The sequence below is a fragment of the Pseudomonas muyukensis genome (assembly GCF_019139535.1).
Lineage (GTDB): Bacteria > Pseudomonadota > Gammaproteobacteria > Pseudomonadales > Pseudomonadaceae > Aquipseudomonas > Aquipseudomonas muyukensis.
In genome coordinates, this window is sequence record NZ_CP077073.1 from 5,197,504 (window position 1) to 5,253,079 (window position 55,576).

The following is a 55,576-nucleotide window of genomic DNA, read 5'->3' on the forward strand; positions in this document are numbered from 1 at the left end:
CCTTCGACCTCAAGCTGCTGGAAGACGACAAGCACTACTTCCCCGACTACACCGCCGCCCCGGTCGTGCGCAAGGCCGTGCTCGACGCCCACCCACAGCTGGCAGGGCTGCTCAAGCCGCTGGCCGAACGACTGGACGACCAGACCATGCGCCAGCTCAACGCCCAGGTCGATGTCGAGCACCAGAGCCCGACCCGGGTAGCCGCCGCCTTCCTGCGCGAGCATTCACTCAGCGAGGTGCAGCCATGAACCTGCTCGACACCTTCGCCCACCTCGACTGGGCCCAGGTCCTGCAACTGACCGGCCAGCACATCACCCTGGTCGGCATCGCCGTGGGCCTGGCCATCGTCGTCGGCGTGCCGCTGGGCATCCTGATGACCCGCTTCCCTGTGTTCGCCGGCCCCCTGCAGGCCAGCGCCACGGTGCTGCTGACCATCCCCTCGATCGCCCTGTTCGGCCTGCTGCTGCCGTTCTACTCCAAGTTCGGCCAGGGCCTCGGCCCGCTGCCGGCGATCACCGCGGTGTTCCTGTATTCGCTGCTGCCGATCCTGCGCAACACCTACCTGGCCCTGACCAACGTCGAGCCTGGCATCCGCGAAGCCGCCCGCGGCATCGGCATGACCTTCGGCCAGCGCCTGCGCATGGTCGAGCTGCCCATCGCGGTGCCGGTGATCCTCGCCGGGGTGCGCACCGCCGTGGTGATGAACATCGGCGTGATGACCATCGCCGCCACCATCGGCGCCGGTGGCCTGGGCGTGCTCATCCTCACCGCCATCAGCCGCAGCGACATGTCGATGCTGCTGGTCGGCGCCGTGCTGGTCAGCCTGCTGGCGATCATCGCCGACCTGCTCCTGCAAACCCTGCAACGTGCCCTGACTCCGGAAGGACTGCGCTCATGATCGAATTGAAGAACCTCAGCAAGACCTTCAACGTCAACGGCAAGGACGTCAAAGCCGTCGACTCGGTAAGCCTCACCGTCAACGAAGGTGAGATCTGCGTGTTCCTCGGCCCCTCGGGCTGTGGCAAGAGCACCACGCTGAAGATGATCAACCGCCTGATCACCCCCAGCGGCGGCCAGGTGTTCATCAACGGCGAGGACACCACCGGCCTGGACGAGGTGACGCTGCGCCGGCACATCGGTTATGTGATCCAGCAGATCGGCCTGTTCCCCAACATGACCATCGAGGAGAACATCACCGTGGTGCCGCGCCTGCTGGGCTGGGACAAGCAGCGTTGCCACGACCGCGCCCGCGAGCTGATGAGCATGATCAAGCTCGAGCCCAAGCAGTACCTGCAACGCTACCCACGCGAGTTGTCCGGCGGCCAGCAGCAACGCATCGGCGTGATCCGCGCCCTGGCTGCCGAAGCGCCGGTGCTGCTGATGGACGAGCCGTTCGGTGCGGTCGACCCGATCAACCGCGAGATGATCCAGAACGAATTCTTCGAGATGCAGCGGGCACTGAACAAGACCGTGATCATGGTCAGCCACGATATCGACGAGGCGATCAAGCTCGGCGACAAGATCGCCATCTTCCGCGCGGGCCGGCTGTTGCAGCTGGACCATCCGGACACCCTGCTGGCGCACCCGGTGGACGATTTCGTGAGCAATTTCGTCGGCCAGGACAGCACGTTGAAACGCCTGTTGCTGGTGCGGGCCGAGGATGCCGCGGACAACGCGCCATCGGTGAGCCCGCAAACCCCGGTGAGCGATGCGCTGGAACTGTTGGACGAGCATGACCGCCGCTACGTGGTGGTCACCGATGGGCAGAACAAGGCGCTGGGTTACGTGCGCCGGCGCGACATGCACCGCCAGCAGGGGACCTGCGGCGATTTCCTGCGTCCGTTCAATGCCACCGCAGCCCATGACGAGCACCTGCGCATCCTGCTGTCGCGGATGTACGAGTTCAACCGGGCCTGGTTGCCGGTGCTGGATGCCGAGCAGGTGTTCCTCGGCGAGGTGACGCAGGAGTCGATTGCGGCGTACCTGAGTTCTGGGCGCTCGCGGGGGGCGAAAACCAGTATCGTGTCGCCTGCCGAAGCCGTGACCTCCTGATAGAAAGCCGGGGCCGCTGTGCGGCCCATCGCGACACAAGGCCGCTCCTACAAGTACTGCGCCGCCCTGAAGGCTGCTGCCGTACCTGTAGGAGCGGCCTTGTGTCGCGAAAGGGGCGCAAAGCGCCCCCGGCAACCCCGAATCAGCCCCCGCCCACAAACACGGCGCCGCCCTGAAGACTGATGCCGTACCTGTAGGAGCGGCCTTGTGTCGCGAAAGGGGCGCAAAGCGCCCCCGGCAATCCCGAATCAGCCCCCGCCCACAAACACGGCGCCGACCTGAAGGCTGATGCCGTACCTGTAGGAGCGGCCTTGTAGTGGTCCAGTTTTTTTGGACCACGACGTAGGAGCTTTTAGGCCGCCAGCTCCTCAAAAGTAGCTGGTGGCAGATCGTTCGAAGCGTAGTGACAGCGGTGATGGTTGTAGTGAGCAATAAACTCCATCACATCTTTCTCCGCCTCTCTGTGATTTGTATAACCATCCTCCGGTACCCAGTCCTGCTTCAACGTCCTGAAGTAGCGTTCTACAACGGCGTTATCCCAGCAATTGGCTCGTCGGCTCATGCTCTGCACGATACTCTTTTCAGCCAAATACCCTACAAAACGATCAGAGGTGTACTGACACCCTGGTCAGAATGAAACATCAATCCAGAACCCGGTTTGCGCAGGGCAACAGCTAACCGCAAGGCCCGGAGCGAGAGATCGGTATCAGCTGTTTTCGAACAGGCCCAACCCACGATCCGGCGGGGAAAACAGGTCCATCACCACTGCCATGTACAGCCAGCGTCCACCTGCCCGTATGTAGGTGATATCTCCCGCCCACCGCACGTTGGGATGCACGGGGTTGAAGCGGCGATCCAGGAGATTGGCAGCTGTAGGGGCTGGTTTCGTGGCTCGCCGATAATGCGCGTAGCGCGGGCGTTTCCAGTGCAGATCCAGCCTCTTCATCAAGCTACGCATGCGATAGCGCCCGACCGCAAACCCTTTTTTTCGCAGTTCCTTGGAAAAACCTCGACTACCCAAAGCACCGCGAAATGTCCTGTGCAATTGGCGTATTTCCTTTTCCAGGCGTCGCTCAATGGGCTTGATCAGCCGAGGCTTACGGCTCGCGTAGTGACTGCTACGTGGCACGCTCAGAAGTCGACACAAATGACGCGTGGACAGTCGGCCCTTGAGCCGTGCGATCACTTTCTTCGGCAGAACAGTGCCCTCAGATGAGAGGGCAACTGCTTTTTTAGAACGTCGTTCTCGGCCTCCAGCAGCTCTAGTCTGGCCTTCAGTGAATCAATGAGTTCCTGGTCTTGAGGCCGAGTCGTTTGCGTGGCTCCTTCATGCTCCTTGCGCCATGCTCGAACCCAGCGTCGCAGGGCTGTAGGCCCTACTCCCATCTGCTCACATGCCTTGGGCACGGAGTAGTTCATTTCCACGACTAAGCGAACAGCTTCGGCCTTTTCTTCAGCAGGAACGTTACGAAAACCCATGATGCGTCCTTAGGTTGATGCTCCTACATCATGGTCCAAAAACATTGAGCCACAACACCTTGTGTCGCGAAAGGGGCGCAAAGCGCCCCCGGCAACCTCGAATCAGCCCCCGCCCACAAACACGGCGCCGCCCTGAAGGCTGCTGCCGTACCTGTAGGAGCGGCCTTGTGTCGCGAAAGGGGCGCAAAGCGCCCCCGGCAACCCCAAATCAGCCCCCGCCCACAAACACGGCGCCGACCTGAAGGCTGATGCCGTACCTGTAGGAGCGGCCTTGTGTCGCGAAAGGGGCGCAAAGCGCCCCCGGCAATCGCGAATCAGAACCCTACACTGGCCTGCACATAGAACGTACGCGGCTCACCCACATAGATGCCGGCATTGTTGTCGCTGGAGCGGGTGAAATACTGCTTGTCGAACAGGTTCTTCACCCCCGCCGCCAGCTTCAGGTTCGACAGCTGTGGGCCGAATCCATACCCGCCACGGGCATGCCAGGTCACGTACCCCGGAATATCGCCATACTGCCCGTCGGCGCTCGGCTCGGTGATGTAGTTGCCGTTGAAGCTGCCATTGGCGTTCATCCCGGTGCCCGGCGCGCGCTGCTTCGACTGGGCGTAGGCATCCAGGTTCCAGGTCCAGCGGTTGACCTGGTAGCGCAACCCGGCGGTGGCCACCTGGCGCGAATAGAACGGCAGGTCGCGGCCCTTGAACCCAGGAATCTCGCCTTCGTAGGTGGCACGGGTATAGGTGTACCCGGCATTCACCGACAACCCTTGCAGGCGCGGGTCCAGGCCGGACAGGTCGTAGCGCGCCGAGGCCTCGATGCCCTGGTGCTTGGTCGCCCCCAGGTTGGTCCAGCCGATATCGTTGCTGATGTACTGCAACTCATCGTCGAAATCGATGTAGAACGCAGTCAGTTCACCTGCCCAATGACCGTTGTCATAGCGCGTGCCGATCTCGTAGGTCTTGGCCTTCTCCGGCTCCAGGCCGTTGGCAGTGCTGTCGCCGCTGCCGCCCTGGCCGAGCTGGAAATACTGCAAGCTGCCGAACGAAGTCTCGTAGTTGGCGAACAGCTTCCAGGCGTCGGACAGGTGGTACATCACGCTCAATGCCGGCAGCGGCTCGTTGCTGGTGATGCTGCGATTCTTCTCCGCCACCGGACGCTGGTTGGCGTCCAGCACCGGGCGATCGCGCCAGTCGGTGTTGATGTGCTCGAAGCGTATGCCCGGGGTGATGGTCCAGTTGCCCACGTCGATCTTGTCGTCGATGTAGTAGGCACTGGCCTCGGTGCCGCCGCTGCGGTCCTGGAACACATGGCCATCGGAGGTCGGGGTCACGGTCGGCACATTGTCGATCAGCGCCAGGCGGGTGGACTGCTCGCGCATGGCTTCCTTCAGGTAGCGATAGCCAACGCTGACTTCCTGGGTGGTCGGGCCGACGAAGAAGATTCGCGACAGCCGCGGCTCGATGGCGAAGGTGTGGTAGTTGCGCGGGTAGGATGACAGGGTCTTCATGTCGCGCGCGGCAATGGCGCTGCCGCGGAAACTGTCGGTGTAGTAGGTCAGTACCTCGAACTGGGTGGCGTCGTCGATCTGCCGCAGCCACTTGAACGACACATCCTTGCGCCGGCCACTGAAGTAGTCGTAGTCGCGCAGCGACTGGTAGGGGTTATGGTCGTACTGGGCCTGGGTCAGGCCGCCGGGCATGTCGGCGCGGCCATCGTAGTAGTGGAAATTGAGCCAGAACTCGTCGACATCGGTCGGTGCCCAGTGGGTCTTGAGCATCACGTCGTCGATGTCGTTGCCGTTGTTGCGCTCGCGGTAGCCATTGCCGTTGACCCCGGTGTACAGCAGGGCCACGCCCATGCCGTTGTCGGCGGTGCCACCGACGAAGGCCGACTCGGTGTGCTTCCAGCCCCCATGACGCGAGGTTTCCACAGTGGTCGACAGCTCGCCGGTGGCCTTCTCGGGAATCGCCCGAGTGACGAAGTTGATCACCCCACCGACGTTCTGCGGGCCATAGCGCACGGACCCGGCGCCGCGCACCACGTCGATGCTGTCGAGGTTGCCCGAGGAGATCGGCGCCATCGACAACTGCGGCTGGCCATAGGGGGCGAAGGCCGCCGGGATGCCGTCGATCAGCACCGTGGAGCGTGGCGACAGGCGCGAGGTCAGGCCGCGCACCCCCACGTTCAGCGACAAGTCGCTGCCGCCGGTGCCGTTGGAATCCTGCACCTGCACGCCCGGAATACCGCGCAGCACATCGCGCACGTTCATCGCGCCCTGCTCGACCATCGCCTCGCGCCGGACCACGGTGCGCGCGCCAGGGTGGTTCTGCACCACGCTCTGGTCGGCATCGCCCAGCCAGTCACCCACCACCTTGATGTCGGTCGGCGCCAGCTCCAGGCTGCCGGTGGCCTGGGCGCCGGCGCTTTCGGCCGGCTTGAGCACCACGGTGTCGGCGGATTGCTCGAAGGTCAGCCCGCTGCCTTGCAGCAGTTGCTGCAGCGCCTGTTCCGGCGCCCACTCGCCCGACACCGCCGGGGCCTGCTTGCCGGCCACCAGTTGCGGGCTGAAAAACAGTTGCAGGTGGGTCTGCTGGCCGAGTTGCTGCAAGGCGCCAGCCAGGGGCTGGGCCGCGATATGCAAGGTGTCGGCATAGCTGTTGCCTGCCGCGGCACTGACCGCCAAGGCCAGCGCCAGGCGGCGCAGCGGGAGAAGGGGCTTATTGTTGTTCACGTCTTCGAGGGGTCCTGAGAGTCGGGATGAACGCCAACTGCATGCGAATGTAAATGCTTGGCAGTTGCAGCTGGCGGGGAAGACGAACGAACGGAAAAAAACCTGAATCTATTTCGCGATTATTTCGCTGGAGCCGTCCGCGTGCTGGCGCACAGCTACCGGCAGAATGTTCGGCAGGGCCCGCAACAAGGCATCCGGGTCATCGCTGCTGAAGGTGCTCGACAGGCGCAGGTTGGCCACCTTGCCCGGCGCCACCCGCAGTGGCTGGGTGCGGTAGCGCGACACTTCGGCCACCACTTCACCAAGCGGGGCGTTGTCGAACACCAGCTTGCCGTGGCGCCAGGCGGTCAGTGCATTGGCATCGATGGCATAGGGCGCGGCGACCTGGCCCTGCGGGTCGATATGCGCCCCCTGGCCCGCCGTCAGTTGTGCCCGCGAGGCTCCAGCACCCTGCACCCGCACCGAGCCCTGCTCCACCGCCACCCGGGTGCTGTGCGCATCCTGGCGCACGTCGAAGCGGGTCCCGGTAACGGTCACCTGGCCTTGCGCGGTACTGACCACGAATGGCCGACTGCTGTCATGGGCGACGATGAACATCGCCTCGCCCCGGCTCAGTTGCACATGGCGACGGCCAGCCGAGAACGCCACCTGCAACTGGGTGGCGCTGTTGAGTTCCAGCTGCGAACCGTCGGGCAACTCGACCCGGCGGCGTTCACCCAGCGCGGTGCTCAGGGTGTCGTGGTGGTTGAGCTGCCGGTACTGCCAACCACTCCAGCCCAGGCCCAACGCCGCCAACGCGAGCCCCGCCGCCAAGGCCTGGCGCAACAGCCGCCGACGCGGCAACTGGCGCACCGGCTGCGCCTGACACAGCGCAGCCAGGCGCTGGCGCGGGATCAAGTCGGCCGCCCGCCACAGGTGGTCCAGGCGCGCATACTCCTCGGCGTGCCGAGGGTCCTGCGCCAGCCACTGCTCCAAGGCCAGGCGCAAGGCCGGGTCCTGTGGCGCATCCTGGACCCGGGCGAACCAGGCGGCCGCCTGCTCGCCCACGGGGTGCTGTTTCATCAATGGGGTCTCCTGACTCATCCTGCCGACACATCCAGGTGCTCACGCAGATGTCGGAGCGTGCGGATCATATACTTTTCGACCATGTTCTTGGTCAAACCCATGCGCTCGGCGATCTCCGCCTGGGTCAGCCCCTCCAGTTTCTGCCAGACGAACACCCGCCGGCAGTTCAGCGGCAGCTCGGCCAGCGCCCGCTCGACGCGGTCGGCCAGCTCCAGGGCGTGCATGTAGGTTTCCGGGTCGCAAGCCTCGGCGGGTTGCGTGAAGGCCTCCAGCGCCAGGGCCTGGCGCCGGTCCTCGCGGCGATAGCCGTCCACGGCGATATTGCGCGCGGTCTGGTGCAGGTAGGCGCGCGGCTGCTCGACCTGTTCACGCGGGTTTTCCAGCACGCGGACGAAGGCATCGTGGGTGAGGTCCTCGGCCTGCTGACGACTGCGCAACTTGCGCGTCCAGGTGCCGATCAGCTCGTGGTAGTGGTCGAGGAAGCCTTTGTGTCCGGACACGGTCGGTTCGTCAGGGAGGCAGAATAGGTTGCGAATAGTAATGTTTCGCATCAACCACAGCAATAACTGCCTGCCCGCATCGGATGGCTCACCGCCGGCGGAACTTCAGGTGGCTGTCGAACAGTGCGCATCCAACCTCCAGCACATCCATGGTGAAGGTCAAAGGATTGGGGCGCTTGATCCCGACATAATGATCGTCCCAACTGTCCCGTGTCGCCACACTCAACAGCGCCTTGCCGGGCGCGGCCAGGGTGACATTCCGATAGGTCCGCTGCTCGGGCACCTGCAGCTTGGCGTCGTCCACCCGGACCCGCCACAACACGGGATTGGTGCTGCTGACGTAGAACCCGATGCTGTTGCTGAAGCTCAGGTCCCAGATCGCATGATGCGAATCGCCCGGGGCACTTTCCAGGGTACGGACCTGGTACCCGGCATCGCGCCCCTCGAAATAGCCAAGCCAGAAACGCTGTGGCGGCTCGGCGCTGAACGGGCTCGTCAGGGTCAACCAGTTGTTGCGCCGCGTGCGCGGGAGCCCTTCGACGGAGTCGAGATAACCCGAATAGCCGGGAGTGGTCGAAAGGAACGTGGCAATGAAGGATCGCTCTTGAACATATCGCATGGGAAATATCGGAATCAGTTGAATGAGAGCCCAGGCTAGCGGGCATCCATTTGCAGATTCAGCGTGAGGCCTTTCCCTTGCGCCCCCCCACGCAGGCGATCTTCCCGCGCTCTGCGTTGAAAAAAATGTCGATTTCATCTGAAAAAACGGGGCTTGGCGCGTGGCCATAAATATGAACACCCAGCGCAGGCAAGCACTCATCGAAGTGGCACCGACCAACGGTCATACGCGCATTCTTCAGGGGTTTTGCAGCGAAACCCAAGGCATCGTGCAAAAAACGGAGCTTCCAGCCAATCGCAGCCAGATCGCCACCTGTTCCACAATTTTTTACGTTTTGCCACCGCCGAGGAACATCAGCGGGCCAGGCTGGTCGGTTATTGCAGGCACAGGGTGGCCAAACCAGGCCAACACCCCCTCCTCGGCTGTTGATCTTGCCGGTTTCACGTCCTAAAGTGCGCGCCGAACGTCCATGCTGGAAACGATCCATCCGGCTCAAGTACTGACGACGAGACAGCAAGGTCACCCGCCGCCCTTTCCGGCACGGTTGACCTTTTTGCTTTCGGCGACATGCCTTGGGAAGTAGGCGAACCAAAGTGGGGATACGGAGGGCGTTCAGTTTGCTGCCACTTACCTTTTCAGTTTGCCCATGGAGCCCTCGAGCATGTCGATCCAGGTCGAAGACTATTTCGCGCGTGACACTTTCCAGAAGATGAAGGCGTTCGCCGACAAGCAGGAAACCCCGTTCGTACTCATCGATACCCAGATGATCAGCCAGGCCTATGACGACCTGCGCGCAGGTTTCGAATTCGCCAAGGTCTACTACGCGGTCAAGGCCAACCCGGCCGTGGAAATCATCGACCTGCTCAAAGAGAAAGGTTCGAGCTTCGACATCGCCTCGATCTACGAGCTGGACAAGGTCCTCGGCCGTGGCGTCAGCGCCGACCGCATCAGCTATGGCAATACCATCAAGAAGTCCAAGGACATCCGCTACTTCTATGACAAGGGCGTGCGCCTGTACGCCACCGACTCCGAAGCCGACCTGCGCAACATCGCCAAGGCCGCGCCGGGCTCGAAAGTCTATGTGCGCATCCTCACCGAAGGCTCCACCACCGCCGACTGGCCGCTGTCGCGCAAGTTCGGCTGCCAGACCGACATGGCCATGGACCTGCTGATCCTCGCCCGCGACCTGGGCCTGGTGCCATACGGCATCTCCTTCCACGTCGGCTCCCAGCAGCGTGACATCAGCGTCTGGGACGCAGCCATCGCCAAGGTCAAGGTGATCTTCGAGCGCCTCAAGCAAGAAGACGGCATCGAGCTGAAGCTGATCAACATGGGCGGTGGCTTCCCGGCCAACTACATCACCCGCACCAACAGCCTGGAAACCTACGCCGAGGAAATCATCCGCTTCCTCAAGGAAGACTTCGGCGACGACCTGCCGGAAATCATCCTCGAGCCAGGCCGCTCGCTGATCGCCAACGCCGGTATCCTGGTCAGCGAAGTGGTGCTGGTGGCGCGCAAGTCGCGCACCGCCGTCGAGCGCTGGATCTACACCGACGTGGGCAAGTTCTCCGGCCTGATCGAAACCATGGACGAGGCGATCAAGTTCCCGATCTGGACCGAGAAGAAAGGTGAAACCGAGGAAGTGGTGATCGCCGGCCCGACCTGCGACAGCGCCGACATCATGTACGAGAACTACAAGTACGGCCTGCCGCTGAACCTGGCCATCGGTGACCGCCTGTACTGGTTGTCGACCGGTGCCTACACCACCAGCTACAGCGCGGTGGAGTTCAATGGCTTCCCGCCGCTGAAGGCCTACTACCTGTAATGCACGACGGGGCCGCAAGGCCCCGTTTTCATTTACCGACTCGCACACCACCTCGCCCCCTGTAGGAGCGGCCTTGTGTCGCGAAAGGGCCGCAGAGCGGCCCCGGCGATCTTTGCATCAGCAATGAAATCTTGGGGCCGCTGCGCGGCCATTTCGCGACACAAGGCCGCTCCTACAGGGATTGCATCAGTCCTAAAATCTGTGCTGCTCGATCTCCTCGGCATACCGCGCCGCAAAGGCCTCCAGCACCGGCCCCGCGCCCTGCAACGTCACCAGCGCGCTACGCAGGAAGTTCAGGTTGCCCTCGACCCGCGCCCGCTCCAGCCACGGCCCAGCCTCGGCAACCTCGCCGCGCTCGACCAGCACCAGCGCCAGGCTGAACATCCCGCGAAAATCCCCCGCCTCGGCTGAACGGCGATACCAGCGCACCGCCCGCGCCGGGCTCGCGGTGGTGGCAATGCCCTGCTCCAGGTAACGCCCATACAGGTTCATCGACTTGGCATGCCCCAACTGGGCCGCCTGTTCGTAGCACCCCAGCGCCTGGGCCTGGTTGGCCGGCACGCCACGTCCGGTAGCCAGCAGGTTGCCCAGGTTGTACATGCCCCAGTCCAGCCCGGCATCCGCCGCGTGGGCGTAATGAATAGCGGCCTGCGCCAGGTTCACCTCGCCGCCCCAGCCGTGCTCCAGGCAACGCCCGAGCATGTTGTGGGCCATGGCGCTGCCGCCCTGGGCGGCAATGCCGAACCAGCGCCGGGCGACCACTTCATCAGCTTCGATGCCTTGCCCATCGAGCAGGATCTGCCCCAGCAACAGCTGGGCCTCGAGCACTCCCTGCCCGGCTGCGGCGAGGATCGCCTGGGCCGCCTGGCCCGGGCTGTGCTCGAGCATTGCCCGCAGCCCGGCCGCGTCCACCACCTCTTCACGGCGCAATTGATAAGACACGATTCAGACCTCGGCCCAGCGGCGCAGCAGGTTGTGGTAGGTGCCAGTCAGCTGCAGCAGCGAGGGGTGCTCGGGCACATCGGCGCCGAGCTGGCGGATGGCATTGTCCATCTCGAACAGCAAGGTGCGCTGGCTGTCCTCGCGAACCAGGCTCTGGGTCCAGAAGAACGCGGCATAGCGCGCGCCCCGGGTCACCGGGTTGACCTTGTGCAGGCTGGTGCCGGGGTACAGTACCAGGTCGCCGGCGGCCAGCTTGACCTCGCGCACGCCATAGGTGTCCTGGATCACCAGTTCGCCGCCGTCGTAGCTGTGCGGGTCGCTCAGGAACAGCGTCGAGGACAGGTCGGTGCGCACCCGCTCGGCACTGCCCTTGGGCTGGCGCAGGGCATTGTCGATATGAAAGTCGAAGCTGCCGCCCTCGCGATAGCAATTGATCAACGGCGGGAACACCTTGTGCGGCAGCGCCGCCGACATGAACAGCGGGTTGCGCCACAGGCGGTCGATCAACGCGCCGCCGATCTCCTTGGCCAGCGCATGGCCCTCGGGCAGTTGCAGGTTGTGCTTGGCCTTGGCCGACTGATAGCCCGCGGTGACCTTGCCATCGGCCCAGTCGGCCTGCTCCAGGGCCTCGCGGATACGCAAGATTTCGTCGGCATCGAACAGCCCGGGAATATGAAGCAGCATGGCAACGGCACCTGATGGGCAAGGAGTAAGGGCGCAATGATATTGATTACCTTTTACGCAGGACAAGCCCCCGGCATTGATCCACGACGTATGACCCCGTAAAAACCGTAAGGTGAAATTGTAAAGAATGTAAATTTCTAGCGAATGGTAACGCTTCTCAATTGTTCCTTACATTCGCTTACATTATCATCCGCGGCCTTCATACCTTGGGGAAGGTCCATCACCATGCGTCACGTGCCAACCGCTGTGAGTTCACCACGCCTGCTCGTTTCCGCCATTGGCGTCGCCGTTACCACCGCCGCTGCAGCTCAGGTTGCATCCGCCGCGCAAGCCAACGATGCTGCCATTTCGCTAGATGCGACCAGCGTGAACGCGACGCAGGACACCACCAGCTACAAGGCCGATACTGCCAGCTCGAAAAAGTACACGGCGCCACTGCGCGAAACCCCAAAGAGTGTCACCGTCATCCCGCAACAAGTGATTCGTGATACCGGCGCAACCACCTTGGTAGATGCGCTGCGTACGACGCCAGGCATCACCTTCGGCGCTGGCGAAGGCGGCAACCCTGCCGGCGACCGCCCGATCATCCGTGGCTTCAACGCCGAGAGCGACGTTTTCGTCGACGGCATGCGAGACGTCGCCTCGCAAAGCCGGGAAATCTTCAACGTCGAATCGGTCGAAGTCAGTAAAGGTCCTGGTTCGGCCTTCACTGGCGCGGGCTCCACAGGTGGCAGCCTGAACCTGGTCACCAAAACAGCAAAGCTGGGTGATGCTTATAACGGTGGGTTCACCTGGGGTAGCGATCAAACCAAGCGCACCACGCTGGATCTGAACAAGCAAATGACCGACAGTTCGGCATTTCGCTTGAACCTGATGAAGCACGAAGCCAACGTCGCGGGTCGCGATGGCGTGGATGTAAGCCGTTGGGGTGTTGCCCCGTCTTTCGCCTTTGGCCTGGGTACCGATACCCGCGTGACGGTAGGCTACTACCACCTCAAGACCGACGATATGCCGGACTACGGTATCCCACTGACGCGCAGCGCCACGCGCAGCAAATACAACGTGGACAAGCCCGCGCATGTCGACCGTGACAACTTCTACGGTCTCAACAGCCGCGACTACCGCAAGACCAGCAACGACAGCGGGACCATCCGGATCGAGCACGATCTGAACGACAACTTGACGCTGTCCAATAGCTTCCGGATGTCGCGCTCGACGCTCGACTACATCGTGACCAACCCTGATGACAGCAAGGGCAACGTTGCCAACGGCACCGTCTATCGGTCCACCAAGAACCGCAACTCCACCTCTAAGGGCTGGGTCAACCAGACCGACCTCAGCGCCAAGTTCAACACCGGGTTCATCGAGCACAGCCTGGTTACAGGCCTGGAGTTCACCTACAGCGACACACACAACCGTGGCTATGTAATCACCTCCAGTGCCGGTACAGGCACAACCTGCAACCCTGCTCTGCTAGGTTCAGGTGACTGCACCAGCCTGTACGATCCGTCTCCGAAGGACGGTTGGTCGGGCACCATCACCGACAGCCCGGCCTATACCGACACCGACACCAAAACCCGCGCCGCTTACGTTTTCGATACGCTGACATTCAATGAGCAGTGGTCGCTGAACCTTGGTCTGCGCTATGACGATTACCAGACCAAATCCAGCGGTTACAGCACCGGCGGACGCGGCTCAGTGGCCGGTGACTTCTCCCGTGAGAACAATGCGCACCTGTGGAACTACCAACTGGGTGTAGTCTACAAACCGCTGCCCAATGGCAGCATCTACGCAGCCTGGTCGACCTCCAGCAACCCATCGGGTGAGACCAGCGGCAATGGCGGCTTAGAACTCGCGGCCAACAACAGCAACCTCGATCCAGAACGCAACCGCAACTATGAGATCGGAACCAAGTGGGACTTCTTCGACGAAAACCTCTCGCTGACAGCAGCGCTGTTCCGGACCGACAAGACCAACGCACGCGTGACTGACCCAGACAACGCCACCTACCAGGTACTGGACGGAGAACAACGCGTCCAAGGGTTGGAACTGACCTATGCCGGCAATCTGACCAGCAAATGGAAGGTCTATGGCGGCTACACCTACATGGAAAGTGAAATCGTCAAGACCACCACCGCTGCAAACCAAGGCAACCACATGCCAAGCACGCCGCGGAACAACTTCACCTTCTGGTCAACCTACGACATTGTTCCTCAACTGACGGTCGGCGCCGGCGCAACCTTCGTCGATTCACGCTTCGGGGATGAGGCCAACTCTGTCGAGGTGCCGTCCTACTGGCGTTATGACGCGATGGCAACCTATCGTCTGACCAAGAACGTCGACCTGCAGTTGAATCTGCAAAACCTTACGGACAAACGCTACTTCGACCAAGTGTTTTCCACCCACTACGCACACGTTGCAGCGGGTCGTACAGCACTCATGAGCGCCAACTTCCACTTCTGATGGTGTGACAAAAAGCCCCGTTCATTCCCATGAACGGGGCTTTCGCATATCAAGGCATAATGCACGCCGCGCACCAGGCGGCCAGACAAGGTAATCGATGTGGTGAAGAAGACGCTGTTCCAAGTGCACTGGTTCTTTGGCATCAGCGCCGGCCTGGTGCTGGCGCTGATGGGCATCACCGGGGCCATCTGGTCGTTCCAGGAAGAGCTGCTGCGCGCGTTCAACGCCGAAGTGCTCAAGGTCGAGGTGCGCGAGCAAGGCGTGCTGCCACCGGCCGAACTGGTACGCCGGGTCGAAGCCGCCGAAGGCGACAAGGTGTCGATGCTCTGGGTCGATACCCGCGAAGGCAACGCCGCGCGGATCTTCTTCATGCCCGCGCCCGGCGAGCGCCGCGGCCAACTGCGCTATGCCGACCCCTACACCGGCGAGCTCAAGGGCGAAGTCGCCGGGCTGGGTTTCTTCAACCTCATGCTCAACCTGCACCGTTTCCTGGCGATGGGCGACAGCGGCCGGCAGATCACCGGCGCCTGCACCCTGATGCTGATCTTCTTCTGCCTGTCCGGCCTGTACCTGCGCTGGCCGCGCAAGGCCTTGAACTGGCGCACCTGGCTGACCCTGGACTGGGCCAAGAAAGGCCGCGCGTTCAACTGGGACCTGCATGCGGTGTTCGGCACCTGGTGCCTGCTGTTCTACCTGCTGTTCGCCTTGACCGGGCTGTTCTGGTCCTACGAGTGGTACCGCGAAGGCCTGAACCGCCTGCTGGCCGACCAGCCAACCGCCGGGGCACAGAAACGCGGTGAAGGCCGTGGCGGACGCCATGGGCCACCCAAGGCGGACAAGAACGCGCCGCCGTTGCTGGTCGACTACGACGCCATCTGGGCCAACCTCAAGGAGGCCGCCGGCCCGAACCTTGCCAGCTATAACCTGCGCCTGCCGCCGGTTGGCGGCCAACCGGCGACCCTGTTCTACCTGCTGCAAGGCGCCGAGCATGAGCGGGCCTTCAACACCCTCACCCTTGATCCGGCCACCGGCGTAATCAAGCGCCACGAGCGCTATACCGACAAATCGTTCAAGGCCCAGTTGCTGCAGAGCGTCTACGCCCTGCACGTGGGCAGCTACTTCGGCCTGCCGGGGCGCATCATCGTCACCCTGGCCAGCCTGAGCATGCCGTTGTTCTTCGTCACCGGCTGGCTGCTGTACCTCGACCGCCGCCGCAAGAAACGCCAGGTCCGTGCCGCCCGCGGCGCAGTGGGGAGCACGGCCAGCACTGGCGACAGCTGGCTGATCGGCTTCGCCAGCCAGAGCGGGCTGGCCGAGCAACTGGCCTGGCAGAGCGCCGGCCAGTTGCAGGCCGTAGGCTTGCCGGTCCAGGTGCGTCCACTGGCCGAACTGGGCGAGCCCGAGTTGCGCCAGGCCAAGCGCGCCTTGTTCGTGGTCAGCACCTTCGGCGACGGCGAAGCGCCGGACAGCGCTCGTGGCTTTGAACGCAAGGTGCTGGGCCAACCCTGGGCGCTGGAACACCTCAACTACGCCCTGCTGGCCCTGGGCGACCGCCAGTATCCGCACTTCTGCGGCTTCGCCCGGCGGCTCCAGGCCTGGCTCGGCGAGCGCGGCGCCAGCAATGCCTTCAGCCCGGTGGAGGTGGACAACGCCGACCCCGCCGCGCTACGACTGTGGCAACAAGAACTGGCGCAATTGACCGGAGCCCGCCCGGTCGCCGCCTGGCAACCGCCAAGCTTCGGCAACTGGCGCCTGGTGCGCCGCGACTTGCTGAACCCTGGCAGCCAGGGCGCCCCGGTATACCTGCTGGGCCTGCAAGCCGAAACACCCTGCACGTGGGATGCCGGTGACCTGATCGAGATCCTGCCACGCAACGGCCAGCCCCGTGTCGATGCCTTCCTGGCCGGCCTGGGCCTCGACCCAGGCAGCCCGGTGCGGCTCGAAGGTCTGCAGGAGACCCTGGCGCAGGCCCTGGCCACCCGCCAGTTGCCGGTCAGTCGCGAACACCTGGTCGGCCTGCATGCCCAGGCACTGGTCGATGCCCTGATCCCGCTGACCACCCGTGAATACTCGATTGCCTCCATCGCCAGCGATGGCGTGCTGGAGCTGATCGTGCGCCAGGAGCGCCACGCCGATGGCAACCTGGGCCTGGGCTCCGGCTGGCTGACCGAGCACCTACCATTGGAACGCAGTGTCAGCGCACGCTTGCGTCGCAATAGCGGCTTCCACTTGCCCGCCGAGTCGGCGCCCTTGGTGCTGATCGGCAATGGCACCGGCCTGGCTGGTCTGCGCAGCCTGCTCAAGGCGCGCATCGCTGCCGGCGAGCAGCGCAACTGGCTGCTGTTCGGCGAACGCAACCGCGCCCACGATCTGCTGTGTGGCGACGAGTTGCACGGCTGGCTGGAGCGCGGCGACCTGCAACGACTGGACCTGGCGTTCTCCCGCGACCAGGCCGAGAAGGTCTATGTGCAGGATGTGCTGTTGCAGCAGGCCGCCGAGTTCAAGCGTTGGATCGACACTGGCGCCTGCGTGTATGTCTGCGGCAGCCTGCAAGGGATGGCCGCTGGGGTGGATGCGGCGTTGCAGGGAATCCTCGGTGAAGCGTTCGTGCAGCAGTTGATCGAGGATGGGCGGTATCGGCGGGATGTGTATTGAGCACATCGCGCGGTATCCCCTCGTAGCGTGAACTGTAGGAGCCAGCCTTGCTGGCGAAGCAAACACCGCGGTGCTTGGCACCGGCTACGCCGGTGTTCGCCGGCAAGCCGGCTCCTACCCAAAATGCGCTGCGGTGCTGGCACCCACGGCGGTCACCTCTTCAATGCAATTCGAAGGTATCGGCATCCAGGTTGGCCGGGAAACGCGCGCGGTACGCCGCCAGCTCCGCCGCGCGCAGCACCACGGTGAACACACCGTCGGCCTCGCCCGCGCTCAACAGGCTCTCGCCCTGGAAGTCGAGCACCTGGCTGTCGCCTGAATAGGCAAAGCCCTTGCCATCGGTGCCCACCCGGTTCACCGCGGCCACGAAGCACAGGTTCTCGATGCCCCGCGCCGGCAACAGGCGGTTCCAGTGCAGACGGCGCGCCGCCGGCCAGTTGGCGGTGTACAGCAGCAGGTCGGTGTCCTGGGCGTCGCGGCTCCACACCGGGAAACGCAGGTCGTAGCAGATCAGCGGACGAATGCGCCAGCCCTTGAGCTCGAACTGCACCTGGCGCTCGCCTGGGGTGTAGTGCTTGTGTTCACCGGCCATGCGGAACAGGTGGCGCTTGTCGTAGTGCAGGATTTCGCCATCGGGCCGCGCCCACAACAGGCGGTTGCGGTGGCTGCCGTCGGCGGCCTGGATGATCACGCTGCCGGTAATCACCGCATTGGCCTTTTTCGCCTGGGCCTTGAGCCACTTGTAGGTGGGGCCGTTCTCCGGCTCGGCGAGCTGCTCGGAGTCCATCGAAAAACCGGTGGTGAACATCTCTGGCAGGATCACCAGGTCGACCTCGCCGGCCTGCGCGATCATCTCCTCGAAATGCGCGTAGTTCGCTTCGCGGTCGTGCCAGGCCAGGGTGGTCTGCACCAGGGCGATTTTCAGGTTCGGCAGTTGGCTCAGATCGCGCATAGTTTCTCCGCTGCCTGGCGCAGCGTCTCCTCGCGTTTGGCAAAGCACAGGCGTACCAGGCGTTGCTCGGGGATGGGTTGCTGGTAGAACACCGACACCGGGATGCAGGCCACGCCATGCTCGCGGGTCAGCCACAGGGCCATGTCGACATCGTTGAGGTCGGGGCGGATCTGCGAATAGTCGACCAGTTGGAAATAGGTACCCGGGGTGCGGGTGAAGGTGAAACGCGAGCCTTGCAGCAAGTCGCAGAACAAGTCGCGCTTGGCCTGGTAGAAGCCCGGCAGTTCATCGATATGCTCGGGGTGCTCGGCCATGAAGTCGGCCAGGGCGCACTGCAACGGCGTGACGCCGCAGAAGTTGACGTACTGGTGCACCTTGCGCAGCTCGGCACTCAGGGCCGGCGGCGCGACCACGTAGCCGGTCTTCCAGCCGGTGACGTGGTAGGTCTTGCCGAACGAGCTGATGACGAATGCCCGTGCATAGAGCTGCGCGTGGGCCAGCACGCTGGCGTGGCGCACGCCGTCGTAGATCAGGTGCTCGTACACCTCGTCGCTGACCAGGTAGATGTCGCGGTCCTCGATCAGCCGCGCCAGCTGGTCCAGGTCGTCGCGGCTGATCAGCGCGCCACTGGGGTTGTGCGGCGAGTTGAGGATGACCATGCGCGTACGCGGGCTGAGGGCGTCGCTGAAACGCTGCCAGTCGATGCTGAAGCTGCCGTCGCGCAGTGGCACATGCACGCAGCGCCCGCCCGCCAGCTCTACCGAGGGTTCGTAGCTGTCATAGCTGGGGTCGAAGACGATCACCTCGTCGCCGGGGTGGATCACCGCCTGGATCGCGCAGAAGATCGCCTCGGTGGCACCTGGGGTGATGGTCACTTCCTGGTCGGCGTCCACCTGCGCGCCATACAACCGGGCGATCTTCGCCGCCACCTGCTGGCGCAGGGCCGGCAAGCCGGTCATCGGCGAGTACTGGTTGTGCCCGGCGGCCACGTGGCGGCCAACGGCATCGAGCAAGGCCTGGGGGCCGTTGAAGTCAGGGAAGCCCTGGGAAAGATTCAGCGCACCGGTTTGCATGGCCAGTTGCGACATGGTGGTGAAGATGGTCGTGCCGACGTTCGGCAGTTTGCTGCGGATCATGAAGCCCTCTTTCCTGGGGTTGGTCCGGCACGGGGTGGAATCCGAGCATAGCGGATCGAGCAGTCAGGAAAAAGGTTGAAACAATAGGGGGATTGCGTTGGGTCAACGCGTAGCCGGGAGATCAATGTCCACGCGCTTTCCTGTAGGAGCGGCCTTGCGTCGCGAAAGGGCTGCGCAGCAGCCCCAGGGTTCAGCAGGACTGCAAGATAGCCGGGGCTGCCATGCAGCCCTTTCGCGACACAAGGCCGCTCCTACAAAGATTGCGCGCGCTTATCAGCGCTTGTCGCGGCGTTTCTTCTCGGCCTTCTTGTGGTGCGACATCAAGCGACGCTTCTTGTTGACCTGACGATCGGTGAGGGTGTTCTTCTTGCCCTCGTACGGGTTGTCCCCTCCCTTGTACTCGATGCGGATCGGCGTGCCGACCAGCTTGAGCACCCGGCGGTAGGTGTTCTCCAGGTAACGCGAGTAGGAGTTGGGGATCTTGTCGGTCTGGTTGCCGTGGATCACGATCAGCGGCGGGTTGGCGCCACCGAGGTGGGCATAGCGCAGCTTGATCCGGCGGCCGTTGACCAGCGGCGGCTGGTGCACGCTGATGGCGTCTTCGAGGATCTGCGTCAGGCGGCTGGTCGGCCAGCGGGTGACTGCCGACTTGAACGCGGCCTGCACCGACTTGTACAGGTGGCCCACGCCGGTGCCATGCAGCGCAGAAATGAAGTGGATGTCGGCGAAGTCGACGAAGAACAGCCGGCGCTCCAGCTCGGTCTTCACGTAGTCGCGCTCGCCCGACTCCATGCCATCCCACTTGTTCAGGGCGATGACCACGGCACGCCCGGCGTCGAGGGCGAAGCCCAGCAGGTTCAGGTCATGGTCGACCACGCCTTCGCGGGCGTCCATGACGAAGATCACCACGTTGGCGTCCTTGATCGCCTGCAGCGTCTTGACCACCGAGAACTTCTCGACTTCCTCGTGGATCTTGCCGCGCTTGCGCACGCCGGCGGTGTCGATGAAGGTGTACTTCTCGCCATCACGCTCGAACGGGATGTAGATACTGTCGCGGGTGGTGCCCGGCTGGTCGTACACCACCACGCGCTCTTCGCCGAGCATGCGGTTGACCAGGGTCGACTTGCCGACGTTGGGGCGGCCGATGATGGCGATCTTGATGCCATCCTTCTCGCTCGGGCCTGGAATGCGCGTGGCTTCCTCGCCTTCGGCGACGTCCTCGTCGAGGGCTTCTTCCTCAGGGTCGCGTGGGATATGGCCGAGCAGCGACTCCATCAGGGCGTTGATGCCACGGCCCTGGGAACCGGCCACCGGGATGGCGTTGCCCATGCCCAGCGGCGAGAACTCGGCGCGGGCGATATCGGGGTCGATGTTGTCGATCTTGTTGGCGACCAGCACCGCTTCCTTGTTCCGCTTGCGCAGATGGTCGGCGATCATCTGGTCGGCAGCGGTCATGCCGGCGCGGGCATCGACCAGGAACAACACGTAGTCGGCTTCCTCGATGGCCATCAGCGACTGCTCGGCCATCTTCTCGTCCATGCCCACTTCGTCACCGGTGATACCGCCGGTGTCGATGAGGATGTAGGAACGACCCTGCCAGCTGGCATCGCCGTACTGGCGGTCACGGGTCAGGCCCGACAGGTCGCCGACGATGGCATCGCGGGTCTTGGTCAGGCGGTTGAACATGGTGGATTTGCCGACGTTCGGCCGGCCCACCAGGGCGATTACGGGAACCATGCGGCTCTCCACTCTTGAATTCTTGAAAATGCAAAGGCCGCTGCAAGGCAGCGGCCGGTATTCGGGGGCGCATCGTGCGCCGCAGCCCGGGGCCGGTCAGAGCCCCAAGCTTAGCTTCAGCGGATGGTCAGTGCCTCGAGCTTGCCGCTGTTGCCAAAGACGTAGATGGTGTCGCCGACCACCAGGGGCCGGGCGCGCAGGCCATCGCTGTCGATACGCTCACGGCCGACGAAGCGACCATCGACCTGGCTGAGCAGGTGCAGGTAACCCTCGAAGTCACCCACCGCCACGTAGCTGGAGAACACTTCCGGCGCCGACAGTTGCCGGCGGGCCATGCTGTCGTTGCTCCACAACGCGCTGGAGGAACGTTCATCGACACCCTCGACGGTGCCCGAAGCCAGGCTCACGTAGACGTTGCCGAAGCCTTGGGCGACACCGACATAGCTGCTGGCATCGCGCTGCCAGAGCACCCGACCGCTGTCCACGTCCAGGCCGGCGACGCGGCCTTGATAGGTGCTGACGTACAGGGTGCCGCCGGACAGCAGCAGGCCGCCGTCGATGTCGACCACCCGGTCCAGCTCGGAACGGCCCTGCGGGATGGCCACGCGGCTTTCCCACACTGGCACGCCGTTGCTGATGTCCACCGCCACCACCTTGCCGGTGGACAGGCCAGCGATGGCCAGGCGATTGGTCACCACCGGGGCACCGGTGCCACGCAGGGTCAGTACCGCCGGGCTGCTCTCGTAGATCCAGCGGCGGTCGCCGGTGGCGGCGTCCAGGCCAATCAGGCGGTCGTCCTGGGTCTGTACCACCACCACGTCGCCGTTGTTGGCCGGCGGTGCCAGCACTTCGCTGGTGACCCGGGAACGCCAGCGTTCCTCACCGGTGCTCGCGTCCAGGGCAACCACTTCACCCTTGAGGGTACCGAGCATGACCAGGCCATAGCCGACGCCGACCGCGCCGGATACCGGCAGCTCCAGGTCCTGCTTCCACACCACGTCGCCGTTGACGCGGTTGAGGGCGAACACCTTGCCGGTGACGTCGGCCGCGTAGATGCGATCGTTCTCGATGGCCGGTACCAGGGTGTTGTAGGTTTCGCCCTGGCCGTCACCGATCGAACGGCTCCACTGCTTCTTGAGCACCACTTCCTCGGTGAACTTGGTCAGCTCGGCCGGGGGCAGTTCCTTCTTGCTGTTGCTGCTGCAACCCGCGGCCAGTACGGCGAGGGTGAGCACAGCTGCTGTTTTCCAACCCTTCACTTCAGGCGTCCCCTTTGGCCAGGTCATCCAGCTTCAGTTGCAGGCCACCGATCGCGGCGTCGTCGGACAGCGCGGCCTTGGCTTTTTCGTAGGCGCTGTGCGCGTCGTCGGCACGACCCAGCTGGACCAGCAGGTCGCCCTTGAGTTCTTCACGGCTGGCCTGGAAGGCCTTGTCGGTATCACCGTCGAGCAGCTTGAGCGCGTCCTCGGCCTTGTCCTGGGCCGCGAGCACGCGGGCCAGGCGCTGGCGGGCGATCTCGCCCAGGGTGGCATCGGCCGGTTTTTCCATCACGCCCTTGAGCTCGCTGGCAGCATCGTCCAGCTTGCCGCTCTCGACCGCGACCTTGGCCACGAACAGGCTGCCGTACTGGGCATAGGCGCTGCCGCCAAACTCACTCTTGAGCTTGCTCGACAGCTCGGCGACCTTGGTCGCATCCGGCTTGCCGTCAGGGGTCAGCGAGGTTTCCAGCAGGGCCTGGTACAGCGCCGAGGCACCTTGCGACTGGTTGGCCTGGTACTTGTGCCAGGTCTGCCAGCCCATCACCACCACGCCGGCCAGCAAGGCACCGGTCAGCAGCGGCTTGCCGTTGCGGTTCCACCAGTCCTTGATCCCTGCCAGATCATCATCATCGGTACTCGACACCCCAATACTCCTTTTCGCCTATTCGCTTGTTGAACCGCGTTACGCTTGCGCGATCGCGGTTTCCAGGTGCTCAGCCAGAGCAGCCCAGGCAATGTTCTGTTGTTCGCCCTGGCCACGCAGGGGCTTGAGGCCGATTTCTTGCTTGGCCAGTTCGTCGTCACCCAGGATCAAGGCGAACAAGGCGCCGCTCTTGTCGGCTTTCTTGAACTGGCTCTTGAAGCTGCCTGCACCGGCGTTGACCGCCAGGCGCAGGCCCGGCAGGCGATCGCGCAGGCCTTCGCTCAGGCGCAGGGCGGCCAGCTCGGCTTGTTCACCGAAGGCACACAGGTACACATCGAGGGTGCGGCTGAGCGACTCGGGCACCTTGCCCAGGGTCTCCAGCAGCAGGATCAGGCGCTCGATGCCCATGGCGAAACCAACGCCCGGGGTCGGCTTGCCGCCCATCTGCTCGACCAGGCCGTCATAGCGGCCACCGGCGCAGACGGTGCCCTGGGCGCCGAGCTTGTCGGTGACCCACTCGAACACGGTCTTGCTGTAGTAATCCAGGCCGCGCACCAGCTTGGTGTTGATCACGAACGGAATGCCGGCGGCGTCGAGACGGGCCTTGAGGCCCTCGAAGTGCACGCGGGATGCTTCGTCCAGGTAGTCTTCCAGCTTCGGCGCGCCGACCAGCACCGCCTGGGTGTTCTGGTCCTTGCTGTCGAGGATGCGCAGTGGGTTGCTCTTCAGGCGGCGCTGGCTGTCTTCGTCCAGTTGCTCGAGGCGGGCGCTGAGGTAGTCGACCAGCGCGTCGCGGTAGCGCGCGCGGGCTTCACTGGTGCCCAGGCTGTTGAGCTGCAGTTCGACGGCATCCTGGATGCCGAGCAGGCCCCACAGGCGCCAGGTCAGCATGATCAGCTCGGCATCGACGTCCGGGCCGTCGAGGTTGAACACCTCCACGCCGATCTGGTGGAACTGGCGGTAGCGGCCTTTCTGCGGGCGCTCGTGGCGGAACATCTGGCCGATGTACCAGAGTTTCTGCACCTGGCCGTTGCCGGTGATGCCATGCTCGAGCACGGCGCGCACGCAGGCGGCGGTGCCCTCGGGGCGCAGGGTCAGCGAATCGCCGTTGCGGTCCTCGAAGGTGTACATCTCTTTTTCGACGATGTCGGTGACTTCACCAATCGAGCGCTTGAACAGCTCGGTGAACTCGACGATCGGCGTGCGGATCTGGCTGTAGCCGTAGCTGTCCAGCAAGCCGGCCACGGTGCCCTCGAAGTAGCGCCACAGCGGCGACTGGTCGGGCAGGATGTCGTTCATGCCACGAATGGCTTGCAGCGATTTGCTCACGAATAGTCCTTACGAATCTGTGCTCAGCCGCGGGCGATCAGCGCCGCGTCGGCCTCGGCCTTCTCGGCCGCTTTCTGGCGGATGAGCTTTTCCAGCTCGTCGACCAGGTTGTCGTTGTTCAGTTTCTGCGACGGCTTGCCATCGATGTACACCAGGTTCGGCGTGCCACCGGTCAGGCCCACGTGCGACTCCTTGGCTTCGCCCGGGCCGTTGACCACACAGCCGATCACCGCCACGTCCAGCGGCACCAGCAGGTCTTCCAGGCGCCCTTCCAGCTCGTTCATGGTCTTGACCACATCGAAGTTCTGCCGCGAGCAGCTCGGGCAGGCGATGAAGTTGATGCCGCGCGAGCGCAGGTGCAGCGACTTGAGGATGTCGTAGCCGACCTTCACTTCCTCGACCGGGTCGGCCGCCAGCGAAATGCGAATGGTGTCGCCGATGCCTTCGGCCAGCAGCATACCGAGGCCGACGGCGGATTTCACCGTCCCCGAGCGCAGGCCACCGGCTTCGGTGATGCCCAGATGCAGCGGCTGGATGATCTGCTTGGCCAGCAGGCGGTAGGCTTCGACGGCCATGAACACGTCCGAGGCCTTGACGCTGACCTTGAAGTCCTGGAAGTCGAGGCGGTCGAGGTGCTCGACATGGCGCAGCGCCGATTCGACCAGCGCGGCCGGGGTCGGCTCGCCGTACTTCTTCTGCAGGTCTTTTTCCAGGGAGCCGGCGTTGACCCCAATACGAATCGGGATGCCACGGTCGCGGGCGGCATCGACCACAGCCCGCACGCGGTCTTCGCGGCCGATGTTGCCCGGGTTGATGCGCAGGCAGTCGACACCCAGCTCAGCCACGCGCAGGGCGATCTTGTAGTCGAAGTGAATGTCGGCGACCAGCGGCACGCTGACCCGCTGCTTGATACGGCCGAACGCCTCGGCGGCGTCCATGTCCGGCACCGACACGCGGACGATGTCCACGCCGGCATCGACCAGGCGCTGGATCTGCGCCACGGTGGCGGCCACGTCGTTGGTGTCGGTGTTGGTCATGCTCTGCACCGCGATGGGGGCATCGCCACCCACCGGCACATTGCCGACCCAGATTTTGCGGGATTCGCGACGTTTGATCGGAGATTCGCCGTGCATGACTTACTGTCCCAACTTCAGGCGAGCGGTTTCGCCACTGGTGAACGGGGCGACATCGACCGCCTGGCCGTTGTAGCTCACCTGGGCGCCGCGGGCGAAGCCCAGGCGCACCGCAAACGGTGGCTTGCCGGTCAGTTCCAGGCTGTCGCCCTTGCGCTTGATGGCGCTGAACAGCACCTTGCCGTTGCCGTCGGTGACCTGGGTCCAGCAATCGGCGGTGAACTGGATGTGTACATTGGCGCCACCGGCGACGGCCGGAGCGGCCTCGCTGACCGGCGCCGGTGCTGCGGCCACGGGGGCAGCGGGCACCACGGGGGCGACCGGGGCAGCCTGCGTGCTGGCGACGGCCGGGGCCGGGGCACTGGCGAGCGGCGCGCTCGGCGCCACAGGGGCGGCCGGTGCGGTAGCGCTGGCGGGCGCCGCCGGGGCTTGCGCAGCCTCGGCCGGTGCCGCGTCAGGGCTGGCGGGTTCCAACGGCAGGGCCTGGCCCTCGGCTTGCTGGCCCTCGCTCACGGCCTGGTCTTCCGGCTCGTCCAGCGGGTGGATCTGGGTGGTGCCGTCGGCGCTCTCGACCTCGACGTGCTCCAGGGCGATCTTGGCCAGATCCTTGCCCCGCTGGCTGCTCTGATCCTGCCACCAGAAGAAACCACCGCCGACCACGGCCACCAGCAGCAGCAGGCTGACCACCCGCAGGATGTTGTGGGACAAGCGCACCGGCTCTTCGATACGGCCCAGCGCATGCACTTCGCTGCCCTTGGCGTGGCTCCCGGTGATCTGGTCGAAAGCCTCGACCAGCGGCGCCTGGTCCATGTCCATCAACTTGGCATAGGCGCGAATGTAGCCACGGGCGAAGGTGTGCCCCGGCAGCTTGTCGAAGGCGCCGTTTTCCAGGTTGTTCAGCGAAGATACCGTGAGGTTGAGCTTTCGAGCGACCTCGGCCTGGCTCCAGTCCCGCTTTTCGCGGGCCTGGCGCAAGACGTCACCGGGGTTCTGGCCAGTCGCTGCTGCTACTTCGGTGTGCGCGGCTTTCATCGTTGCTCCGACAGGTATTGCTGATATTCCGGCGTACCGGGATAAAGTCGTTGTAGTTGCTGGCCCAACCGGGCCGCGTCGCCCTGTTCGTCGAGGGCACGGGCCAGGCGGCTGCCCAGCAGCAGGCTGCGGGCGTTCTGGTCGCTCAGTTGGCTGAATCGATCGTAGTAGTCCCGGGCCGGCACATAATGCCTGTTTTCGTAAGACAACTCAGCCATTTCGAGCAAAGCCTTCGGTTGCCGCTGATTGAGCCGAAGGGCTTTTTCCAGATAGTCGCGCGCTTGCGCCGCCTGCCCCAGCTTCAGGGCGGTCAGGCCCAGGTTCTCGTACACCCGGGACCGCTCAGGATACAGGGTATCGGCGGCGGCCTGGCGAAAGTTCGCCTGGGCTTCGCCGAAACGGCCCTGAGCATATAGGAAACTGCCGTAATTGTTACGGATTCGTGTGTCACTCGGCTGGGTCGCCAGCGCCTTGGCGAAGTGCTGGTCAGCCAAGGCCGGTTCGCCTTCGGCCTGGAACACCAGCGCCAGGGCGGCGTGGGCATCGGCATCTCGGCTGTCGAGGGCCAGGGCCTTGCCCAGTGGCGCCTTGGCCTGTTCGGTCAAACCTTGTTGCAAATACCCAAGGCCCAACTGCACATAGGCCCTACCCGCGTCCTCGCGTCCCTGGCGGCTGGCCAGGGGATCGCCCGCGCCGCCGGACACGCAGCCGGCCAGCAGCGAAAGCGTCAGGATCGACAGCGCGGCGCGCAAGGTCATGGGCAGGTGCTCGTCAGGGGCGCGCGGCGCTGTCTTGCGGCTCGTCGGCGGCCAGCTGGCGCACGGCGATGTAGCGCTCGCTGCGACGGGTGCGGTCGTTGACCTGGCCCACCAACTGCCCACAGGCGGCGTCGATGTCGTCACCGCGGGTGGTGCGGGTGGTGACGTTGAAACCACCGTGGTGCAGCAGGTCCTGGAAACGACGAATGGCGTTGTTGCTCGGCCGTTCGTAGCCCGAGTGCGGGAACGGGTTGAACGGGATCAGGTTGATCTTGCATGGCACGTCGCGCAGCAGTTCGATCATTTGCGCCGCGTGCTCAGGCTGGTCGTTGACGTCCTTGAGCAGGGTGTACTCGATGGTCAGCACACGCTTGCCACCCAGGGTGGACATGTAGCCCATGCACGAGTCCAGGAGCATCTTCAGCGGGTACTTCTTGTTGATCGGCACCAGCTTGTTGCGCAGTTCGTCGTTCGGCGCGTGCAGCGACAGGGCCAGCGACACGTCGATGTGCTTGGCCAGCTCGTCGATCATCGGCACCACGCCCGAGGTGGACAGGGTCACGCGACGCTTGGAAATGCCATAGCCCAGATCTTCCATCATGATCTTCATGGCGGCGATGACATTGTCGAAATTCAGCAGGGGTTCGCCCATGCCCATCATGACCACGTTGGTAATCGCGCGGTCGATCTTGGCCGGGACGGTCCCGAAGGATTTGTTGGCAAGCCACACCTGGCCGATCACTTCGGCGGCGGTGAGGTTGCTGTTGAAGCCTTGCTTGCCGGTGGAGCAGAAACTGCAGTCCAGGGCACAGCCGGCTTGCGACGACACGCACAGGGTGCCGCGATCGTCGGTAGGGATGTAGACGGTCTCGACGCAGCTGCCGGAGGCAACGCGGACCACCCACTTGCGGGTACCGTCGGCGGAAATGTCTTCACTGACCACCTCCGGACCACGAATCTCGGCAACGGCCTCGAGCTTTTCGCGCAAGACCTTGCCGACGTTCGTCATGGCGGCGAAATCATCGACGCCAAAATGGTGAATCCATTTCATCACCTGACCGGCACGGAAGCGCTTCTCCCCGATTGAGTCGAAGAACTGTTCCATTTCCGCCAGGGTCAGCCCCAGCAGGTTGATCTTGTCAGTCGATGTCGTCATGGATTCACCCTCACCCGTAAGCTTTCGCTTAGCGAGTGGTTACCTCGGTAGCAGCGAAGAAGTAAGCGATTTCGCGAGCAGCGGCGGCTTCGGAGTCCGAACCGTGAACGGCGTTGGCGTCGATCGACTCGGCGAAGTCGGCACGGATGGTGCCGGCAGCAGCTTCTTTAGGGTTGGTAGCGCCCATCAGCTCACGGTTCAGAGCGATGGCGTTTTCGCCTTCCAGAACCTGGACAACGACCGGGCCGGAAGTCATGAAGGCAACCAGGTCACCGAAGAAGCCACGAGCGCTGTGCTCGGCGTAGAAGCCTTCGGCTTCGGCTTTGGACAGCTGCTTGATTTTCGAGGCAACGATTTTCAGGCCGGCTTCTTCGAAGCGGGTGGTGATCTTGCCGATCACGTTCTTGGCAACGGCGTCAGGCTTGATGATCGAGAAAGTACGTTGAACAGCCATGGAAAACTCCAGAATATTGAGTGTTACGAAAAATTAAACCCGCGAATTATACGCGGGTTCCAGGGGATTGCCTAACCTGCAGCGTCACGCTTAGTCGGCTTCTTCGATCCAGGCCGCCTGGATGGCCTCGAGCACTTTCTCACCGCCGCGTGACGGATCGTCGCTGAACTCTGGCAAGGCCAGCACCCAACGGTGCAGATCGACGAAATTCACATATTTAGGATCGACGTCCGGCTTGCTTTCTGCAAGCTGGATGGCGATCTCAAGTACATCAATCCATTTCAGGCTCATGGGGCAAACCTCAGTGCGGCGCTTCGGCGGCGTGGTTGAGCGAGTACTTGGGGATCTCGATGGTGAGGTCCTCGTCGCCGACGATCACCTGGCAGGCCAGGCGCGATTGCGCTTCCAGGCCCCAGGCCTTGTCCAGCATGTCTTCCTCGAGCTCGTCGGCTTCCTCGAGCGAGTCGAAACCTTCGCGCACGATGCAGTGGCAGGTGGTGCAGGCGCACACACCGCCACAGGCGCTTTCCATCTCGATGTGATGCTCGTGGGCCAGCTCCAGGATATTGGTGCCTGGCTCCACTTCAACCACCAGCCCGTCCGGGCAGAACTTTTCGTGCGGCAGGAAAATCACCTGGGGCATCGGTTACTCCTCGATCTCATTCAGGTTGCGCCCGGCCAGTGCGGCTTTGACCGTCGAATCAAGGCGACGGGCGGCAAATGCATCGGTCACCTGCGACAGACGCTTGGTCTGCTGCTCGATGGCGGCGCCATCGGTGCCGGTGAGCAAATCACGCAATTCTTGCATCTGGAAGGCAATGGCCTCGCGCTCGTCGCTGCTGAGCAGGCGCTCACCGTCGGCATCGAGGGCGCCCTGCACCGCTTCGAGCAGACGCTCGGCATCGACCTGGTGCTCGCGCAACTGGCGGGCCTGCTTGTCGGAACCTGCGTGCTCGAAGGAGTCCTTGAGCATGCGCGCGATCTCGCCGTCGGTCAGGCCATAGGACGGCTTGACCTGGATGCTCGACTCGACCCCCGAGCCCAGTTCGCGGGCTGCCACGCTGAGCAGGCCGTCGGCGTCGACCTGGAAGGTGACGCGGATCTTCGCCGCGCCGGCGACCATCGCCGGAATGCCACGCAGCTCGAAACGCGCCAGCGAGCGGCAGTCGCTGATCAGCTCGCGCTCGCCCTGCAGTACGTGGATCATCATGGCCGACTGGCCATCCTTGTAGGTGGTGAACTCCTGGGCGCGGGCCACCGGAATGGTGGTGTTGCGCGGGATCACCTTTTCCATCAGCCCGCCCATGGTCTCAAGGCCCAGGGACAGCGGGATGACGTCGAGCAGCAGCAGTTCGCCCCCTTCGCGGCGGTTGCCGGCCAGGGTGTCGGCCTGGATGGCGGCACCGATGGCCACCACCTGGTCGGGGTCGATCGAGGTCAACGGGGTGCGGCCGAACAGCGCGCCGACCGCTTCGCGCACACGCGGTACGCGGGTCGAGCCACCGACCATGACCACGGCGCTGACTTCTTCGAGCTCCACGCCACTGTCGCGCACGGCGCGGCGGCAAGCCTTGAGGCTGCGGGCGACCATTGGCTCGATCATGGTTTCGAAAGCGGCACGGCTCAGCTCGCCTTGCCAGGCGCCATGGCTGACACTGACCACGTCGGCGTCGGTCAGGGCTTCCTTGGCGGCGCAGGCCGTTTGCAGCAGTGCGCGCTGGGTAGCCGGGTCCAGGTCGGACGACAGCCCGGCCTGCTCGATGATCCAGCCGGCAATGGCGTGGTCGAAGTCGTCGCCGCCCAGGGCGGTATCGCCACCGGTGGCCAGCACTTCGAACACGCCAGCCGTCAGGCGCAGGATGGAGATATCGAACGTACCGCCGCCCAGGTCATAGATGGCCACCACGCCTTCGGCGTTCTGGTCCAGGCCATAGGCCACGGCCGCCGCGGTCGGCTCGTTGAGCAGGCGCAGCACGCTCAGGCCGGCCAGGCGCGCAGCGTCCTTGGTGGCTTGGCGCTGGGCATCGTCGAAGTAGGCGGGCACGGTGATCACCGCACCGACCAGCTCGCCACCGAGGGTGGCCTCGGCACGCTGGCGCAGCACCTTGAGGATATCGGCGGACACTTGCACCGGGCTCTTGGGCCCCTGCACGGTGTCGATGAACGGCATGTGCGATTCGCCACCGACGAACCGGTACGGCAGCTGCTCGCCCAGTTGCTTGACGTCCGCCAGGCCACGCCCCATCAGGCGCTTGACCGACAGGATGGTGTTCAGCGGGTCGCTGGAGGCCGCGTCGCGCGCGGCCTGGCCAACTTCGTTGCGGCCTTCGAGGTAGCGCACCGCCGACGGCAGGATCAACTGCCCCTGGGCATCGGGCAGCGGTTCGCTGCGCCCGCTGCGCACGGCGGCGACGAGAGAATTGGTGGTGCCCAGGTCGATACCCACCGCCAGGCGGCGCTGGTGCGGCTGGGGGCTCTGACCGGGTTCGGCGATCTGCAGTAGGGCCATGCTTATCTGAGTACCTTAGGCGTCATCACGGGCGACGCCGGGGTTAATCGTCGAGGCGCTCTTCGAGTTGGCGCACTTCTTGGGCGAGCTTGTCGAGGAACTGCATGCGGCGCATCAGGCGCTCGGCCTGGTCGCGCTCGGCAGCTACATCCCAGCAGGCGGCGAAATCCTCGTTGAGCTTGTCCTGGGCGGCCTTGAGGCGCTTCTTGAACACCCCCACGCCATCGAGGTCGGCTTCGTCCTGCAGCTCTTCGAGCTCTTCGCGCCACTGCATCTGCTGCAGCAGGAAGTCCGGGTCGTGCACGGTGACTTCCTGGGGCACTTCGTGGCCACCGATGGCCAGCAGGTAGCGGGCACGGCGTGGCGCGCTGCGCAAGGTCTGGTAGGCGTCGTTGAGGGCCGCGGACTTTTCCAGGGCGAGGCGTTGCTCGCGCTCGGAAGCATCGGCGAAGCGGTCCGGATGGACCTCGCGGGCCAGCTCGCGATAACGCATGGCCAGCTGGTCGAGGTCCAGGCGGAAGCCCGGCTGCAGGTCAAACAGGGCGAAATGGCAAAGAGTACCCACAGCCAGCCTCAGACGTTGAAGCTTTCGCCGCAGCCACACTCACCGCGCACGTTGGGGTTGTTGAACTTGAAGCCTTCGTTCAACCCTTCCTTGACGAAGTCCAGCTCGGTGCCATCGAGGTACACCAGGCTTTTCGGGTCGATGATGACCTTCACGCCGTGGTTCTCGAACACCTGGTCCTCTGCGGCCAGCTCGTCGACGAACTCCAGCACGTAGGCCAGGCCCGAGCAGCCGGTGGTGCGCACGCCCAGGCGAATGCCCTCACCCTTGCCGCGCCCGTCGAGGGAGCGGCGAATGTGGTTGGCGGCGGCTTCTGTCATGCTGATAGCCATCGGAACTCCTTACCTCTACCTTGCGTCAGTCGACTCAGATCAAGCCTTTCTTCTGCTTGTAATCGCGCACGGCTGCCTTGATGGCATCTTCGGCGAGTACCGAGCAGTGGATCTTGACCGGCGGCAACGCCAGTTCTTCGGCCAGCTGGGTGTTCTTGATGGTCTCGGCTTCGTCCAGGGTCTTGCCCTTCATCCACTCGGTGGCCAGGGAGCTGGAGGCGATGGCCGAACCGCAGCCGTAGGTCTTGAACTTGGCGTCTTCGATGATGCCTTGCTCGTTGACCTTGATCTGCAGACGCATCACGTCGCCACAGGCCGGGGCGCCGACCATGCCGGTCCCGACATCCGGGTCCTCGGCGTTCATCTTGCCGACGTTGCGTGGGTTTTCGTAGTGGTCGATGACCTTTTCACTGTATGCCATGGTGCAATTCCTTCCTCATCAGGGAGCCGCTCTTGCCGGCGACTGCTTAGTGGGCGGCCCACTCGATCTTGGAGATGTCGACGCCGTCTTTGTACATGTCCCACAGCGGCGAGAGTTCGCGCAGCTTGTTGACTGCCTTGCAGACTTCCTGCGCGGCGTAGTCGACTTCTTCTTCGCTGGTGAAGCGGCCGAAGGAGAAGCGGATCGAGCTGTGCGCCAGTTCGTCGTTGCGGCCCAGGGCGCGCAGGACGTAGGACGGCTCGAGCGAAGCGGAGGTGCAGGCCGAACCGGACGAAACGGCGATGTCCTTGAGCGACATCAGCAGCGACTCGCCTTCGACGTAGTTGAAGCTCAGGTTCAGGTTGTGCGGCACGCGCTGGGTCTGGCTGCCGTTGACGTACAGCTCTTCGAGGTTGGAAACCTGCTTGAAGAAGCGGTCGCTCAGGGCCTTGATGCGCACGTTTTCCGCGGCCATTTCCTGCTTGGCGATGGCGAAGGCTTCGCCCATGCCGACGATCTGGTGGGTCGGCAGGGTGCCCGAACGCATGCCGCGCTCATGGCCACCGCCGTGAATGATGGCTTCCAGGCGCACGCGCGGCTTGCGGCTGACGTACAGCGCGCCGATGCCTTTGGGGCCGTAGACCTTGTGCGCCGAGAACGACATCAGGTCGACCTTGAGCTTTTGCACGTCGATCTCGACCTTGCCGGCCGACTGGGCGGCGTCGACATGGAACAGCACGCCGCGCGAGCGGGTCAGTTCACCGATGGCGGCGATGTCGTTGATCGAGCCGACTTCGTTGTTCACGTGCATCAGCGAGACCAGGATGGTGTCGTCGCGCAGGACGGCCTCGACCATGGCCGGGGTGACGATGCCGTCTTCGCCCGGCTCCAGGTAGGTCACTTCGAAACCTTCACGCTCGAGCTGGCGAGCGGTATCCAGGACCGCCTTGTGCTCGATCTTGGAGGTGATGATGTGCTTGCCCTTGGTCTGATAGAAGTGCGCCACGCCTTTCAGGGCGAGGTTGTCGGACTCGGTGGCACCACTGGTCCAGACGATCTCGCGCGGGTCGGCGTTGATCAGCTCGGCCACTTGGCGGCGGCCGTTTTCCACCGCTTCCTCGGCTTTCCAGCCGAACACGTGGGAACGCGAGGCCGGGTTACCGAAGTTCCCGTCGACCAGCAGGCACTCGGCCATCTTCTGCGCAACGCGCGGGTCGACCGGGGTGGTCGCGGAGTAATCGAGGTAGATCGGCAACTTCATTGAGTATCTCCTATCAGGCGGTGGCGTCGCTCGTCGCTGCTATCAGTCGACGGCGGACGTCTCAATCTTGTCCAGCTGGGCGGTACGGCCTGCGACGCGGCGCAGGTCCTGACGCTGGGCGACTTCCTGCACCTCGCGGCGCATGACGAGGTCGGCCAGGCTGATGCCACTGAGGAATTCATGGATCTGCTGGCTGAGATCGCACCACAGGTGGTGGGTCAGGCAGGTATCACCGGCGTGGCAATCCCCCAGGCCCTGGCAGCGGGTGGCGTCGACCGATTCGTTGACCGCGTCGATAACCTGGGCCACCTGGATGGTTTCCATGCCCCGCGACAGCTGGTAGCCGCCGCCCGGGCCGCGAACGCTGGAAACCAGGCTGCTGCGGCGCAGCTTGGCGAACAGCTGCTCCAGATAAGAGAGGGAAATGCCCTGGCGCTCGGAAATATCGGCCAGAGACACCGGCCCATGCTGCGCGTGCAACGCCAGGTCGAGCATGGCGGTCACGGCGTATCGGCCTTTGGTAGTCAGTCGCATGGCGTATGGGTACCACGGGAGTTACAGGATGTGTGCGAGTATGCGATTCCCGAGCATTTAAGTCAACTATTAGACCTAGTGCTTTAGTCGGGTATGCATGCGGGAGGCGGGCGCGAGTGTAGCAGACAAGGGGCGCGAGCACACGCCCCTTGTGTCGGGCTGGCGCAATCAATGCGCCTGGGTGTCGCCCTGCTTCGCCTCGACGCAGGCTTCGGCAAACTCGTCGGCGGGCAGTGCCGGCAGCTCCTTGGCACAGTAGTCACTGCCCATCCGGGTCAGCGCGCCACACATGCCCTCCAGGCGCTCGTCGACAGCTTGCAAGTGATCGAGCATCTGGCCGATGGCGCGCGCCACCGGGTCGGGCATGTCGCCGCTGACCCCATAGGCGTCGAAGCCGATCTTCTCGGCCATGGCCTTGCGCTTGGCCTCGAGCGCGTCATCCTCGCTCTTGACGATGATCCGCCCGGGGATACCCACCGCAGTGGCGCCGGCCGGCACCGCCTTGGTCACCACCGCATTGGAGCCGATCTTGGCCCCGGCGCCGACGGTGAACGGGCCCAGCACCTTGGCGCCGGCACCGACCACCACGCCGTTTTCCAAGGTTGGGTGGCGCTTGCCCTTGTTCCAGCTGGTGCCGCCCAGGGTCACGCCCTGGTACAGGGTGACGTCGTCACCGATCTCGGCGGTTTCGCCGATGACGATGCCCATGCCGTGGTCGATGAAGAAGCGCCGGCCGATGGTGGCGCCGGGGTGGATCTCGATACCGGTCAGCCAACGGCCGAAGTTCGACACCAGCCGCGCCAGCCATTTGAAGTCACGCTTCCACAATGCGTTGCCCAGGCGGTGCAGCCAGATCGCGTGCATGCCGGGGTAGCAGGTCAGCACCTCGAAGGCGTTGCGCGCCGCCGGGTCACGATGGAACACGCTCTGGATATCTTCACGCAGACGCTCGAACATCTTTCAGTCCTTCCGTTTATGCGGCTCGCCCCGTGCGACTTTCTGGGTCTCGGTGAGGATGCCGCGCAAAATGCTCATTTCCGAACGATTGACCGCGCTGCGCCCATAGAGCCGGCGCAGGCGCGGCATCAGGTGCTTGGGCTTTTCCGGGTCGAGGAAGCCGATGTCCACCAGGGTCTTTTCCAGGTGGTCGTAGAACATCTCCATTTCGTCCATGGTCGCCGGCTCGTTGCTGCGCAGCGAGTTGGCATCGAACTTCTCGACTTTCGACGGCGCGCCTTCGGCCGCCAGCCAGGCCATGCGCACCTCGTAGGAGAGCACCTGGACCGCGGCGGCAAGGTTCAGCGAGCTGAAGTCGGGGTTCGAGGGAATGTGCACATGGAAGTGACATCGCTGCAGTTCTTCGTTGGTCAGGCCGGCGTGCTCGCGCCCGAACACCAGGGCGATCTCTTCGCCGCCACGGGCGTGCTCCACGGCCTTGGCCCCGCACTCGCGCGGGTCGATCAGCGGCCAGGGGATGCTGCGCTCGCGGGCGCTGGTGCCCATCACCAGGCTGCAACCGACCAAGGCATCCTCGAGGCTGTCGACCACCTGGGCATTGGCCAGGATGTCGTCGGCGCCCGAGGCGCGCGCGGTGGCGTCGCCTGACGGGAACTCTTTTGGCTGTACCAGCACCAGGCGCGACAGGCCCATGTTTTTCATGGCACGAGCAGCGCCGCCGATATTGCCGGGGTGGCTGGTATTGACCAGAACAACACGAATATTCTGCAACAAGGTGTTGAGCTCACGGAGTAGGGATAAAGGGGCAAACGATCTTACAGAAGCGACGGACGTAACGCCACGAAAGCGCATCTGACCCTTCTGCCGTCGTGGATTTCTGATAGACTATGCGGCTTTCCTCTTTAACATCCCAGGTGAAACGCCCATGCAGCCTATGCTGAATATCGCCCTGCGCGCCGCTCGCAGCGCCAGTGAACTGATTTTCCGCTCCATCGAACGCCTGGATAGCATCAAAGTCGACGAAAAGCAGGCCAAGGACTACGTCTCCGAGGTCGATCGCGCCGCCGAGAAGGTCATCGTCGATGCCCTGCGCAAGGCCTATCCGAACCACTCGATCCAGGGTGAAGAGACCGGCCTGCACGCCGGCTCCGGTGAAGAAGGCAAGGACTACCTGTGGATCATCGACCCGCTCGATGGCACCACCAACTTCCTGCGTGGCGTTCCTCACTTTGCGGTCAGCATCGCCTGCAAATACCGCGGCCGCCTTGAGCACGCCGTGATCGTCGACCCGGTTCGCCAGGAAGAATTCACTGCCAGCCGTGGCCGTGGCGCCCAGGTCAATGGCCGGCGCATCCGCGTCAGCTCGCGCACCAGCCTGGACGGCGCCCTGCTGGGCACCGGCTTCCCGTTCCGCGACAGCCAGATGGCCGACCTGGACAACTACCTGGGCATGTTCCGCGCCCTGACCGGCCAGACCGCCGGCATCCGCCGCGCCGGCTCCGCCAGCCTCGACCTGGCCTACGTGGCCGCCGGCCGCTTCGACGCCTTCTGGGAGTCGGGCCTGTCCGAGTGGGACATGGCGGCCGGCGTGCTGCTGATCCAGGAAGCCGGTGGCCTGGTGAGCGACTTCAACGGTGGCCACGACCACCTCGAGAAGGGCCACATCGTCGCGGGCAACATCAAGTGCTTCAAGGCCGTGCTGACGGCCATCCAGCCGCACCTGCCAGAGCACATGAAGCGCTGATCGCTTCGGGCATAAAAAAAGCACCCTCGGGTGCTTTTTTTTATGCCTATTGTCCCGCGAACCACGCCCCCTTGCAGGAGCGGCCTTGTGTCGCGAAAGGGGCGCGAAGCGGCCCCAGGATCTGTGATATGCCGCGAGATTGCCGGGGCTGCTCCGCAGCCCTTTCGCGACACAAGGCCGCTCCTACACAAAGCAGCCCGCGCCGGGATCACTGCCCCGGCTGATTCTGGCTCAACACCAGCTTGCCATTCTTGTCCAACGGAATGGTCGAACCTGGGTCACGGTCCATCTTCACCTTGCCCACCTGGTCACCGATCGAATAGGTCACGTTGTAGCCCACCACCTTCTCGCTCAGGTCATTGACCGTGTTGCAGCGAGTCTGGGTAGTGGTATAGGTGTCACGCTCCTGCATGTACTCCTGGGCCTTGTTGCCGGCATAACCGCCACCGACCGCACCGGCCACCGTGGCGATCTTCTTGCCGGTGCCGCCGCCGACCTGGTTGCCCAGCAGGCCGCCAGCGAGCGCGCCGACCACGGTACCGGCGATCTGGTGCTGGTCCTTGACCGGCGCCTGGCGCGTCACCGCCACGTCCTTGCACACCTGGCGCGGCGTCTTGATGGTTTCCTTGATCGGCTGCACGTCGGTGACCTGGGCGTATTCAGGCCCTTTGTTGACCAAGCTGTAGGTCGCCACAGCACCTCCGGCGGTTACACCGACAGCACCCAGTACCGCACCCACCAGCATTGATTTGTTCACGTGAACCTCCTAGTCATACCCGCGGGGTCTTGGCCCGCCTTCTCCCTGCCTTGGAGCAAAAAAAAAGGCGCGAGTTCAACACTCGCGCCTTTCTTTACGCCAAACGGCGCGGGACGAAGCCTTACGGACGCTCGTCCACACCCTCGGTCTTCACCGGCGGGATCAGGTCTTCGCTGTTCAGGTTCAGCCAGATCAGCACCACGTTGGCGATGTAGATCGACGAGTAGGTACCCGCCATGACGCCGATGAACAACGCCAGGGAGAAGCCGAACAGGTTGTCGCCGCCGAAGAACAGCAGCGCGGCGATGGCCAGCAAGGTCGACACCGAAGTGGCGATGGTGCGCAGCAGGGTCTGGGTGGTCGAGACGTTGATGTTCTCGATCAGCGAGGCCTTGCGCATCACCCGGAAGTTCTCGCGCACCCGGTCGAACACGACGATGGTGTCGTTGAGCGAGTAACCGATGATCGCCAACACCGCCGCCAGCACCGTCAGGTCGAAGGTGATCTGGAAGAACGACAGGATACCCAGCGTGACCACCACGTCGTGGACCAGCGAGATGATCGCGCCCACGGCGAACTTCCACTGGAAGCGGAAGGCCAGGTAGATGAGGATGCCGCCCAGGGCCAGGAGCATGCCCATGCCGCCCTGGTCGCGCAGCTCTTCACCCACCTGCGGGCCGACGAACTCGACGCGCTTGACCGTGGCTGGGTTGTCGCCGCCGGCCTTCTGCAGCGCCGCGGCCACCTTGTTGCCCAGCTGCGGGTCATCGCCGGGCATGCGCACCAACAGGTCGGTGGTGGCGCCGAAGCTCTGCACCACGGCCTCGTGGAAGCCGGAGTCGACCAGCTCGGCACGCACGGCCTTGAGATCCGCCGGACGCTCGTAGGTCAGCTCGATCAGCGTGCCGCCGGTGAAGTCCAGGCCGAAGTTCAGGCCTTTCTGCCACCAGCTGAACAGCGCCAGCACGGTCAGGAGCACGGTAATGGCGAACGCGACATTGCGCACGCCCATGAAGTTGATGGTTTTCATCGCAGCTCCCTCAAACCCACAGCTTCTTGATGTCACGCCCGCCGCAGGTCAGGTTGACCATGGCGCGGGTCACCATGACGGCGGTGAACATCGAGGTGAAAATCCCGAGGGACATGGTGACCGCGAAGCCCTTGACCGGGCCGGTACCCATGGCGAACAGGATGCCGCCGACCAGCAGGCTGGTCAGGTTGGCGTCGATGATCGCGGTGTAGGCGCGGTTGAAACCTTCGTGGATGGCGCGCTGCACCGACATGCCGGCTTTGAGCTCCTCGCGGATGCGCGAGAAGATCAGCACGTTGGCGTCCACCGCCATACCCATGGTCAACACGATACCGGCGATACCCGGCAGGGTCAGCGTGGCGCCCAGCAGCGACATCAGCGCCAGCAGCAGGACCATGTTGCCCGCCAGGGCAACGGTGGCGATCACGCCAAAGCCGCGGTAGATGGCGATGATGAACAGCGAGACGAACAGCATGCCCCACAGCGACGCATCGATACCCTTGGTGATGTTGTCGGCACCCAGGCTTGGGCCAATGGTACGTTCTTCGGCGAAGTACATCGGCGCGGCCAGACCACCGGCACGCAGCAGCAGGGCCAGTTCCGAGGACTCACCCTGGCCGTTCAGGCCGGTGATGCGGAATTGGCTGCCCAGCGGCGACTGGATGGTCGCCAGGCTGATGATCTTCTTCTCTTCCTTGAAGCTCTGTACGGCAACGTCCTTCTCGACGCCGTCGACGGTCTGCTTCTCGTAGCGGGTGACCGGCTTCTGCTCGATGAAGATCACCGCCATGCTGCGCCCAACGTTGCTGCGGGTGGCGCGGCTCATCAGCTCGCCGCCATGGCCGTCGAGGCGAATGTTCACCTGCGGGCGACCGTGCTCGTCGAAGCTGGCCTGGGCGTCGGTGACCTGGTCACCGGTGATGATCAGGCCGCGCTCGACCGCGGCGGAGCGGCCGCCTTCGCGGAACTCGAACACCTCGGTGGTGGCCTTGGAAGCGCCCGGCTCGGCACCGAAGCGGAACTCCAGGTTGGCGGTCTTGCCGAGGATACGCTTGGCCTCGGCGGTGTCCTGCACGCCCGGCAGCTCGACCACGATGCGGTTGGCGCCCTGGCGCTGGACCAGCGGCTCGGCCACGCCCAGCTCGTTCACACGGTTGCGAACGGTAGTCAGGTTCTGCTTGATGGAGTATTCGCGGATCTCGGCGACCTTGGCCTGGGTCAGGGCCAGGCGCAGCACGGCAAGTTCGCTGCGCTCGGTGGTGGTCAGGTCGAAATCATTGAAATTCTTGCGGATCAGGCTGCGGGCCTGTTCGCGGGTGGCATCGTCGGCGAAGCCCAGCATGATCCCGCCATCCTGCTGCGGCAGGCTGCGGTAGCGGATGCGCTCTTTGCGCAGCAAGGTCTTGACCTCGCCTTCGTAGACTTTCATGCGCGCGGTCATGGCCTTGTCCATGTCCACTTCCAGCAGGAAGTGCACACCACCGGACAGGTCCAGGCCGAGCTTCATCGGGCTTGCACCCAGGTTGCGCAGCCACTGCGGGGTGGTCTGGGCCAGGTTCAGGGCCACGACATAGTCGTCGCCGAGGGCCTTGCGCGCCACATCCTTGGCCGGCAGCTGGTCTTCCTGGTTGCTCAGGCGCACCAGGGCACTGCCCTTCTCGCCCAGGCTGCCGCCCTTGACGGTAATGCCGGCATCGCCCAGCGCCTTGGTCACGCGGTCGAGGTCGGCCTGGCTGACATGCAGGGCGGAGCTGGCGCCGCTGATCTGCACCGCCGGATCATCCGGGTAGAGGTTGGGTGCGGAATAAATGAAGCCGACCGTCAGTACCAACACGATCAGCAGGTATTTCCACAGAGGGTATTTGTTCAGCATCACGCCGCCCGTTCAAGACGCGGGGCGCTTTGCGCGCCCCGACTGGAAAAATGAAACCGGTAACTCAGATAGCCTTGAGCGTACCTTTTGGCAGGGTCGCGGCAATGGCGCCCTTCTGGAACTTCAGTTCGACGTTGTCGGACACTTCCAGGACCACGAAGTCGTCGGCAACCTTGACGATCTTGCCGGCGATGCCGCCGTTGGTCACCACTTCGTCACCCTTTTGCAGGTTGCTCAGCAGGTTTTTCTGCTCTTTGGCACGCTTGGCCTGCGGGCGCCAGATCATCAGGTAGAAGATGACCAGGAAACCGACCAGGAAAATCCACTCGAAGCCGGTACCGGCTGGGCCGGCGGCGGGGGCTGCTGCGTCCGCGTAGGCGGCGGGAATCAAGAAGCTCATTGGGCACTCCTAATGCAAATTTTCTAATAATGGATGCGAACAGTCAGTCCAAGGGCGGCACAGGCAGCCCGCGCTTGGCGTAGAAGGCGTCGACAAAGGCGGCCAATTTACCTTGTTGGATAGCTTCGCGTAAACCGGCCATCAAGCGCTGGTAATGGCGCAAGTTGTGGATGGTATTCAGCATGCTGCTCAGCATTTCGCCGCACTTGTCCAGGTGGTGCAGATAAGCGCGGGAGAAGTTGCTGCAGGTATAGCAATCGCAGGTCGGATCCAGCGGCGATTCATCGTGGCGATGGAACGCGTTGCGGATCTTGATCACCCCTGTGTCGACGAACAGGTGGCCGTTGCGCGCATTGCGGGTAGGCATCACGCAGTCGAACATGTCGACGCCGCGGCGCACACCCTCTACAAGATCTTCCGGCTTGCCTACCCCCATAAGGTAACGAGGTTTGTCAGCGGGCATTTGCGCCGGCAGGTAGTCCAGCACCTTGATCATCTCGTGCTTGGGCTCGCCCACCGACAGGCCGCCGATGGCCAGGCCGTCGAAGTCGATGTTGACCAGCGCTTCCAGCGAGCGCATGCGCAGGTCCTGGTACATGCCGCCCTGGACGATGCCGAACAGCGCCGCGGTGTTGTCGCCGTGGGCGTTCTTCGAGCGCTGGGCCCAGCGCAGCGACAGCTCCATCGAGGTGCGCGCCACGTCGTGCTCGGCCGGGTACGGCGTGCACTCGTCGAAGATCATCACGATGTCCGAGCCCAGGTCGCGCTGCACCTGCATGGACTCTTCCGGGCCCATGAACACTTTCGAACCATCCACTGGCGAGGCGAAGGTCACGCCTTCCTCCTTGATCTTGCGCATGGCGCCCAGGCTGAACACCTGGAAACCACCGGAATCAGTGAGGATAGGGCCTTTCCATTGCATGAAGTCGTGCAGGCCGTTGTGTTTCTTGATGACCTCGGTGCCTGGGCGCAGCCACAGGTGGAAGGTGTTGCCGAGGATGATCTCGGCGCCGATCGCCTCGATATCGCGTGGCAGCATGCCCTTGACCGTGCCGTAGGTGCCCACCGGCATGAAGGCCGGGGTCTCGACGGTGCCACGGGGGAAGGTCAGCCGGCCGCGACGGGCCTTGCCGTCGGTGGCCAGCAGTTCGAACGACATTCGACAGGTGCGACTCATGCTTGATCCTCTGGGCCGCGTGGCGCCGGATTGCGGGTGATGAACATGGCATCACCGTAACTGAAGAAGCGGTAACCGTTCGTGACCGCCGCCGCGTAGGCGGCCATGGTCTCGGGGTAACCGGCGAAGGCCGAGACCAGCATCAGCAGCGTGGACTCCGGCAGGTGGAAGTTGGTAACCAGGCAATCGACCACATGGAACGGCCGGCCCGGGAAGATGAAGATATCGGTGTCGCCGCTGAACGCCTTGAGCTCGCCATCGCGCGCCGCGCTCTCCAGCGAGCGCACGCTGGTGGTGCCCACGGCGACCACCCGCCCGCCGCGGGCGCGGCAGGCCTGCACGGCGTCGACCACGTCCTGGCTCACTTCGAGCCACTCTTTATGCATGGTGTGGTCTTCGATCTTGTCGACCCGCACCGGCTGGAAGGTGCCGGCGCCCACATGCAGGGTGACGAAGGCGCGCTCGACGCCCTTGGCGGCGATCTTCGCCAGCAGCGACTCATCGAAGTGCAGGCCGGCGGTGGGCGCGGCCACGGCGCCGGCACGCTCGGCGTAGACAGTCTGGTAGCGCTCGCGGTCGGCGCCCTCGTCGGGGCGGTCGATGTAGGGCGGCAGCGGCATGTGCCCGACGCGCTCGAGCAGCGGCAGCACTTCTTCGTTGAAGCGCAGTTCGAACAGTGTCTCGTGACGGGCGACCATCTCGGCCTCGCCACCGCCGTCGATGAGGATCTGCGCGCCCTCTTTCGGCGCCTTGCTGGCGCGCACATGGGCCAGCACGCGGTGGCTGTCGAGCACCCGCTCGACCAGCACTTCCAGCTTGCCGCCAGAGGCTTTCTGGCCGAACAGCCGCGCCGGGATCACCCGGGTGTTGTTGAACACCATCAGGTCGCCGGGGCGCAGGTAGTCGAGCAGGTCGGTGAACTGCTTGTGGGCCAACTCGCCGCTGGGGCCATCGAGCACCAGCAGGCGGCTGCCGTGACGCTCGGCCAGGGGGTGGCGGGCGATCAGGGAATCGGGGAGTTCGAAGGAAAAATCGGCGACGCGCATGATGATGTTCGGGTTCGACAGGGCCGGGAAGTTTAGCCCAATGCGCGAAAATTGACCATGAAAGCCGATTGACCGGCTTGAGTGACCTCTCTATACTGCGGCGCCTAAGCCCTGATGGCGGAATTGGTAGACGCGGCGGATTCAAAATCCGTTTTCGAAAGGAGTGGGAGTTCGAGTCTCCCTCGGGGCACCAAGATCCAGAAAAAACCGACCTTATGGTCGGTTTTTTTGTGCCTGAAAAACAGGCCAGAGCCAGCCGTTTTCACCACTACCACGACAGGAAGTCCAGGGTATGCCAGCACAGCAATCGAACACAGGAATGCGAGCCCGTCTTTGGACCGTTCTGCCTGGCTTGCTCGGGGGCATGGCGGTAACCACCTGCATCGCCCCCTTCGGCGAGTTTTTCTGGGGGAACGTTGTCGACATCTGGGGGCCGCAGGCCGCCATCCTGGTCATTCTGCTGATGCTACGGGCGCCAAGCCCGGTAATCGGCGGCGCCGCACTGACCATGGCGCTGTACCTCGGGCTTTTCTACCTTTGGTTCTTCACCAGCGGACGAGGCGATGTGATGGCTTGGTTCGCCTACCTGTTCAGCTTGCCTGGTGCACTGATCGGCGCCTGCCTGGCGCTGTGCTTCACGCGGCGGGCAACACCTGTGGTCGCCGTTGTGCTGGCCGCTGCCTGGGTGACGGCTGGGCTGGTGGTCAATCAGACGATCATCTGCTCTACCCTCATCTACTGCCTGGGGTGAGGCCATGGCGTATGCTGGCCGCTCACTCGAGCACGGATTTCCCCATGCAACTAAGCCACCGCCCCGTCACGCATGCCGATATCCCCGCCCTTTGCTGCTTCCCACAGGGCCCGGACGAACTGTTCTACATGTTCCCCAAGGCCACCTATCCCCTGACGCCCGAACAATTGAGCGACGCCATCGCCCAGCGCAGCGGCTCGACGGTGATCGAGGCCGATGGCGTGCTCGTTGGCTTCGCCAATTTCTACCAGGCCGAGCACGGCGGCGTCTGCGCGCTGGGCAACGTGGTGGTGGCACCGGCCGCACGGGGCAAGGGGGTGGCGCGCTACCTGGTGCAAAGCATGCTCGCCCTGGCCCGTGAGCAGTTCGCCGCGCGGGAACTGTGGGTGTCGTGCTTCAACCACAACACCGCAGGCTTGCTGCTTTATCCACAGCTGGGTTTCGTCCCGTTCGCGATCGAACAACGCCGCGCGCCCGATGGCAGCCGGGTGGCGCTGGTGCAGATGAAGCAGATGTGCAACGCATAACCCGGTAGGCGGGCGCCTACACGACGAAACACACCGAACCTTACCCCGCCGCCGGCGTCGGAACCTGCATCCATCGCTTCGAGGTTCCCCCACGTGAAAACCCTCCTCACCCGCAAGTACCGCCTGGTGGTCAAGACCTTCGGCTACATCGGCTGGTCGCTGTTCTGGCTGCTGATCTGGGACGTGCTGGTCACCATCGACTTCATGCTGTTCTTCAACAGCAAGTTCAGCCTGCCGCTGATCCCGCTGACCTTGCTGGGCTCGGCGCTGGTGGTGCTGGTGAGCTTTCGCAACAGCAGCGCCTACAACCGCTGGTGGGAAGCCCGCACGTTGTGGGGCGCGCTGGTGAACGGCTCGCGCAGCTTTGCCCGCCAGGTGCTGACACTGATAGACGACCCGCAGGATGGGCCAAACCCGCTGAAGGCCACCTTGCTGCGCCGGCATATCGCCTATGTGAACTGCCTGGCGGCGCACCTGAAGGGCGACAAGTGTCCGGACGAGCTGATGGCGTTCATCCCGCCCGCCGAGTTCGAGCGGCGCAACCGTTCGAACAACTTCGCCAACGATATCCTCGGTGGTTCGGCGGCGTTGCTGGCCCGGGAGTACCAGGCCGGGCGGCTGGACAGCATTCGCCTGGCACGGCTGGAGTCGACGCTGGTGGACCTGTCCAATGCCCAGGGCGGCATGGAACGCATCGCCAATACGCCGCTGCCCTACCCTTACGTGTACTTTCCGCGGCTGTTCATCACCTTGTTCTGCCTGATCGTGCCGGTGGGGCTGGTGGAATCGCTGGGCTGGTTCACGCCGCTGGCCTCGACGGTGGTGGGCTTCATGCTGCTGGCGATCGAGCGCATCGGCACCGACCTGCAGAGCCCGTTTCGCGCCAGCGAGCACCAGATCCCGATGGACAGCATCTGCGCGACCATCGAGCGCAACCTGGAGTCGATGCAGCGTGGGGAGCAGGTGTCTGCGGCGAACGCCATGCCGTAGCCAGCTTGCTGGCGAACCCGGCGGCGCGGTGGATGGCACCGGCGATGCCGGTGTTCGCCGGCAAGGCCGGCTCCTACAAGGGTTACGGCCTGCAATACCTGTAGGAGCCAGCTTGCTGGCGAACCCGGCGACGCGGTGGATGGCACCGGCTATGCCGGTGTTCGCGGCCGGCTCCTGCCGGGATAGCGCCTGCTAGGCCCTCACATACCGCTGGCGCAGCACATCGCTGAACGCATCCACCAGCAACACCAGCACCAGCATGGCGATGATCACCGTGCTGGCCTGGGCCTCCTGGAACAGGCTCAGGGTGGTGTAGAGCATCTGCCCCAGGCCGCCCGCGCCGACGAAACCGAGCACGCTGGCCATGCGGATGTTGTTCTCCCAGCGGTACAGGCTGTAGGCCAGCAGCTGCGGCCACAGGTTGGGCAAGGTGCCAAAACAGAACGCCGCCACCTGGCTGCCGCCCTGCAGGCGAATCGCCGCCGCCGGCTCCGGCGGGGCGTTTTCCAGGGCCTCGGCGAACAGGCGGCCGAGCACGCCGGCGGTATGCAGCGCCAGCGCCAGCGTGCCGGCGTTGGGCCCCAGCCCCGCGGCGAGCACGGTCAGCGCCGCCCACACCAGCTCGGGAATCGCCCGCAGCGCATTGAGCAGCAAACGCGCCGCGCCTTGCAGCGGCCAGCCAAATCGCCCCGCCGCCGGCAGCGCCAGCAACATGCCGAGCAGCATCGCCAGCAAGGTGCCGAGCCCGGACATCGCCAGGGTCTCCAGCGCCCCCCGGCCCACGGCGCGCAAGTGCTCGAGCGACAGGTCCGGCTGCAGGAAGCGCCCGGCGTACTCCGCCATCTGCCCCAACCCGCCCTCGCCGACCACCGCGTGCAGGTCCAGCTCCAGGTAGGCGAACGACGCCACCACCGCCGCGACGATGCCCAGCAGCACCAACAGGTTGATTGCCCGGTTCATGCCAGCCTCCCGCGCAGAAAACGGCTGAGCAGGTCGGCCAGCACCACCAGCACCAGGAACGCCAGCAGCATGCTCGCCACCTGGTCGCCGGCGAACATGCGCATCGACAAATCGATCTGCTGGCCCAGGCCGCCAGCGCCGACGAAGCCCATCACCACCGAGGCGCGCACCGCGCACTCCCAGCGGTAGACAGTGTACGACACCACCTCGGCCGCGGCATTGGGCAGGATGCCGTAGCAGAACGCCGCCAAGCGACTACTGCCGGCCTGCAACAAGGCATGGGCCGGGCGTTGGTCGACCGACTCGAAGATTTCCGCATAGACCTTGCCGAGCATGCCGCTGTAGGTGATGGCGATGGCCAGCACCCCGGCAGTCGGGCCCAGGCCCACGGCGCGGACGAACAGCAGCGCCCAGACGATCTCCGGCACGCTGCGTAAAAACACCAGCAGGCCGCGCACCGGCAGGCGCAAGGTGCGCGACCAGAACCCTGGGCGCCCGCCGCGGGAGGCTGCGCGCAGCGACAGGGCGCGGCTGGCCAACAGGCTGGCCGGCACCGCCAGCAGCAGGGCCAGGGCCATGCCGGCAGTGGCCACGGCCAGGGTCTGCAAGGTGGCTTGCCACAACAGGCCAAGGAAGTCGGGATCGTGGGCCGGCGGCCAGAAGCCACTGACGAAACTGGCCATCTGCTGCCGGTTATCCGCCTGCAACAGCACGCCGGGGTTCAGTTCGCTCAGCTGCAATCCGGGCCACAGCAGGGCCAGGCACAGCAAGGTCAACAGCAGGCGAGGTAGCGCCGCAGGGTCGCGGGCAGCGGCGTTCAGCATCGCGGGATCTGCACCGTCAGGCTCGCCCCGGCGGTGACCGGCGACGCCAACTGCTCATTGGCATACAGCGCATCCAGCAGGCTTTCGGTCACTGCCTCAGCCGGGCAGTCGAAGGCCACCTGCCCTTCGCGGATACCGATGACCCGCGGGAAGTGCGCCAATGCCAGCTCCACCGCGTGCAGGCTGGCGACCAGGGTCACGCCATGGGCCTGGGCATGGCGGTTGAGCAGCGCCAGGCTGTGGTCGGCCAGCACCGGGTCCATCGCCGAGACCGGCTCGTCGGCCAGCAGCACCTGCGGGCGCTGGTACAACGCCCGGGCGATGCCGACCCGCTGCAACTGGCCACCGGACAACTGCCCGCACTGGACGAACAGCTTGTCCGCCAACCCCAGTTCGGCCAGGGCCTGGCGCGCGCCCGGCACATCGCCTGGGTGCAGCAGGTTGAGCAGGCCACGCAGGGTGCCCCACTGCCCCAGGCGCCCGGCCAGCACCGCGGTCACCACCCGCTGGCGCGGCGGCAAGGGCGGCGCCTGGTGCACCAGTGCCAGCCGTGCCCGCAGGCGCTGGCGGGCGCGCGCCGATAACGCCCAAGGCTGGGCGTCGAGCAGCGTCAGTTGCCCGGTGCTGGGTTGCACGGCGGTGGCCATCAGGTGCAGCAGGCTCGACTTGCCGGCCCCGGACGGGCCGATGATCGCCACCCGCTCACCCTGGTCGATGCGCAGATCCACGGCGTTCAGGGCCTGGACCTGGCCGTGGCGCAGGCTGGCCCCTTGCAGACGAATAGTCACTTGAGCAGGCCGGCCTCACGCGCGGCTTGCTCGGTGCCCTGGTAGTTCTCCGGCTGGGTCTCGATGAAGCGGCTGGCCGCCTGCAGGTCGAGGATGGCCTTGTCGGCAGGCTTGGCCGGGTCCAGGGCGAGGAAGGCTTGCTTGATCTTGGCCTTGAGCGCCGGGTCCATGTTGCCGCGCACGGTCCAGTTGTAGTCGAAGTAGGTCGGCGTGGTGGCGAACACCTTGACCTTGCTGGTATCGACCTTGCCGGCATCGACCAGCTTCTGCCACACGCTGGCGTTGAGCACGCCGGCATCGACCTTGCCTGCGGCAACCCAGGCCACGGTGGCATCGTGGGCACCGGAGTAGGCGACGCGGCTGAAGTAGCCCTCGGGCTTGATGTTGTCTTGCTTCAACATGAAGTAGCGCGGCATCAGGCTGCCGGAGGTGGACGAGATCGAGCCGAAGGCGAAGGTCTTGCCCTTCAGGTCGGCCAGGCTCTTCACCTCGGGGTTGGCGGTGATGAACTTGGAGGTGAACTGGGCGTCCTGCTCACGCTGCACCAGCGGGGTCGCGGTCGGGTCCTTCAGGTGCACCTGGACGAAGGTGAAACCGCCCAGCCAGGCCATGTCCAGGCGGTTGCTGGCCAGCGACTCGACCACTGCCGGGTAGTCGCTCACCGGCACGAACTGCACCTTCATGCCCAGTTGCTGCTCGAGGTATTCACCCAGCGGCTTGAACTTGCGCAGCAGTTCGGTCGGCGCTTCGTCGGGGATGGCGCTGACGCGCAGTACGTCGGCAGCCTGGGCGAAAACGGCGCAGCAGGACAGCGCGAGGCCGGCAGCGAGTGCCAGGGGGCGTTTGAACATGGGGGTTCTCCGGTTCAATAGCGGGGAAGGTGCGGCAAAACGCCGACGGAGTGGAATTATAAGAGGCGCAGGCGCAAAGGCCAGCTTTGCTACAATCGCCCATCACGAAAATCCCGAGGTGCGTATGAGCGAGCCGATTCGTCTGACCCAGTACAGCCACGGCGCCGGCTGTGGCTGCAAGATTTCCCCCAAGGTGCTGGATGTGATCCTCGCCGAGAGCGGCACGCAGGCGCTGGACCCGAAACTCTGGGTCGGCAACGCCTCGCGCGACGACGCCGCGGTCTATGCCCTGGACGACGAGCGCGGCGTGGTCTCGACCACCGACTTCTTCATGCCCATCGTCGACGACCCGTACGACTTCGGGCGCATCGCCGCCACCAACGCCATCAGCGACATCTACGCCATGGGCGGCGACCCGCTGATGGCCATCGCCATCCTCGGCTGGCCGGTCAACGTACTGCCACCTGAAGTGGCCCGCGAAGTGATTCGCGGCGGCCGCGCGGTGTGCGCCGAAGCCGGCATCCCGCTGGCCGGCGGCCACTCCATCGACGCCCCCGAACCGATCTTCGGCCTGGCCGTCACCGGCGTTGTCAGCAAGCGCCACCTCAAGCGCAACGACACCGCCCGTGTCGGCTGCAAGCTGTACCTGACCAAGCCCCTGGGCATCGGCATCCTCACCACCGCCGAGAAGAAAGCCAAGCTGCGCGAGCAGGACCAGGGCCTGGCCCGCGACTGGATGTGCACCCTCAACACCCCGGGCAGCCGCTTCGGCAAGCTCGATGGCGTGCTGGCGATGACCGACGTCACCGGCTTCGGCCTGCTCGGCCACCTGGTCGAGGTCGCCGAAGGCAGCGGCCTGACCGCGCGCCTTGAGTTCGACGCCGTGCCGCGCCTGCCCAGCGTCGACTACTACCTGGCCGAGGGCTGCATCCCCGGCGGCACCTTGCGCAACTACGAGAGCTATGGGCACAAGATCGGCGCGCTCAGCGACGACCAGCAGCACCTGCTGTGCGACCCGCAGACCAGCGGCGGCCTGCTGGTGGCGATCAGCCCCGAAGGTGAGGCCGAGTTCCTCGCCGTGGCCCGGGAACTGGGCCTGGACCTGGCGCCAATCGGCGTGCTGGTCGAGCGACAGAGCCACGCGGTCGAGGTGATCTGATGCGCCCCGACTGCACCGAGCTGAAACAGCTGTTCCTCGACGACCTGCCGCTGATGGACATGCGCGCGCCCGTCGAGTTCGCCAAGGGCGCCTTCCCCGGCGCGCTCAACCTGCCGCTGATGACCGACCAGGAGCGGCAGAAGGTCGGTACCTGCTACAAGCAGCAGGGCCAGGCCGCCGCCATCGCCCTGGGCCACCAACTGGTCAACGGCGCGGTCAAGCAACAACGCCTGGAGGCTTGGGCGGCGTTCGCCCAGGCCCACCCCGACGGCTACCTGTACTGCTTGCGTGGCGGCCTGCGCTCGCAGATCGTCCAGGGCTGGCTCAAGGAAGCCGGCATCCAGTACCCGAAAGTCGTCGGCGGCTACAAGGCCATGCGCACCCTGCTGCTGGAAACCACCCAGCAGGCGGTCGAGCAGTGCGACTTCGTGCTGGTCGGCGGGCTCACCGGCACCGGCAAGACCGACGTGCTGCACCAGCTGGACAATGTCCTCGACCTCGAGGGCCACGCCAACCACCGCGGTTCCAGCTTCGGCAAGCGCGCCACCGCGCAGCCGGCGCAGATCGACTTCGAGAACGCCCTGGCCATCGATGTGCTGAAAAAGCGCGAGCGTGGGATCGAGCAGTTCGTGCTCGAGGACGAAGGGCGTATCGTCGGCAGCTGCTCGGTGCCGCTGGAGCTGTACCAAGGCATGCAGCAGTACCCGCTGGTGTGGCTGGAAGACAGCTTCGCCAACCGCGTGGAGCGCATCCTGCGCGACTACGTGATCAACCTGTGCGCCGAGTTCGTCGCGGTGCACGGCGAGGAAGATGGCCGCCGGCTGTTCGCCGAGCGCATGCGCCAGAGCATGGCCAATATCCATAAGCGCCTCGGCGGCGAGCGCTTCCAGCGCCTGTCCGAGTTGCTGGGGCAGGCCCTGGACGAGCAACTGCGCAGTGGCGATGTGCAGCTGCACCGCGGCTGGATCGAAGGGCTGCTCAACGAGTACTACGACCCGATGTATGCCTACCAGCGCGAGGCCAAGTCGGGCCGTATCGAGTTTGCCGGGGATGGCGTGGAGGTGCGCGAGTACCTCAAGGCCCGGGCCAGGCGCCAACAGCGCAGCGGGTGACGGTCACTGCCCGGGGCTGAGGATGCGTTCCAGCTCCGCGGCGCGGTCCTTGCTCATGTCCATTTCGCACATTGCCCCTTCGATACGGTAGATGCTGCCGTTGCTCAGCTTGCCGTGGAACGCGCAATTGCCGTCGCGGTACTTCATCCAGGTGCGCTGCACCTCGCGCAGGTCTTTCTGCCGCTGGCTGTCGAGCTTGGCCATCAGCTGCTTGTACACCCGGTTGAGCCGGTCATCCTGCAGCTTGGTCTCGGCCTGGATGCAGGCGCCCATGGCCAAGGTGCTGGAGGCCTTGTCCATGCACTGGGTGTAGGTGGACGAATAATCGTCGGCCTGGGCGCAGGCCATCGCCAGCCAGGCACTGGCGCCGAGCAGATATTGCTTGAGCATGGGCATTCCTTTATCGGGTGTTCGTGGCACAGCTTAGTGTGGTGTTGTGCCAATTAGGGTCGTTGTTTGTGCAACACCACACTAGCACCCTGTCGTACTTTCATTCACGCACAATGCGGCGATCTGCGCGCGCAGCCAGCGGTGCCCGGCATCGCCGTCGCGGCGTGGGTGCCAGGCCTGGGCGAAGGCGAAGGGGGCAATGGCCAAGGGCGGTGGGAACTGGCGCAAGGCCGGGTCCAGGCGTGCCCCGGCCAGGCTACGGCGGGCGACGGTGAGGACCAGGTCGGTACCGGCGACCAGCCCCTGGGCCACGCCCCAGTGCGGCAGGGTCAGGGCGATGCGCCGGCGCTCGCCCAGGGCGTCCAGGGCCAGGTCGATCTCGTTGTCGATACCGGCACGCACCGCCACCAGCACATGGGGCCGCGCCAGCCACTGCGACAGGCCCAGGCCGCCGCGCGGCGGCAGGCTGGCGCGGTCGGCCAGGCAGACGAACGACTCCTCGAACAGCACCTGCTGAGCCATCTCCCCCGGCAGTTCCGGAAATACGCCCAGCGCCAGGTCCGCCTCGCCATCGATCAGCTGCCCGAGCATCGCCTCGCGACTGCCCTGCGACACCAGCACATCGATGCCCGGTGCTTCGCGGCGCAACAGGCGCATCAACGCCGGCAGCGCCACCCGCGCGCCGTAGTCGGACATCGCCAGGCGAAAGGTGCGCCGGGCCTTGCCTGGCTCGAAGCCAGGGCTGCCGAGCAGACCATCGAGTTGCTGCAACGCCTGTTGCAATGGCTCGCGCAGGGCTTCGGCACGGGCACTGAGCTGCAAACGGCCGCCACGGCGCACCAGCAGCGGGTCGGCGAACAGCTGGCGCAATTGCGCCAGCGCGTGGCTGACCGCCGGCTGGCTGCGGTGCAGGCGCAGCGCCGCGCGGGAGACATGTTGCTCGCTGAGCAGCGCGTGCAGGGTGAGCAACAGGTTGAGGTCGATACGGCGCAGATCATCCATGGAACGAATACAGCCTGTACGAAGTTCGAATTTCCATCATTGAAGTGCATAACCGAGACTGAGGCCAGTGCTCTGATCAGGAATAGACACCATGCCCGCCAGCCTCTTCGCCACCCTCCCCTTGCTCATCGCCCTGCTCGCCGGGGCCGCCGTGCCCTTCCAGGCGGGCAGCAACGCCGCGCTCGGGCGCCTGCTCGGCCATCCCTTGTGGGCCGCTGGGGTGTCGTTGCTGGTCAGCCTGCTGATGCTGGTGCCGGCCCTGTTGCTGCTGCGCGCGCCTGTGCCGCAGGTGCAGCAACTGGCGCATGCGCCCTGGTGGGCCTGGTTCGGCGGGGTTGCCGGGGTGCTCTACATCACCGCCGCGCTGGTGCTGACGCCGCGCCTGGGGGCGGCGGGGTTCATCGTCTGCGTGGTGGCCGGGCAGGTGCTGTCGTCGCTACTGATCGACCAGTTCGGCCTCATGGGCCTGCCGGAGCGACCGGTGAACCTGTTGCGGCTGGCGGGCGTGGGAATGATCGTGCTCGGGATGATCGTGGTGCAGTGGGGCACGCCGCGCTGAGGGCATGACGTAGCGCCCAGGCCGACATTGCGCTGATGCTCCATGGGAGCGGGGTTGCCCGGCGATGCACCATCACAAGGTCTGCGGTTGCTCCGGCGGCACGATCACCTTGTGCGGCTCGAAACGCAGCGAGGGCATTTGCGTACCGGCGTAAATCGCCACGCTCAGGGCCGCGATCAGCGCCACATCGAGCCAGCCCCAACCCGGTACCTCCGCCGCCGAGCGCGCCTTCCAGCACCACCAGAGCTGCCCCAGGCAGAACACCAGGATCGCCAGCAGCCACAGGTAGAAGCCCGCGCCGAAGCCGGTCACATCCTGGAAGGCGTAGCTCTGGTTGTCCGGCAACCGAGAGAGGGTAAAGCTGCTGGCCGCCAGGTACAGCGCCGCCAGCCCGCACACCAGCGCCAGGCGGCGCAAGCGTCGATGGGCGAGAACAGCCAGCGCCAGCAATGGGTTGGCGAACCACTGGTACAGGCCGAAGGCGATACCCCAGGGACCGTAGAGCAGCATCTGCAACGCCGGTACATGCCGGCCCGCCCCCGTCAGGGCGCCATCGAAGGCCAGGCTCAGCAGGTACAGGGCCAGGCTTGTGGTCAGGTAGAAAGCAGGCAACCGCGAACTCCGTCCATTCAGTGTCGAACGCCGACCATAGCGCACCCTGGCCTCAGGCGACAGGCGGTTCGAGCAGCAGGCCGTAAAGCCCCGAGTCGGACAACTCGCCCGCCACGCACCAGCGCGCGCGCAAGGTGCCTTCGAGGACGAAACCCTGGCGTTCGAGGGTACGTGCCGAGCCCTGGTTGCGTGGGTCGATTTCCGCCTCCAGGCGGCGCAGGTGCAGGGTGTGGGCGAGGTAGTCGATGAAACAGGTCAGGGCTTCGTCCATGTAGCCACGGCCCTGGGCCGACTTGGCCAGGCAGTAGCCGATCTCGCCACGGCGCGAGCCTTCCTCGAGGTTGAACAGCTGGACCATGCCGATCAGCTCGCCGTTGTCGCGGCGGTACATGCCCAGCTTGAGCAACTGGCCGGCGGCGTAGGCTTCACGGTCGGCGGCCAGGGCGCTTTCGGCCTCGGCCAGGGTTTGCCAGGGGGCGTGGTACCAGTAACGCATCACCTCGGGGTCGGCCATGATGGTCAGCCACTGCTGTGCGTCGCCATGGCGCATGGGGCGCAGCTGCAGGCGCGGGCTGTCGAGGCTCAGGTCGCTGGGGAAACTGCGGGGGTCGGGCACACCGGGACTCCTGTCCGATCGTGGGAGATGACAGTCTAACGACAGTGGCTCGGTCTGGCATCCCTAGGGCCGCTTTGCGGCCCTTTCGCGACACGAGGGCAGGCGTGCTTGGCGCTGCAAAACTTGCGACGGGCACCTGTGGTTCTGATGCGGACCAAAACGCTGGGCTCTGGATGGCCGGGGGCGCTTTGCGCCCCTTTCGCGACACAAGGCCGCTCCTACAGGGAAATGCGATCGCCCGTAGGAGCGGCCTTGTGTCGCGAAAGGGCTGCAAGGCAGCCCCAGCGATCTACCTCAGAACCCCATGCTGAAGCTCACCACCACCCCATGGTCACGGTTCTCGCTGGACAGCTGCCCGGAGTACCCAACCCCCAGCTTGCCAGCCGCGCCCACCGACAGGTCCACCCCGGCCTCGACCACCGCCGCGTCCTTGGCGATCGGCACGCCCTCGGTGCTGAACCCTGCGCCACCGTCGATAAAGCGCAGGTCGGCATCAGGCTTGTCGTCGCCGAAGGCATGGCGCCAGCCCAGCGACACCCGCGGGGTGATCTGGCTGCCGTTGTCGAGGGTGATGCGCTTGCCCGCCCGCACACCGACGGTGGAGAAGGTCACGTCCTGCTTGACCTTGCCCTGCAAGCGCCCTGCCCCGCCTTTCTCGTGGGCGGTGTCGCTGTCGTAGTTGACGTAGGCCAGCCCGGCGAACGGCTCCAGGGCGATGCCGCCGGCGTCGATGGCATAGCCCACCTCGCCGAACACCTGGGCGCTGCGCGCCTTGTACTTGGCTTTCAGGCGGTCGCTGTAGCTGCCCACCTGGACATCACGCTTGCTGTCGATGTCGTGCCAGCTGTAGGCCACGCCCATGCGCGCGGCGAAGGCATCCAGCTGGTAACCCAGGTAGGTGGTCAGGTGGTAGCTGTCCACCGTGGCGTCCGAGCGACGACGGTGGGCGTCGATGCTCGAGCGGGTGTAGCCGGCGGCGGCGCCGACCTTCCACTGGTCATCCAGGGCGCGGTCCGCGCCGAGCATGAAGCCCGACAGGTCGCGGTCGACACTGGCATGGCTGCTGCTGCCGTCGTAGGTACCCCAGCCGCCGATGGCACGGATCCAGCCCACCGCCTGGCCCTGGCAACCTTCGCTGGTCAGCTGCTGGTTGGCGGTCGGCGCCAGGGTCCGACGTGGGTCGTCCTGGTTGCTGCAATCGGCCTGGCGCAGGCGGTCGTTGAC

At 64.7% G+C, this 55,576-nt stretch carries 59 protein-coding genes and 1 tRNA gene (2 of these 60 running past the window's edge); 15 read left to right on the forward strand and 45 right to left on the reverse strand.

What is annotated here, in order from left to right; genetic code table 11:
- The 3 genes in view from KSS95_RS23075 to KSS95_RS23085 are tightly spaced (each overlapping or abutting the next) and all read left to right on the forward strand, a layout consistent with a single transcriptional unit that may run on beyond the window.
- Window positions 1–248: the 3' end of a glycine betaine ABC transporter substrate-binding protein gene (locus tag KSS95_RS23075; RefSeq protein WP_217849984.1), read on the forward strand. The gene continues 664 nt to the left of window position 1, outside the view; the window shows 248 of its 912 coding nt (coding positions 665–912); its start codon lies off the left edge, out of view; the stop codon is at window positions 246–248.
- On the forward strand, window positions 245–898 hold the full coding sequence (locus KSS95_RS23080; RefSeq protein WP_217849986.1) for an ABC transporter permease: 654 nt from the start codon (window positions 245–247) through the stop codon (window positions 896–898). Before KSS95_RS23075 ends, KSS95_RS23080 begins: the two co-directional genes overlap by 4 nt.
- Window positions 895–2,052, forward strand: a complete 1,158-nt coding sequence (locus KSS95_RS23085; protein WP_217849988.1) for an osmoprotectant ABC transporter ATP-binding protein OsmV — start codon at window positions 895–897, stop codon at window positions 2,050–2,052. Before KSS95_RS23080 ends, KSS95_RS23085 begins: the two co-directional genes overlap by 4 nt.
- 352 nt (window positions 2,053–2,404) lie before the next feature.
- On the opposite strand, the gene KSS95_RS23090 is transcribed toward KSS95_RS23085, so the two are convergent.
- From KSS95_RS23090 to KSS95_RS23120, 7 genes are all read right to left on the reverse strand, one after another.
- A complete protein-coding gene (locus KSS95_RS23090) occupies window positions 2,405–2,614 on the reverse strand; it encodes an integrase core domain-containing protein (protein WP_217849990.1) in 210 nt (69 codons plus the stop codon).
- A gap of 144 nt (window positions 2,615–2,758) precedes the next feature.
- The gene (locus tag KSS95_RS23095; RefSeq protein WP_217849992.1) at window positions 2,759–3,181 is read right to left on the reverse strand and encodes an IS3 family transposase; all 423 of its coding nucleotides are present in this window, start codon (window positions 3,179–3,181) and stop codon (window positions 2,759–2,761) included.
- A gap of 53 nt (window positions 3,182–3,234) precedes the next feature.
- On the reverse strand, window positions 3,235–3,531 hold the full coding sequence (locus KSS95_RS23100; protein WP_217848088.1) for a transposase: 297 nt from the start codon (window positions 3,529–3,531) through the stop codon (window positions 3,235–3,237).
- Window positions 3,532–3,845: 314 nt separating this feature from the next.
- A complete protein-coding gene (locus KSS95_RS23105) occupies window positions 3,846–6,263 on the reverse strand; it encodes a TonB-dependent siderophore receptor (RefSeq protein WP_217849994.1) in 2,418 nt (805 codons plus the stop codon).
- Window positions 6,264–6,371: 108 nt separating this feature from the next.
- Entirely contained in the window at window positions 6,372–7,325 is a 954-nt protein-coding gene (locus tag KSS95_RS23110; RefSeq protein WP_217849996.1) for a FecR family protein, read from the reverse strand.
- Between the two features lie 17 nt (window positions 7,326–7,342).
- A complete protein-coding gene (locus tag KSS95_RS23115) occupies window positions 7,343–7,879 on the reverse strand; it encodes a sigma-70 family RNA polymerase sigma factor (protein ID WP_217849998.1) in 537 nt (178 codons plus the stop codon).
- Window positions 7,880–7,916: 37 nt separating this feature from the next.
- The gene (locus KSS95_RS23120; protein ID WP_217850000.1) at window positions 7,917–8,447 is read right to left on the reverse strand and encodes a hypothetical protein; all 531 of its coding nucleotides are present in this window, start codon (window positions 8,445–8,447) and stop codon (window positions 7,917–7,919) included.
- Between the two features lie 172 nt (window positions 8,448–8,619).
- Between KSS95_RS23120 and KSS95_RS23125 the strand changes: the two genes are divergently transcribed.
- Window positions 8,620–8,898 (forward strand): hypothetical protein, encoded by a 279-nt coding sequence (locus tag KSS95_RS23125; protein WP_217850001.1) that lies wholly within the window; start codon window positions 8,620–8,622, stop codon window positions 8,896–8,898.
- Window positions 8,899–9,108: 210 nt separating this feature from the next.
- Window positions 9,109–10,272 carry a type III PLP-dependent enzyme gene (locus KSS95_RS23130; RefSeq protein ID WP_217850003.1) on the forward strand — a complete coding sequence of 388 codons (1,164 nt, stop codon included), beginning with the start codon at window positions 9,109–9,111 and terminating at the stop codon, window positions 10,270–10,272.
- Between the two features lie 192 nt (window positions 10,273–10,464).
- Here KSS95_RS23130 and KSS95_RS23135 read toward each other — a convergent pair whose 3' ends face one another.
- Window positions 10,465–11,214: a tetratricopeptide repeat protein gene (locus KSS95_RS23135; protein WP_217850005.1), complete on the reverse strand. Its 750-nt coding sequence runs from the start codon at window positions 11,212–11,214 to the stop codon at window positions 10,465–10,467.
- A 3-nt stretch (window positions 11,215–11,217) separates the two neighbouring features.
- Window positions 11,218–11,898: a Fe2+-dependent dioxygenase gene (locus KSS95_RS23140; protein ID WP_217850006.1), complete on the reverse strand. Its 681-nt coding sequence runs from the start codon at window positions 11,896–11,898 to the stop codon at window positions 11,218–11,220.
- Window positions 11,899–12,123: 225 nt separating this feature from the next.
- Between KSS95_RS23140 and KSS95_RS23145 the strand changes: the two genes are divergently transcribed.
- Both KSS95_RS23145 and KSS95_RS23150 read left to right on the forward strand, forming a co-directional pair.
- Window positions 12,124–14,361 carry a TonB-dependent receptor gene (locus KSS95_RS23145; RefSeq protein WP_217850008.1) on the forward strand — a complete coding sequence of 746 codons (2,238 nt, stop codon included), beginning with the start codon at window positions 12,124–12,126 and terminating at the stop codon, window positions 14,359–14,361.
- A gap of 99 nt (window positions 14,362–14,460) precedes the next feature.
- On the forward strand, window positions 14,461–17,016 hold the full coding sequence (locus KSS95_RS23150; protein ID WP_217850016.1) for a sulfite reductase flavoprotein subunit alpha: 2,556 nt from the start codon (window positions 14,461–14,463) through the stop codon (window positions 17,014–17,016).
- A 160-nt stretch (window positions 17,017–17,176) separates the two neighbouring features.
- Here KSS95_RS23150 and KSS95_RS23155 read toward each other — a convergent pair whose 3' ends face one another.
- The 21 genes from KSS95_RS23155 to trmJ form a co-directional block, all read right to left on the reverse strand.
- Window positions 17,177–17,968: an amidohydrolase gene (locus KSS95_RS23155; protein ID WP_217850018.1), complete on the reverse strand. Its 792-nt coding sequence runs from the start codon at window positions 17,966–17,968 to the stop codon at window positions 17,177–17,179.
- On the reverse strand, window positions 17,956–19,104 hold the full coding sequence (locus KSS95_RS23160) for a pyridoxal phosphate-dependent aminotransferase (protein ID WP_217850024.1): 1,149 nt from the start codon (window positions 19,102–19,104) through the stop codon (window positions 17,956–17,958). Before KSS95_RS23160 ends, KSS95_RS23155 begins: the two co-directional genes overlap by 13 nt.
- A gap of 273 nt (window positions 19,105–19,377) precedes the next feature.
- Window positions 19,378–20,841 (reverse strand): ribosome biogenesis GTPase Der, encoded by a 1,464-nt coding sequence (gene der, locus KSS95_RS23165; protein WP_134689978.1) that lies wholly within the window; start codon window positions 20,839–20,841, stop codon window positions 19,378–19,380.
- A 116-nt stretch (window positions 20,842–20,957) separates the two neighbouring features.
- Complete coding sequence (gene bamB / locus KSS95_RS23170; RefSeq protein WP_437179565.1) at window positions 20,958–22,127, reverse strand: outer membrane protein assembly factor BamB; 1,170 nt, start codon at window positions 22,125–22,127, stop codon at window positions 20,958–20,960.
- Window positions 22,102–22,743 (reverse strand): tetratricopeptide repeat protein, encoded by a 642-nt coding sequence (locus KSS95_RS23175; RefSeq protein WP_134689980.1) that lies wholly within the window; start codon window positions 22,741–22,743, stop codon window positions 22,102–22,104. The genes bamB and KSS95_RS23175 overlap by 26 nt, the downstream gene beginning before the upstream one ends.
- A 39-nt stretch (window positions 22,744–22,782) precedes the next feature.
- Window positions 22,783–24,072: a histidine--tRNA ligase gene (hisS, locus tag KSS95_RS23180; RefSeq protein ID WP_217850028.1), complete on the reverse strand. Its 1,290-nt coding sequence runs from the start codon at window positions 24,070–24,072 to the stop codon at window positions 22,783–22,785.
- 23 nt (window positions 24,073–24,095) lie between these two features.
- Entirely contained in the window at window positions 24,096–25,205 is a 1,110-nt protein-coding gene (gene ispG / locus KSS95_RS23185) for a flavodoxin-dependent (E)-4-hydroxy-3-methylbut-2-enyl-diphosphate synthase (RefSeq protein WP_217850030.1), read from the reverse strand.
- Between the two features lie 3 nt (window positions 25,206–25,208).
- Window positions 25,209–26,237 (reverse strand): RodZ domain-containing protein, encoded by a 1,029-nt coding sequence (locus KSS95_RS23190; protein WP_217850031.1) that lies wholly within the window; start codon window positions 26,235–26,237, stop codon window positions 25,209–25,211.
- A complete protein-coding gene (gene pilW, locus KSS95_RS23195; RefSeq protein WP_217850033.1) occupies window positions 26,234–26,995 on the reverse strand; it encodes a type IV pilus biogenesis/stability protein PilW in 762 nt (253 codons plus the stop codon). The genes KSS95_RS23190 and pilW overlap by 4 nt, the downstream gene beginning before the upstream one ends.
- A gap of 13 nt (window positions 26,996–27,008) precedes the next feature.
- A complete protein-coding gene (gene rlmN / locus KSS95_RS23200; protein ID WP_217850035.1) occupies window positions 27,009–28,151 on the reverse strand; it encodes a dual-specificity RNA methyltransferase RlmN in 1,143 nt (380 codons plus the stop codon).
- A 28-nt stretch (window positions 28,152–28,179) separates the two neighbouring features.
- The gene (gene ndk / locus KSS95_RS23205) at window positions 28,180–28,605 is read right to left on the reverse strand and encodes a nucleoside-diphosphate kinase (RefSeq protein WP_008092560.1); all 426 of its coding nucleotides are present in this window, start codon (window positions 28,603–28,605) and stop codon (window positions 28,180–28,182) included.
- Between the two features lie 90 nt (window positions 28,606–28,695).
- A complete protein-coding gene (iscX, locus tag KSS95_RS23210; protein ID WP_027920277.1) occupies window positions 28,696–28,896 on the reverse strand; it encodes a Fe-S cluster assembly protein IscX in 201 nt (66 codons plus the stop codon).
- 10 nt (window positions 28,897–28,906) lie between these two features.
- On the reverse strand, window positions 28,907–29,248 hold the full coding sequence (gene fdx / locus KSS95_RS23215; RefSeq protein WP_134689986.1) for an ISC system 2Fe-2S type ferredoxin: 342 nt from the start codon (window positions 29,246–29,248) through the stop codon (window positions 28,907–28,909).
- A 3-nt stretch (window positions 29,249–29,251) separates the two neighbouring features.
- The gene (gene hscA, locus KSS95_RS23220; RefSeq protein WP_217850037.1) at window positions 29,252–31,114 is read right to left on the reverse strand and encodes a Fe-S protein assembly chaperone HscA; all 1,863 of its coding nucleotides are present in this window, start codon (window positions 31,112–31,114) and stop codon (window positions 29,252–29,254) included.
- Between the two features lie 43 nt (window positions 31,115–31,157).
- Complete coding sequence (gene hscB / locus KSS95_RS23225) at window positions 31,158–31,679, reverse strand: co-chaperone HscB (protein WP_217850038.1); 522 nt, start codon at window positions 31,677–31,679, stop codon at window positions 31,158–31,160.
- An 8-nt stretch (window positions 31,680–31,687) separates the two neighbouring features.
- Entirely contained in the window at window positions 31,688–32,011 is a 324-nt protein-coding gene (iscA, locus tag KSS95_RS23230) for an iron-sulfur cluster assembly protein IscA (RefSeq protein WP_023630636.1), read from the reverse strand.
- Window positions 32,012–32,045: 34 nt separating this feature from the next.
- Window positions 32,046–32,432 (reverse strand): Fe-S cluster assembly scaffold IscU, encoded by a 387-nt coding sequence (gene iscU, locus KSS95_RS23235; protein ID WP_007929523.1) that lies wholly within the window; start codon window positions 32,430–32,432, stop codon window positions 32,046–32,048.
- A gap of 46 nt (window positions 32,433–32,478) precedes the next feature.
- Window positions 32,479–33,693, reverse strand: coding sequence for an IscS subfamily cysteine desulfurase (locus KSS95_RS23240; protein ID WP_217850040.1), 1,215 nt, complete (start codon window positions 33,691–33,693; stop codon window positions 32,479–32,481).
- Window positions 33,694–33,735: 42 nt separating this feature from the next.
- Window positions 33,736–34,227 (reverse strand): Fe-S cluster assembly transcriptional regulator IscR, encoded by a 492-nt coding sequence (iscR, locus tag KSS95_RS23245; RefSeq protein ID WP_008092572.1) that lies wholly within the window; start codon window positions 34,225–34,227, stop codon window positions 33,736–33,738.
- Window positions 34,228–34,395: 168 nt separating this feature from the next.
- Window positions 34,396–35,184 (reverse strand): serine O-acetyltransferase, encoded by a 789-nt coding sequence (gene cysE / locus KSS95_RS23250; RefSeq protein WP_217850042.1) that lies wholly within the window; start codon window positions 35,182–35,184, stop codon window positions 34,396–34,398.
- Window positions 35,185–35,187: 3 nt separating this feature from the next.
- Window positions 35,188–35,958 (reverse strand): tRNA (cytosine(32)/uridine(32)-2'-O)-methyltransferase TrmJ, encoded by a 771-nt coding sequence (gene trmJ / locus KSS95_RS23255; protein ID WP_217850043.1) that lies wholly within the window; start codon window positions 35,956–35,958, stop codon window positions 35,188–35,190.
- 151 nt (window positions 35,959–36,109) lie between these two features.
- Here trmJ and suhB point away from each other — a divergent pair, with 151 nt between their 5' ends.
- Entirely contained in the window at window positions 36,110–36,928 is an 819-nt protein-coding gene (gene suhB, locus KSS95_RS23260; RefSeq protein WP_217850045.1) for a type III secretion system regulator SuhB, read from the forward strand.
- Between the two features lie 208 nt (window positions 36,929–37,136).
- Here the strand turns inward: suhB and KSS95_RS23265 are convergent, their stop codons facing one another.
- The 6 genes from KSS95_RS23265 to queA form a co-directional block, all read right to left on the reverse strand.
- A complete protein-coding gene (locus tag KSS95_RS23265; RefSeq protein ID WP_217850047.1) occupies window positions 37,137–37,685 on the reverse strand; it encodes a glycine zipper 2TM domain-containing protein in 549 nt (182 codons plus the stop codon).
- Between the two features lie 121 nt (window positions 37,686–37,806).
- Window positions 37,807–38,715, reverse strand: coding sequence for a protein translocase subunit SecF (gene secF, locus KSS95_RS23270; RefSeq protein WP_134689994.1), 909 nt, complete (start codon window positions 38,713–38,715; stop codon window positions 37,807–37,809).
- Between the two features lie 10 nt (window positions 38,716–38,725).
- Window positions 38,726–40,588, reverse strand: coding sequence for a protein translocase subunit SecD (gene secD, locus KSS95_RS23275; RefSeq protein ID WP_217850049.1), 1,863 nt, complete (start codon window positions 40,586–40,588; stop codon window positions 38,726–38,728).
- A 64-nt stretch (window positions 40,589–40,652) separates the two neighbouring features.
- The gene (yajC, locus tag KSS95_RS23280; protein WP_110735801.1) at window positions 40,653–40,988 is read right to left on the reverse strand and encodes a preprotein translocase subunit YajC; all 336 of its coding nucleotides are present in this window, start codon (window positions 40,986–40,988) and stop codon (window positions 40,653–40,655) included.
- A gap of 43 nt (window positions 40,989–41,031) precedes the next feature.
- Window positions 41,032–42,147: a tRNA guanosine(34) transglycosylase Tgt gene (gene tgt / locus KSS95_RS23285; protein WP_186659038.1), complete on the reverse strand. Its 1,116-nt coding sequence runs from the start codon at window positions 42,145–42,147 to the stop codon at window positions 41,032–41,034.
- Window positions 42,148–42,161: 14 nt separating this feature from the next.
- Complete coding sequence (queA, locus tag KSS95_RS23290; RefSeq protein WP_217850051.1) at window positions 42,162–43,211, reverse strand: tRNA preQ1(34) S-adenosylmethionine ribosyltransferase-isomerase QueA; 1,050 nt, start codon at window positions 43,209–43,211, stop codon at window positions 42,162–42,164.
- A 108-nt stretch (window positions 43,212–43,319) separates the two neighbouring features.
- Between queA and KSS95_RS23295 the strand changes: the two genes are divergently transcribed.
- The 4 genes from KSS95_RS23295 (at window position 43,320) to KSS95_RS23310 (ending at window position 45,479) form a co-directional block, all read left to right on the forward strand.
- Window positions 43,320–43,404: transfer RNA gene (locus tag KSS95_RS23295), tRNA-Leu, on the forward strand.
- Between the two features lie 99 nt (window positions 43,405–43,503).
- Complete coding sequence (locus KSS95_RS23300; protein WP_217850053.1) at window positions 43,504–43,962, forward strand: hypothetical protein; 459 nt, start codon at window positions 43,504–43,506, stop codon at window positions 43,960–43,962.
- A 44-nt stretch (window positions 43,963–44,006) separates the two neighbouring features.
- Entirely contained in the window at window positions 44,007–44,489 is a 483-nt protein-coding gene (locus tag KSS95_RS23305; RefSeq protein ID WP_217850060.1) for a GNAT family N-acetyltransferase, read from the forward strand.
- A 93-nt stretch (window positions 44,490–44,582) separates the two neighbouring features.
- Window positions 44,583–45,479, forward strand: coding sequence for a bestrophin family protein (locus tag KSS95_RS23310; protein ID WP_217850062.1), 897 nt, complete (start codon window positions 44,583–44,585; stop codon window positions 45,477–45,479).
- A 192-nt stretch (window positions 45,480–45,671) separates the two neighbouring features.
- Here KSS95_RS23310 and phnE read toward each other — a convergent pair whose 3' ends face one another.
- From phnE to KSS95_RS23330, 4 genes are read right to left on the reverse strand one after another with little or no spacing between them, the layout of a single operon-like run.
- Window positions 45,672–46,439, reverse strand: a complete 768-nt coding sequence (gene phnE, locus KSS95_RS23315) for a phosphonate ABC transporter, permease protein PhnE (RefSeq protein ID WP_217850064.1) — start codon at window positions 46,437–46,439, stop codon at window positions 45,672–45,674.
- Window positions 46,436–47,263 carry a PhnE/PtxC family ABC transporter permease gene (locus tag KSS95_RS23320; RefSeq protein ID WP_217850066.1) on the reverse strand — a complete coding sequence of 276 codons (828 nt, stop codon included), beginning with the start codon at window positions 47,261–47,263 and terminating at the stop codon, window positions 46,436–46,438. Before KSS95_RS23320 ends, phnE begins: the two co-directional genes overlap by 4 nt.
- Window positions 47,257–48,051, reverse strand: coding sequence for a phosphonate ABC transporter ATP-binding protein (locus KSS95_RS23325; protein ID WP_217850068.1), 795 nt, complete (start codon window positions 48,049–48,051; stop codon window positions 47,257–47,259). The genes KSS95_RS23320 and KSS95_RS23325 overlap by 7 nt, the downstream gene beginning before the upstream one ends.
- On the reverse strand, window positions 48,048–48,902 hold the full coding sequence (locus tag KSS95_RS23330; protein WP_134690003.1) for a putative selenate ABC transporter substrate-binding protein: 855 nt from the start codon (window positions 48,900–48,902) through the stop codon (window positions 48,048–48,050). The genes KSS95_RS23325 and KSS95_RS23330 overlap by 4 nt, the downstream gene beginning before the upstream one ends.
- Window positions 48,903–49,026: 124 nt before the next feature.
- On the opposite strand from KSS95_RS23330, the gene selD reads away from it, so the two are divergent.
- The gene (gene selD / locus KSS95_RS23335) at window positions 49,027–50,061 is read left to right on the forward strand and encodes a selenide, water dikinase SelD (protein ID WP_217850070.1); all 1,035 of its coding nucleotides are present in this window, start codon (window positions 49,027–49,029) and stop codon (window positions 50,059–50,061) included.
- Window positions 50,061–51,173: a tRNA 2-selenouridine(34) synthase MnmH gene (gene mnmH, locus KSS95_RS23340; protein ID WP_217850072.1), complete on the forward strand. Its 1,113-nt coding sequence runs from the start codon at window positions 50,061–50,063 to the stop codon at window positions 51,171–51,173. Before selD ends, mnmH begins: the two co-directional genes overlap by 1 nt.
- Window positions 51,174–51,176: 3 nt before the next feature.
- On the opposite strand, the gene KSS95_RS23345 is transcribed toward mnmH, so the two are convergent.
- Together KSS95_RS23345 and KSS95_RS23350 are read right to left on the reverse strand one after the other, a co-directional pair.
- Complete coding sequence (locus tag KSS95_RS23345; protein WP_217850078.1) at window positions 51,177–51,563, reverse strand: lysozyme inhibitor LprI family protein; 387 nt, start codon at window positions 51,561–51,563, stop codon at window positions 51,177–51,179.
- A gap of 81 nt (window positions 51,564–51,644) precedes the next feature.
- Window positions 51,645–52,565 (reverse strand): LysR family transcriptional regulator, encoded by a 921-nt coding sequence (locus KSS95_RS23350; RefSeq protein WP_217850080.1) that lies wholly within the window; start codon window positions 52,563–52,565, stop codon window positions 51,645–51,647.
- 91 nt (window positions 52,566–52,656) lie between these two features.
- Between KSS95_RS23350 and KSS95_RS23355 the strand changes: the two genes are divergently transcribed.
- Window positions 52,657–53,124 carry a DMT family transporter gene (locus KSS95_RS23355; RefSeq protein WP_217850082.1) on the forward strand — a complete coding sequence of 156 codons (468 nt, stop codon included), beginning with the start codon at window positions 52,657–52,659 and terminating at the stop codon, window positions 53,122–53,124.
- A gap of 72 nt (window positions 53,125–53,196) precedes the next feature.
- Here the strand turns inward: KSS95_RS23355 and KSS95_RS23360 are convergent, their stop codons facing one another.
- The 3 genes from KSS95_RS23360 to KSS95_RS23370 form a co-directional block, all read right to left on the reverse strand.
- A complete protein-coding gene (locus KSS95_RS23360) occupies window positions 53,197–53,736 on the reverse strand; it encodes a hypothetical protein (protein ID WP_217850084.1) in 540 nt (179 codons plus the stop codon).
- Between the two features lie 52 nt (window positions 53,737–53,788).
- Window positions 53,789–54,352, reverse strand: a complete 564-nt coding sequence (locus KSS95_RS23365) for a GNAT family N-acetyltransferase (protein WP_217850086.1) — start codon at window positions 54,350–54,352, stop codon at window positions 53,789–53,791.
- A gap of 294 nt (window positions 54,353–54,646) precedes the next feature.
- Window positions 54,647–55,576, reverse strand: the end of a protein-coding gene (locus KSS95_RS23370) for an autotransporter-associated beta strand repeat-containing protein (protein WP_217850093.1). 14,355 nt of this gene lie beyond the right edge of the window; 930 of the gene's 15,285 nt are visible here — the last part of the coding sequence; the start codon falls outside the window, past its right edge; the stop codon is at window positions 54,647–54,649.

Bases quoted from the DNA above. Each gene is read 5' to 3' on its own strand.
- KSS95_RS23080 (WP_217849986.1), top strand. From the start codon at position 245: ATGAACCTGCTCGACACCTTCGCCCACCTCGACTGGGCCCAGGTCCTG.
- KSS95_RS23085 (WP_217849988.1), top strand. From the start codon at position 895: ATGATCGAATTGAAGAACCTCAGCAAGACCTTCAACGTCAACGGCAAG.
- KSS95_RS23090 (WP_217849990.1), bottom strand. From the start codon at position 2,614: ATGAGCCGACGAGCCAATTGCTGGGATAACGCCGTTGTAGAACGCTAC.
- KSS95_RS23100 (WP_217848088.1), bottom strand. From the start codon at position 3,531: ATGGGTTTTCGTAACGTTCCTGCTGAAGAAAAGGCCGAAGCTGTTCGC.
- KSS95_RS23110 (WP_217849996.1), bottom strand. From the start codon at position 7,325: ATGAAACAGCACCCCGTGGGCGAGCAGGCGGCCGCCTGGTTCGCCCGG.
- KSS95_RS23115 (WP_217849998.1), bottom strand. From the start codon at position 7,879: ATGCGAAACATTACTATTCGCAACCTATTCTGCCTCCCTGACGAACCG.
- KSS95_RS23120 (WP_217850000.1), bottom strand. From the start codon at position 8,447: ATGCGATATGTTCAAGAGCGATCCTTCATTGCCACGTTCCTTTCGACC.
- KSS95_RS23125 (WP_217850001.1), top strand. From the start codon at position 8,620: ATGAACACCCAGCGCAGGCAAGCACTCATCGAAGTGGCACCGACCAAC.
- KSS95_RS23130 (WP_217850003.1), top strand. From the start codon at position 9,109: ATGTCGATCCAGGTCGAAGACTATTTCGCGCGTGACACTTTCCAGAAG.
- KSS95_RS23140 (WP_217850006.1), bottom strand. From the start codon at position 11,898: ATGCTGCTTCATATTCCCGGGCTGTTCGATGCCGACGAAATCTTGCGT.
- KSS95_RS23145 (WP_217850008.1), top strand. From the start codon at position 12,124: ATGCGTCACGTGCCAACCGCTGTGAGTTCACCACGCCTGCTCGTTTCC.
- KSS95_RS23155 (WP_217850018.1), bottom strand. From the start codon at position 17,968: ATGCGCGATCTGAGCCAACTGCCGAACCTGAAAATCGCCCTGGTGCAG.
- KSS95_RS23160 (WP_217850024.1), bottom strand. From the start codon at position 19,104: ATGATCCGCAGCAAACTGCCGAACGTCGGCACGACCATCTTCACCACC.
- der (WP_134689978.1), bottom strand. From the start codon at position 20,841: ATGGTTCCCGTAATCGCCCTGGTGGGCCGGCCGAACGTCGGCAAATCC.
- bamB (WP_437179565.1), bottom strand. From the start codon at position 22,127: ATGACCTGGCCAAAGGGGACGCCTGAAGTGAAGGGTTGGAAAACAGCA.
- ispG (WP_217850030.1), bottom strand. From the start codon at position 25,205: ATGCACGGCGAATCTCCGATCAAACGTCGCGAATCCCGCAAAATCTGG.
- KSS95_RS23190 (WP_217850031.1), bottom strand. From the start codon at position 26,237: ATGAAAGCCGCGCACACCGAAGTAGCAGCAGCGACTGGCCAGAACCCC.
- pilW (WP_217850033.1), bottom strand. From the start codon at position 26,995: ATGACCTTGCGCGCCGCGCTGTCGATCCTGACGCTTTCGCTGCTGGCC.
- rlmN (WP_217850035.1), bottom strand. From the start codon at position 28,151: ATGACGACATCGACTGACAAGATCAACCTGCTGGGGCTGACCCTGGCG.
- ndk (WP_008092560.1), bottom strand. From the start codon at position 28,605: ATGGCTGTTCAACGTACTTTCTCGATCATCAAGCCTGACGCCGTTGCC.
- iscX (WP_027920277.1), bottom strand. From the start codon at position 28,896: ATGAGCCTGAAATGGATTGATGTACTTGAGATCGCCATCCAGCTTGCA.
- fdx (WP_134689986.1), bottom strand. From the start codon at position 29,248: ATGCCCCAGGTGATTTTCCTGCCGCACGAAAAGTTCTGCCCGGACGGG.
- hscA (WP_217850037.1), bottom strand. From the start codon at position 31,114: ATGGCCCTACTGCAGATCGCCGAACCCGGTCAGAGCCCCCAGCCGCAC.
- iscA (WP_023630636.1), bottom strand. From the start codon at position 32,011: ATGGCTATCAGCATGACAGAAGCCGCCGCCAACCACATTCGCCGCTCC.
- iscU (WP_007929523.1), bottom strand. From the start codon at position 32,432: ATGGCATACAGTGAAAAGGTCATCGACCACTACGAAAACCCACGCAAC.
- KSS95_RS23240 (WP_217850040.1), bottom strand. From the start codon at position 33,693: ATGAAGTTGCCGATCTACCTCGATTACTCCGCGACCACCCCGGTCGAC.
- iscR (WP_008092572.1), bottom strand. From the start codon at position 34,227: ATGCGACTGACTACCAAAGGCCGATACGCCGTGACCGCCATGCTCGAC.
- cysE (WP_217850042.1), bottom strand. From the start codon at position 35,184: ATGTTCGAGCGTCTGCGTGAAGATATCCAGAGCGTGTTCCATCGTGAC.
- suhB (WP_217850045.1), top strand. From the start codon at position 36,110: ATGCAGCCTATGCTGAATATCGCCCTGCGCGCCGCTCGCAGCGCCAGT.
- secF (WP_134689994.1), bottom strand. From the start codon at position 38,715: ATGAAAACCATCAACTTCATGGGCGTGCGCAATGTCGCGTTCGCCATT.
- secD (WP_217850049.1), bottom strand. From the start codon at position 40,588: ATGCTGAACAAATACCCTCTGTGGAAATACCTGCTGATCGTGTTGGTA.
- yajC (WP_110735801.1), bottom strand. From the start codon at position 40,988: ATGAGCTTCTTGATTCCCGCCGCCTACGCGGACGCAGCAGCCCCCGCC.
- tgt (WP_186659038.1), bottom strand. From the start codon at position 42,147: ATGTCGTTCGAACTGCTGGCCACCGACGGCAAGGCCCGTCGCGGCCGG.
- queA (WP_217850051.1), bottom strand. From the start codon at position 43,211: ATGCGCGTCGCCGATTTTTCCTTCGAACTCCCCGATTCCCTGATCGCC.
- KSS95_RS23300 (WP_217850053.1), top strand. From the start codon at position 43,504: ATGCCAGCACAGCAATCGAACACAGGAATGCGAGCCCGTCTTTGGACC.
- KSS95_RS23305 (WP_217850060.1), top strand. From the start codon at position 44,007: ATGCAACTAAGCCACCGCCCCGTCACGCATGCCGATATCCCCGCCCTT.
- phnE (WP_217850064.1), bottom strand. From the start codon at position 46,439: ATGAACCGGGCAATCAACCTGTTGGTGCTGCTGGGCATCGTCGCGGCG.
- KSS95_RS23320 (WP_217850066.1), bottom strand. From the start codon at position 47,263: ATGCTGAACGCCGCTGCCCGCGACCCTGCGGCGCTACCTCGCCTGCTG.
- KSS95_RS23330 (WP_134690003.1), bottom strand. From the start codon at position 48,902: ATGTTCAAACGCCCCCTGGCACTCGCTGCCGGCCTCGCGCTGTCCTGC.
- selD (WP_217850070.1), top strand. From the start codon at position 49,027: ATGAGCGAGCCGATTCGTCTGACCCAGTACAGCCACGGCGCCGGCTGT.
- mnmH (WP_217850072.1), top strand. From the start codon at position 50,061: ATGCGCCCCGACTGCACCGAGCTGAAACAGCTGTTCCTCGACGACCTG.
- KSS95_RS23345 (WP_217850078.1), bottom strand. From the start codon at position 51,563: ATGCTCAAGCAATATCTGCTCGGCGCCAGTGCCTGGCTGGCGATGGCC.
- KSS95_RS23350 (WP_217850080.1), bottom strand. From the start codon at position 52,565: ATGGATGATCTGCGCCGTATCGACCTCAACCTGTTGCTCACCCTGCAC.
- KSS95_RS23355 (WP_217850082.1), top strand. From the start codon at position 52,657: ATGCCCGCCAGCCTCTTCGCCACCCTCCCCTTGCTCATCGCCCTGCTC.